Genomic DNA, 47,328 nt, shown 5'->3' with positions numbered 1-47,328 from the left:
TGAAGATGTCCCCAATGTATCCATCGTCTTTCCGGGAAATACATTACAAAACGGTGCCGATGCGGTAGCATTGTATTTGGGGACTTCTGCAGATTTTCCGACCGGAACCCCGGTAACGACGGATAATCTTCTCGATGCTGTCGTCTACGATACCAACGACGCAGATGATGAAGGTTTGCTGGCTTTGCTGAACCCGGGCGAACCTCAGGTAAATGAGGCCGGGGAGGGTGATAAGGACAATCACTCCCTGCAACGTATGCCCAACGGATCGGGTGGCGCGCGAAATACGTCTACCTACGTACCTGCATTGCCTACACCGGGTGCGGCGAATGGCGGAATTACGGAGCCTACCGAACTCATATCTGTTGCCGAAGCCAGAAACGCCGCAGAAGGGACTGTTGTAACTATTACGGGAGTTCTCACCGTATCCGATCAGTTCGCAGGCTCGGCTTATATCCAGGATGGTACCGGCGGAATAGCTGTTTTTGATGCGGCTGTACATGGAAACGGAACATTTCAGATCGGAGATTCCATAACACTGACCGGTACGAGAAGTGCTTTCAACAATCAGGTACAAATAAGCCCTGTTACAGAAGTGACCGGTTTCGGGGCTGCCAATAATCCTATACAACCCGTAACGATAACCCTGGCGGAACTGGGAGATCATCCCGGGGAACTGGTCCGAATTGCCGGAGTCACTTTTCCCGTGCCCGGCGATATGCTTTTCGGGAATTCCAATTATGTGGTTTCCGATCAAACAGGGTCCGGGGAGCTGCGTATAGACAATGATGTGGCGAGTATAGTAGGACTGGCGCAGCCCGAGAGTTGCGAAGCACTCACAGGAGTGATCGGAAAGTTTCAGGAGGTCTATCAATTACTGCCCAGAATGCGTACGGACATAGCCTGTGCCGAAACCTATATTCCCGAAGGAGGTGATCTCGGAATCCCGAAAGAAGAAACTCTTGATGTTGTCGCTTGGAATATCGAATGGTTCGGGGACGAATCGAATGCACCACCAGCCGGAAATCCCAACTCAGACCAGATACAGAAGGACAGTGTAAAAGCGATACTCCGCACATTGGATGCCGATGTTATCGCTGTAGAAGAAATATCCGATGATGCTTTGTTTGCCTTGATGGTGAGTGAAATGGAAGGATATGATTATGTCCTGTCCGACTATACTTCCTATCCCAATGATACCGAAGTGAAGCAAAAAGTAGGTTTTATTTACAAAACTGCCGTGGTCACTCCGGTAGAGACCAAACCGTTGCTGGCTACGATCCACCCTTATTACAACGGTGGTGACAGCAGTGCATTAACCGGGTATCCCGATGATCCTACACGTTTTTTTGCCAGCGGCAGACTGCCATATCTCATGAAAGCAGATGTAACGGTCGGAGGCGTGACGCAGCAGGTCAATTTTGTGGCACTGCACGCCAGGGCAAACAGCAGCAGTGGTTCTCAATCGAGATACGATATGCGTAAATACGATGTAGAGGTACTCAAAGACAGCCTGGATGTGATGTATGCCGATGCCAGCCTGATTGTACTTGGAGATTTCAATGATGATGTAGACGAGACGGTGGCCGACAATGTAAATACAACAGTGTCTACGTACCAGGCCTATGTAGATGATACGGCTAATTATCGTGTCGTCTCTTCCGTGTTGAGTGACCGTAATTTCCGATCGTATGTCTTCCGGGAAAATATGATAGACCATATCATGATCTCCGATGAACTCGAAGATAGTTTCGTGGAAGGTTCAGCAAGGGTCGGATACGAGTTTTACAGTAGCAATTATACCAATACTACTTCAGACCATTTCCCCGTATATGCACGTTTTCGTATGCAAACTGCTATGGAGCTTGTAAGTACGGCAGCTACCGATGCCAGCTGTAACGGCGCAAACGACGGTGCGGCTACTGTCGAAGTCACAGGAGGTGTGCTGCCCTATACCTATACCTGGAGTAATGGCGCCGATACGGCATATGCGGAAGGACTTGCAGCGGGGTATTACACCGTGGTTATTACAGATGCCTCCGGGACGGAATTATCGACGGAAATAGCAATAAAAGAGCCGGAGGCCCTGGTCATTACCATCGAAGGAGATGATAAAGTCTATCCCGGTTACGCACCGGAAGAATCTGCCGTGTTAGCTGCCATGGTTACCGGCGGATCGGGCGTATATACCTATTTGTGGAGTACCGGAGATACAGAAAGTACAATTAGTGTCAGCCCGCAGGAGACTACCGTTTACACCCTGACCGTAACAGACGATTCCGGATGTTCCGCAGAGCAGGACATCGTAGTCGAAGCAGAGGATATACGTTGTGGTAACGATCGTTTTTTCCGTAAGATACAAATATGCTACAGGGGGAAAACGCTTTGTCTGCCTGAGATTGCAGCCGAACAGTTACTTCGGATTGGTGCTACGCTGGGATCTTGCGGAACCGCGGGAGCTCCGGAAATATCCGAAGTCTTTATATTTCCAAATCCCGTATTGCGTACTACTTGTGTTGTTTTCCGAAGCAACAGGGATACTTCGGTAGGGATTCAGCTTTTTGACCAAAGAGGAAACCAGGTATTTGCGGACACCAAAACGGTAAATGCAGGTAAAAACAGTATAGAACTTAATCTTTCCGGATATCGCCGGGGAATTTATATCTGTAAAGTTATTTCTCTTGAAGGCGGCACTACAGTGACCCGAAAATTATTAAAACTGTAGGGAACATACCCTTTTGGATTTAAAAATCCCCGGTTGTTGCTATGCGGATCACCGGGGATTTTTTATTCGTATAACTTTTTTCAGTAAAATTCTTAATCCTCCGGGGCGTGGTAGGTAACGATATCGATACCTATTCCATTGGGGTCCCGTATGGCAAAGTGCCGGTCGCCCCAGAGTTCGTCCCGTATTGGGATAACTATAGGGATATGGCTGTCTTTGATCCTGGCGTACACGTTATCTACATGATCGACTTCTATGGTCAGATATACGCCCTGTCCGTTGAAGGCTGTCCGGAAAAGTGGTTGTTGGGATGGGTGTTCCGGTTGAAGAAAGCTGATTTCCGATGTTTTATCGGGAGTGTGCAGAAGCAGGTAAAACTCATTTTCAAAAGAGACACCGAAACCGAGAACTTCCGTATAAAACTTTTTGGTTTCCGCAAGCTTGTCGGTGATAATTCCTGCGTTTAATTTCATGTGAAAAGGTGTAGCCATGGCGGATTGATTTTGTGCGTTAATGTGAAATGTGAATAGAATAAGCCCGAAATAAAGGTGCAATGTTTTCATGTTGATTACTGTTCGTTTGTAATCACAAATTTGGGTATAACGGGTAGATAAGGATTGTATAAAACGGACAAAAACAGTATAAAAATAAAGGCCGGAAAATCTTCCGGCCTTTACATACTCATATTAGATGCTCTTTTTACAGCGATTGGAACAGTTCTTCCATTTTGGCTTTTTCTTCATCAGCCAGGTTAGGGTCTACCAGAATACGCCCACTGTGCTCATCCGTAATGATCTTTTTGCGTGCTGCGATTTCCATTTGTACCTGTGGCGGAATAGTGAAGAATGAACCTCCTGAAGCTCCTCTTTCGATAGCAACTACGGCAAGACCGTTTTTTACATTCTCCCGGATACGCTTATAGGCTTTTACCAGTCTGTCATCGATGAGTTCCTGGTACTCTTTGGATTTTTCTTTAAGAGTGTTCTCCTCTTTTTCTGTTTCGGCAAGGATAGCATCGAGCTCTCCTTTTTTGTGCTTGAGGTGGCTTTCGCGTTCTTTGAGACGTTCTTTGGTCTCGGTGATCACCTCTTTTTTCTGTTCGATCTGTACTTTGAATTCCCGGATGTGTTTTTCGGAAAGTTGAATTTCAAGCTCCTGAAATTCGATTTCCTTGGTCAGGGAATTAAATTCACGATTGTTTCGAACATTTTTTTGTTGCTCCGTGTATTTTTTGATAAGCCCTTTGGACTCTTCGATAGCGTTTTTCTTGTTGGCAATCTCCTGGGTGAGGTTTTCCTGCTCTACTCCCAGCTTCTCTAACCGTGTTTTCAGTCCTTCGACTTCGTCTTCCAGGTCTTCTACTTCGAGAGGTAGTTCTCCTCTCACGTTGGCTATTTCATCAATTCTGGAGTCAATTAACTGCAGATCATACAAGGCTCTTAATTTCTCTTCTACAGTAGCTTCGGTTTTTTTTGCCATAGGTTATAAATACTTGATCGAATTTGTATTGCACTCAGATAAAACCACCTTACCTCCGGGTAAGGCAGGTGCAAAATTATGAATTTTTTTTGTAAGATGCTCAAACAAAAGATTTTTTGTATATTGTTCGCTCTCATAGTGCCCAATATCAGCAATAATCATTTGTTTTTCGGCTTTATAAAACTCGTGATATTTAACGTCTCCCGTAATAAAAACGTCTGCTCCGGCATTTTTGGCATTTGAAATGGCAAAAGCACCACTGCCGCCGAGTACCGCAACTTTTTTGATTTTTTTATGGAGCAGACCGGAATGTCGTATACAGGAAAGCTGCATTTTTGTTTTGATGTGCAGCAAAAATTTCCGGTCTTCCATGGGTTCGGATAATTCACCGATCATACCGATACCGATGTGTTGGTTGTAATTTTCAAGTGTGGTGATCTCGTAGGCAACTTCTTCATAAGGGTGGCTGCTAAGCAGGGCGTTCATGATTTTCCTTTCCAGATGTTTCGGGAAGGTAACACCTATCTGCGTTTCGGGTTCATAGCGGGTGGTGCCCCGCTCACCTATAACCGGGTTACTGTTTTCATTGCCGCAGAAAGTTCCGGTACCTTCGAGGTTAAAGCTGCAATTGTCATAATTGCCGATACTTCCGGCACCTGCCCGGAACAAGGCATCGCGTACCGTATCGGCCCGATCCTTTGGGACAAAAGTCAGTAGTTTTTTTACTGTTTCCCGTTGCGGAACGAGGATACTGCGATTACTTAATTCCAAAACATCACATAATGTGGCATTTACCCCGTTGAAAGCATTGTCCAGTGCGGTATGAATGGCAAAAATAGCAATGTCGTAACGGATGGCTTTTATCACTGTACGTTCTACATAGGAGTTGCCATTGAACTTTTTAAGCCCCGAAAATATAATAGGGTGAAAGCTGATGATGAGGTTACAATCTTTTTGGATGGCCTCATCAACCACTTCCTCAAGGGTGTCATGAGTAACGAGAATACCTTTAACCTTGGTGTTTTTATGGCCTGTCAGTAGTCCGGTATTGTCAAAATCTTCGGCATAGGCCATGGGTGCGAGCTCCTCCAGGCAATCGATGACGTCTTTTATACGCATGCAGTTCCTTTTTTATAAGTTAAAACCATTGTATTTAGCTGTGGAGAATTCAGGTTTAAAGATACATGGAAAAATCGGGAATGAGAGGGATGTAAAAAAAATAACCGTAATTTGTGTTATAAAATGCCATACCGTCAAAAAAACAGGTCTGGCATCCATTGATAAGACACTTTGTTCATAGAGAATATGCAGAAACTCCGAAAAATACTCTGGCCTTTTTCCCTGCTTTACGGTGGTGTTGTGAAAATCAGGAATATTTTCTTTGACCGGGGGATATTCCGGTCTTTTTCTTTTGATACACCTGTTATTTGTGTGGGTAATCTCAGTGTTGGCGGAACAGGAAAAACACCTATGGTAGAATACCTTCTCAGGCTTTTACAGCCCGGTTATAAGGTAGCGACGCTGAGCAGGGGATATAAGAGAAAATCAAAAGGGTTCGTACTGGCAGGTCCGGAATCTGGAGTGGAATCCCTGGGGGATGAGCCCTGCCAGTATCATGCAAAATTCCCGGGAGTAATGGTTGCGGTAGACGCAGACCGGGTACATGGTATCCATAATCTTTTACAAGCTGAGGTTGCCCCTGACGTTATTATACTCGATGATGCCTTTCAGCACCGTAAGGTCCAAGCCGGCTTGAATATTGTGCTTACGGCCTATGACAAACTTTATGTACACGATATGTTCCTTCCTGCAGGTGACCTGCGGGATGATACATTACAGGCACGCCGGGCCCATATCATTATCGTAACAAAATGCCCTGAAGACCTGGGGGAGGAAGAAAAAGAGCAAATAGTGAGATCGCTGGCTCCCGGAGGAGAACAGCAGATTTTTTTTACTGCGATAGCATACGGTAATTCGATAAACTCCCGGGAGGAGACCCTGCCATTGAACTCCTGGAAAGAAGCGCACTTTACACTGGTCACCGGGATTGCAAATCCGGCTCCTCTTGTCGAATTTCTGCGAACCAGAGGAATGGATTTCGAACATCTCAACTTTCCCGATCATCACAATTTCAGTGAAGACGAGCTGTACAAGTTGCGCCAAAAAAGCAGGATACTGACTACAGAAAAGGATTTTATGCGACTTCAGGATAAAGTGGACCATATTTTTTTTCTGGGAATACGTACCGCTTTTTTATTCGGAGACGGAGAGAAATTCAATGCCGTTGTCAGTGCGTATGTTTCCGGGGGAGATAAATAAAAGCTATACCGGTCAGCTGTTCTGACGTTTAAAACGGTCGAGACAATTCCTGATCTTTTTATAGAATACCTGGGGCTTAAAAGGTTTGGTGATGATGTCGTTGCATCCTGCATTGTAGAGCGCATCCATGTTTTCTTCCAGTGATATGGCCGTAAGCGCGACGATCGGTACTTTTTTGTTGAATTTTCTGATCTCTTCCGTGGCTACGATACCACTTATCCCCGGCATATGGATATCCATAAGAATAAGGTCGTAGGTATTGTTTTTGGCCATTTCTATGGCTTCGTAACCGTCGTTGGCCACTTCGGAGGTGATATTTTTCTTGGCGAGCATTTTTTTGGTAACGACCTGGTTGATTTTGTTGTCTTCTACCAGGAGAACGTGAATATTTTCGAACACGATCTCTTCCTCGGTCAGTTCTTCCTCCACAGCAGGGACAGCCTCCCCGGAAATTTCGATTTCGCCCGTAGTGGTTAGGGAAAGATCAAAGGTGAATGTGCTTCCTTTTCCGGGACTACTTTCTACCTTAATATCGCTACCCATAAGGTTCAGCAGGTTTTTTACGATGGTAAGACCCAGTCCGGTTCCACCGTATTTGCGGTTTATTTGGGTAGATCCCTGGGCAAAACTATCAAAAATAAGCGGTAGCGTTTCCGACTCAATTCCCATTCCGTTGTCCTGTACCTCAAAACGGATGGTAATGTTGTCCGTAGTCTTTTTAAGGATATTCCCGCGCACCATGACCTCACCGCTTTCGGTAAATTTAAGGGCGTTCCCGATAAGGTTAATAAAAACCTGGGATAATTTCAGGGAGTCTCCTATGAGTTTTGCGGGGATGTTCCTGTCGAGATTAAGCGAAATAGTGTTATTGTTTTCTTTGGCAGAATGTTCCAGGGACCGGACTACTTTGACCAGCATTTGCTCCATATTAAAAGGAACTCTTTTCACTTTGAGCTGGTTGGCTTCCGATTTGTTGACCTGGAGGATATCGTTGATAAAGTTAAGAAGGTATTCTCCGGAAAATTTAAGAGAATTCAGATATTCTTTCTGGCTCTCTTTAGGATTTTCTTCCAGAAGCAGGTGGGTGAGTCCCGTAACCGCATAGAGCGGAGTTCTCAGTTCGTGGCTCACCGTAGACAAAAATCGGGCTTTGACCTGTAATGCTTTCTCTGCTTCTTCTTTTGCCGTTTGCAACTCCTTGTTTTTCTTGACGAGAAGGTTGTTGGTTTTTAGCTTTATTTTATTGTTTCGGTACAGTGACATGGTAAGGATGAAGATCACGATAACGAGGATGGAGCTGAAGATGGAAATCATCTTGGCAATATTAACCTGCCGGGCCAGTTTACCCGCATCGGTTCTGTATTGTTTGATGACCCTGTCCTTAAAATTGGAAGTATTCTGATAAGCTACATCGCTTCGTTGCTCTATGGCATACGCATTAAAATACTTTTCTTTGAACTGCCGGGCCTGCGTCATATAGGTTTCCGCCTCTGCCTTTTTACCCAGGGCGAGTAAAATATCTGTCCAAAGTAAATTTTTACGTAACTCCAGCTTCGGAAAGTCAGCATCCTGTAGCATGACGGTAGCTTTTTCCATATAGGATACGGCACGATCTGATGCTTTCAGTTTCTGGCAGGCAGAGGCCAGGTCGAGTAATATACCGGCATTGATATATTTTTGTTCATAGTTGTCCTGTAGGGGATAGACCTCCTGTAACAGGGCAATGGCCTGTTTGTATTTCTTCTGCTCCAGGAAAATTTGGGCTTCATAATAATACACACGGTTTCTTTCGGTCTGGTTCTCGGAAACCACCAGGGCTTTGGCTTCCTCAATCAGCCTGGCCGCCTTGGAATAATTTTCGTTCCGTGCCGCCTTTAGTGCTTTAAGGGAGAGGAACCTGGCTTCTTTGATGATATCCGGGTTGGGACGTAAATTGGATTCGCTCAGAAATTCATAGACCTGAAGGTCTTCGCTACGATCAAAATCGAGGTAGAGCTGAATGAAAAGCGTATAGCAATCAAACAGGTAAGGCGAACGTTTTCTCTTAAGGGTGTCGGATATTTTTACTGCGTGCTGAAGTTGTTCCACGGCATGCACGAGGTCAAATCTGTTTTTATAAACATACACCTCACGGATGGTACTTTCTACGGAATCTTCAACAGTATGATTATACTGACCGATAACCAGGCCCGGAAGGAAGAATACAAAGAAAGAGAATAAAATATGAGAGTGTCCCTTCATGCTTTAATGATTCACATAAATATAACAGGGTTCCCGCTAAAAACAAAAATTAAACATGTAAAAGATATTCCGTAATTATTGCTGAAATTGACGATCCGGAATATTTTTTGTAGTACATTGTTAATGGACACCGTGTGCTTGTTTTTTTGTTTTTTTCTTATGCAGGTACAGCATGAGATCTACGATACGGTTACTATATCCGTATTCGTTGTCATACCAGCCTATGATCTTCACCATCTTACCGATCACCGATGTCATTTGCGAATCAAAGACGCACGAATACGGGTTATTGATAACATCTACCGATACAATTGGATCTTCGGTGTACGACAGTATGTCTTTCAGATCGCCTTCGGCCGCTTCCCGGAAAGCATTGTTGATCGTATCGATGGAAGTTTCTTTACCTACATTAAAGGTAATGTCGGTAAGCGAGCCATCCGGTACGGGGACACGGATTCCGCATCCGCCGATCACATCGCTGAGTTCCGGAAATATTCCGGTAAGGGCTTTGGCTGCTCCGGTAGTGGTAGGTACTATGGATTGTGCAGCTGCCCTGGCTCTTCTCAGATCTCTGTGGGGTTGATCGTGAAGGCTTTGGTCCGAGGTATAGGAGTGAACTGTGGTGATGTATGCCTGTTCGATACCGCAGAGATCGTGTATAACCTTTATCATCGGAGCGGCATTGTTCGTTGTGCAGGAGGCATTGGAGACGATATCTTCCGTGCCGTCCAGAATATGTCCGTTAACACCCAGCACTACCATTTTTATCTGGTCATCCTCTGGGGGTACGGAAAGTATAACGCTTCCGGCACCACCTTTCAGGTGATGCTCCAGTTGCGCTTTCTTTTTGTATTTTCCGGTGGCTTCCAGGATCATATCGGGGGCATACGGCGTCCAGTCGATCTCTTGGATATCACGGACATTCAGTAAAGGGAAATGTCTTTGATTGACGATGATCGATCCGGAATCGAAACTCACTTTGTCCGGGAGTACGCCGTGTATACTGTCATATTTGAGTAAGTGGCTCAGTGTCTCACTGTCGGCGAGATCATTGATTGCCACGACTTCGATTCCCGGATGATCGAGAAGCAGACGGAACACCGTTCTGCCGATACGCCCGAAACCATTTATGGCAATTTTTATCTTGTTCATACCCTGGGAGGGGGTTAAATTCTTAAATTATACCTGTTCGGAATTCGCAAAGGGGAATTATTGAATGTGCTTGTGTGCCTTATAAGAAGACCTGACGAGCGCACCACTTTCCACATGACGGAATCCCATTTCCAGTCCTGCCTTCTGCAGCCTTTCGAACTGTTCCGGAAGGATAAACTGTTTTACAGGAAGATGTTTTTTTGAGGGTTGCAGGTACTGTCCTATAGTAACGATGTCTACCTGCGCATCCCTGAGGTCTCTCATGGTTTCCAGTACTTCATCTTCGGTTTCACCAAGTCCGAGCATGATCCCCGATTTGGTTCTTCGCACACCCTGGTCTTTCAGGTATTTCAATACGGCAAGGCTTCGATCGTACTTAGCCTGTATACGCACTTCCCTGGTCAGTCTCCTCACGGTTTCCATATTATGGGATACCACTTCGGGTGAAACTTCTACGATCCTGTCTATGTTTCTTTCGACACCCTGGAAATCAGGAATCAATGTTTCCATAGTGGTTTCCGGGTTCATGCGTCGTACCGCTTTTACGGTTTCTGCCCAGATAATAGATCCCATATCCTTAAGATCGTCACGGTCTACCGAGGTGAGCACGGCATGTTTGATGTTCATTAATTTTATAGAGCGGGCAACCTTCTCCGGTTCTTCCCAGTCTATGGTTTCGGGTCTGCCCGTTTTTACGCCGCAAAATCCGCACGACCTGGTGCATACATTCCCGAGGATCATAAAGGTAGCAGTACCTTCTCCCCAGCATTCCCCCATATTAGGGCAACTCCCCGATGTGCATATAGTATGGAGCTTGTATTTATCTACCAGCCCTCTAAGTTCTGTATATTTCTTACCGGTAGGCAACTTTACACGAAGCCATTTCGGTTTGCCTTTCGGTGGTGCCGCATTCGCAACAGTTTCTACACTCATAGCTCTGTATTTGTGCTACAAAGATACAAAAGAAGTATGAAGTAGCAGGTATGATGATCGCGAAGTACGACTGCCTTTTTTACTATCGGTTCATGGATCTAAAAAAGCGTGATAACATACCAGATGGTAAATCCGGTGAGAAATATGATCCCCAGCCAGCTTATAATTTTCAGAGATATACCGGGCTTGTCTTTTTCCGGGGTATGTGACGAACAGATCAGGCGGAAATTGATAATGGCATAGAAAGGTGCGGTAACAAAGGATAGTATCGTCGCGATATCTATGAGCGTTTTCATTTCGGAGAGGAAAAACAGAAGAATGGCAATGGTACCTGTAGCAAGTATTATCATCCACCACATATAAGAATTCCTGTGGTACTTTCCCATAAGGAGCCTGGTGGTGTACGACATGGCTCTCGGAGAAGCATCGAGCGTGGTAAGTGTAGTGCTGAACATGGTAGTGAAAGCAGCTATGGCTATGATAATGTATGCGACTTCCCCGAGATTTCCGGTGTATAAGGCAATGAGTTGTTCGGAGAATGTTGTGGCATTATTACTAAAGACCTCGCCCGAACCGAACATGATCAAAGCGCCGAGTGCCATAAACAATATTCCGAGTACTATGGTGCTGCTGTATCCGATATTAAAGTCGGTAATGGAATTTTTAAGACTGTAGCCGGGGATATTCTTTCTCTTTTCCATGGTCCAGAGAGAATGCCATATCGAGATGTCGAGAGGTGCCGGCATCCATCCCATGAAAGCGATGAGGAAAGCCATACCGGCATCACTTTTCGGAAAGACTTGCTTGAGCGAATGCGGAGCTGTGGTTTCTGGTATGGCCAGCATAACGGTAATCAGGGTACTTATGGTAAGTGTAAGCACAATGACCTTCATCAGCTTGTCGAGCAGTTTATACCGCCCCAAAAGCAGAATAAACATACATGTTACTGTAATTATAGCGCTCCAGGTGACGGTGTCGGTAGTAATTCCGAACAGGGTAGAGGCCAGACCTGCCGTAACAATAGTCAGCGCAGTCTGTATGGTAAACATCGTGGCAAACGTAAGTATGAAATAGGTGATAAGGACAGGATTTCCCAGTTTCCGGTATCCGTCCAGAAGACATTCTCCTGTGGCCAGGGTGTATCTCGGGCCATATTGGAAAAAAGGATATTTAAAAAGATGAACAAGCAGAAGTGCCCAGATCAGACCAAAATCAAAATCCGCTCCGGCACGGGTAGATTGTACGAGGTGAGAGACTCCTACGGCAGCTCCGGCAAATAACAGTCCGGGACCAAGCCTTTTTAATGCATTATACATTCTTACTTCTGTGAATGATTTCCGCAAGTAGCTTTCTTGCTCTCAGGAGTTTTACTTTAACATTGTTGAGCGGTTCGTTCAGCTCTGATGCTATTTCCTGATAGCTGAGTTCTCTGAAATATCTGAGATTGATAACATCCTGATAATGAGGTTTCAGCTTTTTGATAAAGCGTTTGAGTTGAGCCAGGTTTTGCTCGTAGATCAGGTTGTCTTCTGCCGAAGGTGCGTCGTCCGGAACCTCGTAAACCTTATCCTCGTCTTGTGAAGTCGCCTGAAACAGGCTCGACTTCCGTTTTCTGACCAGATCGAGATGTATGTTTTTGGAGATGGTAGTCAGCCAGGTTTTGAAGGAGTAATTGTTATCGAAAGTATCAATTTTGTCAAATGCCCTGGAGAACGTCTGAATAGTGATGTCCTCGGCGTCGTTTTCATTTTTGGTCCGGATCAGCTGAAAACCGTAAATGTCATTCCAGTAATGGTCTAAAAGGAAATTGAAAGCCTTCTGGTCGCCTTCACGGGCCTTTTCTATGTTTTTTCGGACAATTTCTGAGGTTATTTCCAACGTGTGCTTTTTCTAAAACCAGTTATAAAGATATAAAATTGTACACTAATAAGTACGAATTCGTATATCGGAAGAAGCCACATCAGGCCTTTTTCGTCGAATCTTTTGGCGAGCCTGGCCATAACCGCATACTGTATGCCCCATTTTATAAGTATCAGGGTAAGCAGTGTTACGGGATTCATACCCAGAAATACAAGCGGGATGGGTAGCAGCCAGAATAAAAACTGGGCCATGTAATACGTGTTAAGCAGAATGCGATGCCGTATTTTAAAATTGCGGAAGAGGTAAAACCCTTCTCTTTTTTGTATTACCCATTGACGGAAAGACGGTGTGGTTACGGATTCCGTACGGGCAGCCCTGGCAACACAAATCGCCGTATTTTTTGCTGTGGCAACTTCGTTGATAAAGAGTTCGTCTTCGCCGTTTTTCATGTTCATATGACTGATAAAGCCATTGACCTGGTAAAAAGCATTTTTGTGATAGGCCAGGTTTTTTCCCGAGCCGGTATAGGGCATTCCTGATTTGGCGAAAGAGAGGTATTTTATGGCGTGGAACCAGTTGTCAAAACGAATCAAAGCATTGGCAAAGACATTTTTCTTCCTCTTTACCTTGCTGTATCCGAGTACCATGCTTTTTTCTCCGCAAAAATGCTGGCTCATTTCCTGTAGCCACATGCCGGATAGAGGGATGTAATTGTCTTCGGTAAAAACAAAAATAGGATGCCTGGCGGCTTTGATACCCAGTGTGAGGGCGTATTTCTTTTTGCCCCAGAAGGCTTCGTTATTTATGACGTTGACAATTTTTACATGATCATGTCTTTCGGAAAAATACTCCATGACCTCCATCGTATGATCGGAAGATGCATCGTTGATCAGGATGACTTCGAAGTCGGGATGATCCTGAGCCAGAATAGCCGGGAGGGTTTGCCGTAATATAGCGGCATTGTTTTTGGATCGTATAATAACGGAAACCGGGGCCGGTTTTCCTTGTCTTAAAGAATTGTCGGTAAAAGCAAGCTTTCCGAAAATCGTATAATAAATGACGAGGATACCTGTGCTTCCCGCAAACAGGGAGAGTAGAGTTATCAGCATAGGCGGTATCCTGCCGGTTTAGTTTTGATGCGCTTTAGGGTCTTTGCATTCTTGTTCGTCGGGCATCTTCCCACAGAAACTACAGGCTTCTCCTGATTTATTCAAAAAAGGGCTCTGGCTGGCACAGGTTCCTGCGAACTTGCCATCTTTTTTAGCCCATATTTTAATGGCGATTCCTGCGAACGCCAAGGCTAACAATCCTATGGTAAGCAAAATCAATTTCATTGTAGCAATCTTTGTTAATTCTAATGCAAAGTTACAAAAGAAAATATGGAATAGCGAATTATCCCTGCCGAATGATGCGCAATATGGCCATGTTTTTACCTTTGGGGATCGGATCATAGCTGTTTCCGGGAAACCTTCGCTATCTCAGGTAGATACTGGCCACTACATTATCTTCCGTGGCTATGATATTTCCACCCTTGGGTTCTATGGTGATGTTGTAGCTTTTGGCCCCTTCCTTAAAGGGGATGGAAAGTAGCTTGTTTTGTGCGTTTTCCAGAACACCGAGACTTACCATCTTACCGTCTATTTCTGCCCACATCTGGAATACCTGTTCTCCCGGAAGCTCGGGCAGGGAAACGATATTGATCATGGATAGCTTTTCCACCGGGTCTATGTAAGCAACGGTTTTAAGGTTTTTGGCCCTCCGGTTTCCTTTCAGTATATATTTTTCCGTTTTCGGATTGTTGAGAAGCAGAAATTGATTTTTAACATCATCCAGTTTGGAGTTGGTGTTTAAAATATCACTTTTAAGCGAAGCGATTTCTTCATTCACAAGACCGTTTTTATACAGGAGTTGTCTGTTCTGGTACAGCAGTACGACGGTAGAAGTGCAAAAAACAATGGCGATGACAGCGGCAGCATTGAGATACCAGGATTTTCCTTGTTTTTTTTCTTTCCGGATGGTCCTCATGAGATTCTTCTTCACCTGTGAGGGGGCTGGTTTGGAAAACGACCGGGTGTAGTTTTCGAGGTCTTCCTGCATTTCTTTATACTTTTGCCTGATCTCAGGGTATCGGCAAATACTTTCTTCTATAATACGATTTTCTCCGGCGGAAGTACATCCTATAAGGTACCTCTCCAGCATATCGCTCTCCAGTATGGATTTAATGTCATTATTCATTTTTACGGTCTTTTGTGACTATCTGCATATTATCTCCGTGCTCTGGCAGGTACCGACCCTGCCCGACAGGTCTCAAGGCAAAAATTAAATATTCGTACTAAAAATTTTTCGAAGTTCCCGCAGGCCTATTTTCAATCGTGACTTTACAGTGCCCAGGGGGACTTCCAGTACCTCGCTGGCCTCCTGTTGCGTCATGCCTTTAAAAAACAGGGCATCCAGAACAATCTGGTATTTTTTATCGAGAGATGCCAGATGTTTTTCAACATCCAGGTGTTCCGGTTTTATGGCATCTACTCCTACATTATATACGTTAGAAACATCGAGTTGGATTTCCTGTTCTGATTTTATATTCGAATTTCGGACTTTATCTATGGCGGTATTACGGATGATACGGTACATCCATGTAAATAATCTGGCTTTTTCCGCATCGTAGGTATGTGCTTTTTTCCATATCTTCAGAAGTCCTTCCTGGAGTGCATCCTTGGCGAGTTCTTCGTCTCTGGTGATTTTTAAAGCAATACCATACAGTGCATCCCCGTAATAGTCATAGAGCAGGGTCATGCCTTTCTCATCTTTCTCGATGAGCATATTCATGATGTTGATTTCGAGTAGCGAAGACATATCTCCTGTGGTTTAATAATAGCTGTGTTGACAGTAGTGGGGGTACCGGCAACAGTGTTATCCAAAGTTATTAAATAATGTATTTCGTCACCGAAACGGTAAGCTGTTTTTTTAGGAGAGGTAAAAGGCCGCCGCAAATCGTATATGCCGGATATATTACAATACATTGACCTCTGGTTCGAGAAGAATGCCGAACTCCTCCTTTACGCCATCCATTATTTTCTGGGCCAGTTTCCAGATGTCCCGGCCGGATGCCTTACCATAATTGACCAGCACAAGGGCTTGTCTGGAGTGTACTCCTGTATCTCCATACCTGCTGCCCTTGAAGCCGCATTGCTCGATCAGCCATCCTGCAGGTACCTTCGTGAGATGGTCTGGGAGGCTGTAGCCCGGTATTTCCGGGTGTGCCGACTTTATTTGTTCATAGAGCGAGGTGGGGATAACCGGATTTTTGAAAAAACTTCCGGAATTTCCGATCTCAGCCGGGTCCGGAAGTTTGCTCTGCCGTATGGCTATGACGGCGTCGGAAACATCCTGTATCGTCGGAGTGGTGATTCCGCGTTCTTCAAGTGTGGTACGGATGGCCCCGTAGGAGGTATGAAGGTTATGGTTATTTCGGGAGAGCCGGAACGTAACGCTTGTAATAATAAATTTACCTTTTGCATCTCTTTTGAAAATGGAATCTCGGTATCCGAAATGACATTCTTCATTGGTAAAGCTCACGGTTTTTCCGGAGCTCACCTCCAGGGCTTCGCACGATACAAAAACATCTTTGAGCTCTACACCGTAAGCGCCGATATTCTGGATCGGCGAAGTGCCTACATTTCCGGGGATCAGGGAAAGATTTTCCAGTCCGCCATAATCATTGCGGAGCGTCCATAATACGAAATCATGCCAGTTTTCTCCTGCACCTGCTCTTACCCATACCGCGGATTTGTCTTCCCGGACGACAGAAATCCCTTTGATACGCATCAGGATAACGAGGGTGTCCAAATCTTGCGTCAGCAGAATGTTACTCCCTCCGCCGAGAATAAGCCGCTCCGGATAGTCCGGGTTTTCGAGGATGGCCCCAAGCTCTCCGGTGTCCGAGATGGACGTAAAATACCTGGCGCGGACATCAATGCCGAATGTATTGTATTTCCTGAGCGATATATCGTGCTGAATATTCACTTGTATGATGGTTTTGTAGGAATAGTGGAAACAGGTGACCCTTTTGCGGATCACCTGTGTGTGTTATTATTTTCTTCCCGGGTAAACTTTCAGGGCTTCCCGGAGGATATTTACAGCTTTACGGAGATCTTCCTTTTTCAGTACATAAGCAATGCGTACCTGGTCGGTACCCATGCCCGGAGTGGAATAAAACCCGGCCGCAGGTGCTACCATCACTGTTTCGTTATTCAGCTCGTAATCTTCCAGCAGCCAACGTGCAAAATCGTCGGCATCTTTTACCGGAAGTTCGGCAATGCAATAGAATGCCCCTTTGGGCTTGGCCACACGTACACCGTCTATGTTTTCGAGCTCCCCGATGAGGAGATCTCTCCGTGATACATATTCTTTTATAACATCATCAAAATAGCTTTGTGGTGTTTCCAGGGCGGCTTCACTTGCTATCTGTGCATACGTCGGTGAAGAAAGCCGGGCCTGGGCAAATTTCAGAGCCGTAGCGATCACTTCCTTGTTGCGGGATACGAGACAGCCTATGCGTGCTCCGCACATGCTGTACCTTTTAGAGACCGAGTCGATCATGATTGCATTGTCGGCGATACTCGCTTCGCGCATTATAGAGTAATGCTTGGCATCATCATAGGCGAATTCCCTGTACACTTCGTCCGAAATCAGGAAGAGATTGTGTTTTTTTACGATGTCTGCCAGTTTTCGGATCTCTTCCCTGGAGTACAGGTATCCTGTGGGATTCCCGGGGTTACAGATCAGGATGGCTTTTGTTTTCGGGGTAATGAGTTTTTCAAATTCTTCGATGGGCGGAAGTGCAAAATTATGTTCGATAGATGAAACCACCGGAACTACCTTTACACCCGATGCCGTAGCAAAACCGTTATAATTGGCGTAAAAAGGCTCGGGTATGATCACTTCATCACCGTAATCGGCAACGGTGCCCATAGCAAACAGAAGTGCTTCGGAACCTCCTGTAGAAATAATAATGTCTTTTGCCGTAATCGTTATATCCTTACTCTTGTAATACGCAGCAAGCTTTTCACGGTATTGATCGGAACCTTCGCTTCTGGCGTATTCCAGGATCTCTATGGTGTTGTTCTTAACAGCATCAAGGGCTATTTTGGGTGTTTTTATATCGGGCTGGCCGATATTGAGATGATATACTTTACGCCCCTGTTTTTTTGCAGTTTCTGCATAGGGCACCAATTTGCGTATGGGTGACTCGGGCATAAGTCTCCCTTTATCGGAGATTACTGGCATAATTCTTAGTGTTAGTTTATACGTTGTTATTCGAGTCCGGGTCTAATCTGTTGCCCGGCATGTTATTACATTTCCGGCCTTCCGGCAGATCCCGGTATTCGGATGTGCAAATTTGCAAAATAATTTTCAGCTGCTTCAGGAGAATCTCAATATTATTGTTCTTTGAGGGGTATTGGTTTTAGAGGAGTTATTAAAAGATGAAACTTATCTGTATATTAGTATTATGCAATTATTTGTGTTAAATATTGATAAAAAGTTAATTTTACCGGTGCTGCTGGTCTTTTTTTCTTTCTTTTATCTCTCTGCGCAATCCGGATTCCGGTTGATATCGGATAAAGACTATCATACTGTTAAGTTCAGACTCATCAGTAATCTTATTGTGCTTCCGGTGGAGATCAACGGTGTGGAATTGTCGTTTATACTCGATACCGGAGTAAACCGGCCCATTCTGTTTGATCTGACCTCGGCGGATTCTCTCAAACTGGAAAACACGGAAACTATTTATATAAGAGGGCTGGGAGAAGGAGAAGCGATAAAAGCCTATAGGACGAGGGGTAATGTGATGAAGGTAAGGGGCGGTGTGGTCAATGAAAATGAAGACCTTTATCTTATTCTGGACCAGTATATCAACTTTGCACCAAGGCTGGGCATTCCTATCCATGGCATTATAGGGTTTGAATTGTTTCGTGATTTCGTGGTTGAAATCAACTATTCGAGAAAACGTATCAGGTTTTACAGACCCGGTACTTATAAACATAAAAAGTGCAGACGGTGTGAAACATTGCCTTTGGATATCATTCATAATAAACCTTACCTCAAAGCTGATGTTGATTTAAACGGTCGGAAAGGGGTGGAGGTAAAACTCCTTATAGATTCCGGTAGCAGTGATGCCTTATGGATCTTTGAAAAAGAAAATGAAGGGTTGATAACTCCGAAGAAGCATTTTGAGGATTTCCTTGGTAGAGGGCTTAGTGGCAGTATTTATGGTGATCGGGCCCGGGTAGAAAAACTTAAAATAGGAAAATTCGAACTTCCCGAAACGAAAGTCGCTTTTCCGGATTCGATTTCCATACAGCATCTTCAAAACCTGAATGAACGCGATGGAAGTCTGGGAGCCGAAGTGCTTAGGCGGTTCAATGTGACTTTCGATTATCACGGGAAAAAAATTACACTTCGCAAAAACAGGTACTTCAAAGAGGCTTTTAAGTATAACATGAGTGGTATAGAGCTACAGCACAACGGGATACGGGTTGTTAAGGAACTGGAATCGGGTATCCGGCGGGGACAATCCGGGAATTCGGGAAATGAAGGGGTGAGTATACGTCTCGACCGGCTCCTGAAATACACGCTTCATCCTGCTTTTGAAATCGCGGAAATCAGGCAGGGGAGTCCTGCGTTTCTGGCCGGTCTCCGTACAGGAGATGTTATATTGTCTGTAAATGGTAAATCCACATATCGCTATTCCCTTCCGGAAGTCACGGAAATGCTCAATGTTAAAGAAGGAAAAAAAATAAGGCTGGAAGTAGATCGAAAGGACAAAGTGCTGAAATTTTCTTTTGAACTGAAAAAGATGCTTTAATCGTATTGTGGGGCGAGTGCGATATAACTCCGGTAAGGAGTGTCTGTAGTATGGTCAGATAAAAAAAGAGTCCCCGTTTGAGGACTCCTGATGTGTTATTGTTCGGGGAAATACCTATTTACTGTTTCCTCCGAGTACTTTTCCTTTGATCTTAAGGGCTACCGTCGGTGTTTCCGCATTGGAAGATACGGTAACGGTTTTACGGATAGGTCCTACACGTTTAGTGTCGTATTTTACCTCAATAGTGCCTTTTTCTCCCGGCTTAACAGGGTCTGAGGTCCATTTGGGTACGGTACAGCCACAGGAACTGGATACGTTAGAAATAACCAATGGAGCATTCCCTGTATTGGTAAATTCGAAAACACGCTGGCCATCACTTCCCTGGGCGATTTCACCGTAGTCTATGGTATCTTCCTTAAAATCGATCTTCGCTACTTTTTCTTGTGCGTGTACAGCGAGGGCAAAAGTGCTGACGAACAGAAACATTGCTAACTTTTTCATAAGTTTTAAATTTGTGGTTACTTCCTCGGAAATAACCTGTTTTTTGTAACTTTTAAGTTTATAACAAGATGCTAAAAGTAAACACTTTTTATTCTTCTGCAAAATTATCCCGCATTTACTTAAAGGCTCCTTATCCTGTACACCCTATTTTCTTTGATTAACGGGCTTTTATAATCTTACAGATATAGTTACTTTTGCCAGATAAAGTCAAAAATCGTTCCAAAAAATGAATATTCCATCAAAATACGATGCTGCCGAAGTAGAAGGGAAATGGTATAAGTACTGGTTGGAGAACGGGTATTTCCATTCGAAGCCGGACGAAAGAAAGCCTTATACTATAGTTATTCCTCCTCCGAATGTAACAGGCGTGCTGCACATGGGGCATATGCTCAATAATACGATACAGGATGTACTGATCAGAAGGGCGCGTCTTCAGGGGTTCAATGCCTGCTGGGTTCCGGGAACGGACCACGCCTCCATTGCAACGGAAGCCAAGGTAGTGGGACGTCTTAAAGAAAGAGGACTGAAAAAATCCGATCTGACCCGGGACGAATTTCTGGATCAGGCGTGGGACTGGACCAGGGAACACGGCGGAATTATTCTGGAGCAATTAAAAAAGCTCGGAGCTTCGTGCGATTGGGACAGGACCAAATTTACTATGGATGACGATATGTCGGCATCCGTGATCAGGGTGTTTGTCGATCTCTTTAACAAAGGACTTATTTACCGGGGGTATCGTATGGTTAACTGGGACCCGGAAGCTAAAACCACCTTGTCCGATGAAGAAGTTATTCATGAAGAACGACAAGGATTACTGTATTACCTGGCATATCCCGTCGAAGGTTCCGATGAAAAAGTGGTTATCGCTACGACGAGGCCGGAAACCATACTGGGGGACACTGCTATTTGTATTAATCCGGCAGATGAGCGTTACACACACCTCAAAGGGAAAAAAGTGATAGTCCCCGTTTCCGGAAGGGTTATTCCTATAATAGAAGATGAGTATGTAGATATGGAATTCGGTACCGGATGTCTTAAAGTAACACCGGCACACGATGTAAATGATAAAAATCTCGGGGATAAACACGGTTTGGAGGTTATCGATATATTTAATGAAGATGCCTCTTTAAATCACCATGGACTCCACTATGAAGGAAAAGATCGTTTTGCCGTTCGAAAGGAAATAGCCAGAGAACTTGAAGAAAAAGGCTTCCTGGTAAAAACCGAAACCCATGTCAATAAGGTGGGAACATCGGAGAGAACGAAAGCTGTGATCGAACCTAGGCTGTCCGATCAATGGTTTCTTAAGATGGAAACCCTTGCCAGGCCTGCGATCGAAGCGGTTCTCAAAGATGAAGAGATTAAACTCTTTCCGAAAAAGTTCGAGAATACCTATCGTCACTGGATGGAAAACATCCGCGATTGGAATATTTCCAGGCAATTGTGGTGGGGACAACAGGTTCCGGCGTATTATTACGGGGAAGGGAAGGAAGATTTTGTCGTGGCGGAAAACCAAGAGCAGGCACTGGAGCTGGCCAGGAAAAAGACGGGAAATACTTCGCTTGATGTTTCCGGTTTAAGGCAGGATCCGGATGTTCTTGATACCTGGTTTTCGTCCTGGCTTTGGCCGATAAGTGTTTTCGGAGGAATCTTGGATCCGGAAAACGAGGAGATAAAATATTACTATCCTACAAATGACCTGGTAACAGGACCGGATATCCTGTTTTTCTGGGTAGCGAGAATGATCATGTCGGGATATGAATATCGTAATGAAAAGCCCTTTACCAATGTTTACCTGACCGGTCTTGTGCGTGACAGCCAGCGAAGAAAGATGTCCAAATCTCTGGGGAATTCCCCGGATGCCCTTAAACTAATCTCCGATTATGGAGCCGATGGAGTAAGAGTAGGGCTGTTATTGAGTTCGGCGGCAGGGAATGATTTGTTGTTTGATGAAGGGCTGTGCCAGCAGGGGAAAGGATTTGCGAATAAAATATGGAATGCTTTCCGTCTGGTCAGCGGATGGGAGGTTTCTGAGACCGAACCAGCTCCGAAGGTCGCTGAGGTAGCCGTGAGATGGTACCGCTCGAAACTGGGGCAGACGCTTCACGAAATAGAAGACCACTTTGCCAAGTATCGTATCTCCGATGCCTTGATGGCTACATATAAATTGATATGGGATGACTTTTGTTCCTGGTTTCTGGAAATGGTCAAACCGGCTTACGGGCATCCGATAAGTAAAACGACCTTTGAGCAGGTTATAGCACTGTTTGAGGAGAACCTGAAAATCCTGCATCCGTTTATGCCTTTTCTTACCGAGGATATTTGGCAGCATATAGAAAAGAGGGATAGCGATAAGGCGCTGGTTGTGTCCGACTGGCCCTCGATTCCCGAGGTGGACCACGGACTTCTGGAAGGCTTCGCTATGGTAACCGAAGTAATATCCGGAATACGGACGATAAGAAAAGATAAAAACATTGCTTTTAAGGAGGTGCTGGAGTTGCACGCCACGCACAACGGTTCTGCTTTTAATGGTAACCTGGACGAAGTGGTGAAGAAGCTGGGGAATATTACAGCGTTACACTATAATATAGAGAAAGTAGAAGGGAGTGTTTCGTTCCGTGTAGGTGCCGATGAGTATTTTGTGCCCGTAGCAGGATCTGTAGATGTGGAAAGCGAAATGGAAAAACTGAAAGAAGAACTTTCGTACGCCGAAGGATTTCTCAAATCGGTAAGGGGAAAGTTGTCTAATGAGCGTTTTGTGAATAATGCACCGGAGAAGGTGGTTGCCATAGAAAAACAGAAGGAGGCCGATACCCTTGCGAAAATATTGACTATAAAGGAAAGCTTGTCGAATTTAGGGAAATAACAGGAAAAATCTTTCTTGTTGTGTGAAGTCTGTATTGTATTATGCGAATTTACACTTTTAAAATAATGTTAAGTCTAATGTTTTGAAATACAGCAAATTGTTTTGATTTTTTTCTGAAGTCCCTATATGTTTTGGGGGCAGGATGACAAAAAAAGATGAAAAAAGTTATTAGATTTTGAGAAAACTGTAGTACATTCGCGTTAACATTTGTATATTTAGGAAACAGTATTAAAGAAAATTTTTTTACTAAACACTTGATTATGATTATGAAAAAATTAATGTTTACATCGCTTTGTGTGGGATTATTTGCTACTGGGATGACTGCGCAGGAGATGAATACTTCCGAAGCATCGGGGACTACAGATGTCATGGCTCAGGACAATTTTAATAAATGGTCTATTGAGGTTAACGGTGGAGTTAACAAGCCCATGAGACCCATTTCCGGAGGATATTTTACGAATACACCGGATTTTCTTCACCTGGATTTGGGTGTAAGATACATGTTCAACGAGAAGTTCGGTTTGAAACTGGACGTTGGTTATGACAATTTCCAGAGTGATGAAAAGTCTATGGATTTTGAAAGTAACTACTATCGTGCAAGTTTGCAAGGGGTTGCTAACCTCGGTAGAATTATGAACTGGGAAACTTGGACCAGAACTTTCAACCTTTTGGGACATGCAGGTGCCGGTTATTCTCAGTTGCGTCCGGATCAGGGGCCTATCTCTGATGATCACGACCAAATGATGAACTGGATTGCCGGTTTAACAGGTCAGGTAAAACTGAGTGATCACGTAGCATTGACTGCTGACTTTACTACGATTGCACACAGCCGTCAGGATTATACTTTTGATGGTATGAGTAAAACTTCAACCCGTGGTTTTGACGGTATTATGTTCAACGCTTCCGTAGGTATTACTTTCTATCTTGGTAAAGCAAAAGAGCATGCTGACTGGTATCTCAGAGAAAACGATGCTATTGATAACCTTGCCATGCGTGTAAGTGATATCGAAGGTATGCTTCAGGATACAGACAGAGACGGTGTGCCGGATTATCTCGATCAGGAACCTAACACTCCAACAGGAGTATCTGTTGACCGATACGGAAAAGCTAATGACCTGAACGAAAACGGTATCCCGGATGATTTGGAAAGTGCGCTTGATATGCGTTATGCTTCTAAAGAAAGCCTGGAAGGTGTTCAGGGAGGAGATCCTGTTAAGAGGTTACTTAACGACGGATACGTAAACGTATACTTCGGATTCTCCAGCAGCAAGCCAGCAGTATATTCCTTCGATGCGATCAATTACCTGGTTAGGTATATGAACGAAAACCAATCTGCACAAGCCGAATTACTCGGATATGCTGATGAAATCGGAGGAGATGGACAATACAACAACTCCCTTTCTGAAAGAAGAGCTAAAGCAGTATATGATATACTCGTAGCTTCAGGAGTTAGCGAGTCCAGACTTTCTTATAAAGGAATGGGTGTTGATGATAGCGTGAACAAAAGTTCTGCTAACGCTCGTCAAATCGTAAGAAGGGTTACTTTCAAATTGAAGTAATCAGGTCCTTAAGACCTCGAGATAAATAAGAGCCGCCGGGATTTCCCGGCGGCTTTTTTATGTCGTAATTTTAAATGAAACTCCTGTAGGGTCTGTGAGAGGTTTTTGTGTATTTGAGCTATGTATATATAGGCCGATAGTTGTGATCATTGTTTTTGTGAGCAATACCTGATTGGGAGAAGCGTAAAAGGCAGTAGAGTAATTAAGGTGGGGGGAGATGTCTAAAGTGAAGGAACGTTGAGGGTTTCTCAGGAGTTGTTAAAGGGGGGAATGGTGGTTACCGGATCGGGCATCGCTGTGTCTCGATCGGGTAGAAATGCGGTAATTTAGGCCGGCTTTGACATTGATATGAGGAAGGAGTGCTGCTACTTCATTCCGTAACGCGATTTGATTTGATGTAAGTATGATGAATCTTGAGTAAAGAACCAGTTGATATTCTCCGGTAGCCCTTTGGTGTTAAATTTCTGGCGGGATTATCCGTTCGGAGTATTCAGATCGCAGGTTAACAATATCTCTGCTCTGTGGTCTTGTGAGCCCTTAGTTCTGTGAGGTGCTTTGGGAGTCTCAACATAATGCTTATCCGTATCGGAATAATTTCGTAGCCAATATCCAGTGATCTCAATCGAAGTCAAGTTTATATATTTGAGTAAATCTCCCTTTGGCTTTTTAAAAAATTAGGACCCGAAGAATAGGTAGGAGGTATTGGAGTATGAGGTTGATGTTCGGGTGACTTAATAACGAGTTAACGAAATAATAATTCTATTGCTTGTCGACGTATGAACTTCAAGTTTGTAGTGTTTTAGTATAGTGTTTGAGCCATAAGTTGTCGCCACGGGAATAGCGGCGTTGCCGGATGTCTTAAGTTTTTTTGTAGTAATGCTTTTCCCGGCTTATTCAGCTAATGAAGTTGTCTATAGTTCAGGGATTTAGATGTATTTCCGGGAGTTTGATGCCAAGTAGAGGTGTAGGCTTATTTGTTATGAAATGATATCCCGGGTGCTCGCTGCTATTGATCATAGAACTTATGATATTTGCAGTGATGCACATATGGGAAAAAATGATGAGGAAAGCAGATCAGGATTTGCCGAGTACGTCATCAACCAGGGCGATATATTTCTCTTTGGCTTCACGTTCACTGATATTACGGGCCTGAAACAGGGCGTTTGCTTTGAATGCATTGATAAGGGGTTTTCTGCTGCCGGGGTTGTCGTAGTTCTTATTGGCTATTTTATAGTACGCATAAAGCCGTAACAGGAAATCTGCAGGTAAAGGGTTGGTGTAGTTGTTAACGCGTTCTACAGCTTCTTCAAATATCTTATTTAATGCTTCTTCGGTCATTTGGGTAGGGAGTTGGGTAAAAACCTCACTTTGCTGTTTTTATTTTTCGGCGATAATATCTATTCCTCCTTTGACTTTCTGGTTGAGGTTTACATTGATTTTGCTGTCAAGAGGTAGCAAAAGGTCTACACGGGAACCGAATTTGATAAAACCGGCATCTGCTCCCTGGATGGCCTGTGAGCCTTCCGTGGCATAGTTTACAATACGTTTGGCCATGGCTCCGGCGATTTGTTTGTACATAACTTCTCCCCAAACCTTATTTCGGACGACCACTGAGGTCCTCTCGTTTTCTTCCGACGATTTCGGATGCCAGGCCACCAGGTACTTACCGGGATGGTATTTGCTGTAAACGACTTCTCCGCTAAGAGCATATCGGGTAACGTGTACATTTACGGGAGACATGAATATGGAAACCTGTATTCTCTTGTCTTTGAAATATTCCTTATCATATACTTCCTCGATAACAACGACTTTTCCATCTACAGGGGAGATGATATGGCTTTCCTCAGGTACGGATGTCCGTTTGGGGTTACGGAAAAACTGTAATATCAGGATGAGTATTACAATAGCCCCGATTTGCAGGGTGAATTTCAGCCAGGCTACGGGAATAAAATATTCCGTAAGCAAAATGGCGCTCACGACCAATAGAAAGGTAATGATGATGATTTTATGTCCTTCTTTATGAAACATACAGAAAAAATTGTAAAGTCAGATATGTAAAAGGTGCGAGGAAAATAATGCTGTCCAGCCGGTCGAGCAGCCCGCCGTGTCCGGGTAGTATGGCCCCGCTGTCCTTAACTCCCGCAAGCCTTTTGAATTTAGATTCTATAAGATCTCCCAGAGTACCTGTGATGACCACAACGAGAGAGAGGGTTATCCATTGCAGCGTACTCAGATCCTTATTGTAAATAGAAAATATATACGCGGCAATCAATGAAAATACCATCCCGCCGACGAAACCTTCTATGGTTTTGTTCGGAGAAATACTGGGAAATAATTTGGTTCTTCCCAGGCTTCTTCCGACCAGGTAGGCAAAAGAATCGTTAATCCAAATTAATATAAAAATACCAATAATAACGAATTTGGCAAAAGGATTGTCATGATTGTGATAAGGGATCATCGTCAGAAAGATACATCCCGCCCCGATATAGAACAACGTGATGATGAATTTATGGACCTCTCTTAGGTTTTTCAGCTGCTTGCCGGAATAGAGTAAAGCAATCAGAAAGAGGTTCACCGAAAGGGTTACTGCTAACAGGAGAAAAACAGCGGTTTCTTCCTGGACGAGGTGTACAAATAACCACCAGATAAGGAGAAAGGCTATGAAAATGTAATAACCGCTGAGTTTAATAAGCTTTTTAAACTCATATATGCATATAAGCCCGAAAGACAAAAACAGGAAATCGAAGGCGTCACTGCTTAAAAACACTGCCGATAATAACAGGAAAACATAGAGTATTCCCGTAATGGAACGCGTGAGGAGGTCTTTCATTCTACAAATCTTCGAGAAGGAGCAAATATAAGTTTTTTGAATTACTTCCGTAGTTAAGAAAATTCTTTTCTCCCTGAGTATTGAAGTGTTTTATTGTAGTGATGTTGGTGGGAATGTGGTCTTTATTCTTGTTTTTTATACCTCTCAGGCCTTCTCCGATAGTGTTTACCAGCTGACTTGTAGTGGCAAAAAGGATCAGGTTGTCCGGTAGATCATGCAGCTTGAGTTCTCCTATCTGGTTAGAACTGATGAGAATGGCTCCGTTATCTGCTACAAGATTCTCACAGGTTGTAATAAAAGCATGGCTCCCCTGAAGGTTTGAGGAAAATTGTCCGCCCAGCTTTTCGAATTTTTCCCTGAGTTTGGCATTTACACAGAAGATTTTCTTGTCATTCCAGTTGTTCTCGGCCAGAATGCTGCCGAAACTGTCGTATATCTCTTCTATCGAATCACAGTAGATGAATTTACCACCGTTCTTCTTAAAATTGATCGTAAATTTTTCGTCTACCGGAAGATCGATATTAGGCATAAACTTACCTCGTTCCTCGACGGGATCTTCGTCAGGATTCGGTTTATTTATAATGTCCAGAATCTTCTTAAATAGCTTCATTCAATATTCAACGGGAAAAGTCGCCTTTTATTTTTATGTAAAGTTAAAAATATTCTGCGATAAATCCTTGTTTTACGTGTTATTTACAACAAATATGCCGGCTTCAGAGTGAGCGCCGGCAGTGATTTGATCTGTTTTGTGAAAAGGTCAGTTTTCTACGGTTTCTTCTTCTTCCTTTTCGAAGGGACGTCTTCCGAAAATTCTTTCGAGGTCGTCCTTGAATATCACTTCTTTCTCCAGAAGGCGTTCTGCCAGTTCTGTGAGTTTATCCTTGTTTTCGGATAAAAGTTTCACAGCACGTGCATACTGCTCCTCGATGATATTGGATATTTCTTTGTCTATAACGATAGCAGTCTCTTCGCTATACGGTTTTGTGAAGCCGTATTCGCTCTGTCCGCTGGAATCGTAATAGGTGAGGTTTCCTATTTTGTCGTTAAGCCCGTAAATGGTAACCATGGCTTTAGCTTGTTTGGTCACTTTCTCGAGGTCGCTTAGTGCTCCGGTCGAGATCTTACCGAACATTACCTTTTCTGCGGCTCTTCCTCCGAGGGCGGCACACATTTCGTCCAGCATTTGTTCCGGACGTACGATAAGGCGTTCTTCCGGGAGGTACCATGCTGCGCCGAGAGATTGTCCGCGGGGCACGATGGTTACTTTAACCAGCGGTGCGGCATGTTCGAGCATCCAGCTTACCGTGGCATGCCCGGCTTCGTGGAAGGCTATGGTTTTCTTTTCTTCAGGTGTGATGATTTTGTTTTTCTTTTCCAGACCTCCTATGATACGGTCTACGGCATCGAGGAAATCCTGCTTGTCTACTGCCTTTTTGCCCTTTCTGGCAGCGATCAGTGCAGCCTCGTTACAAACGTTGGCAATATCTGCCCCGGAGAAGCCTGGAGTTTGTTTGGCCAGAAATTCGAGGTCAAGCGCTTCGGAAGTTTTTATAGGGCGAAGGTGTACTTCGAAAATTTCCTTTCGCTCCCTGATGTCCGGAAGATCCACGAAGATCTGCCTGTCAAATCGTCCGGCTCGCATCAAAGCTTTGTCGAGAACATCGGCACGGTTGGTAGCGGCAAGGACAATGACATTCGTATTGGTGTCAAAACCATCCATCTCCGTAAGCAGCTGGTTTAGAGTGTTCTCCCGTTCGTCGTTGGAGCCGGTAAAATTGCTCTTTCCCCTTGCACGTCCTATGGCATCGATTTCATCGATAAATATAATAGAAGGTGATTTGTCTTTAGCTTGTTTAAAGAGGTCGCGTACCCTGGAGGCACCTACGCCGACAAACATTTCGACAAAGTCCGATCCGGAAAGGGAAAAGAAAGGAACTTTGGCTTCCCCGGCTACTGCTTTGGCCAGGAGTGTTTTACCAGTTCCCGGAGAGCCTACCAGGAGTGCGCCTTTGGGGATCTTACCTCCGAGAGACGTATATTTGTCCGGATTCCTGAGGAATTCCACAATTTCCTGTACTTCTTCTTTGGCACCTTCCAGTCCGGCAACATCTTTGAAGGTGACTTTGGTTTCGGTCTTTTCATCGAAAAGTCTCGCTTTGGATTTCCCGATATTAAAGATCTGTCCTCCGGCTCCTCCGGCTCCGCCTCCTGCCATTCGTCGCATCAGGAATATCCATATTCCGATAATGAGTACAAAGGGAAGGATGGTGATTATAAAATCTCCGAGAAGGTTAGACTCCTGGTCATATCCGATGACGGTAGGGAGGTTGTTGTCCTTTATGGTTTTCTTGATCTCGTTTTCGAAATTCTGGAGATCGCCGAATTTTACTTCGTACTGTGGCGATGAACCGCTTGCGGGGAGCAGGGAGTTGTCCCCTACATCCTTGTGGTCTTCTTTGGCCAGGGCATCTTTGGTCAAAAAAACCTTAGCCTGTCTGGTGTTGGTTATGATCAGTATTTTTTCTACATCACCGTTTTTAAGAAATTCCTGTAGCTCGGATGGAGTAGTGGGCTTGAGTTTTTGCCAGCTACTTCCCCCTGAGAACAGGTTAACTCCGATAATCACAAACAAAATGATTGCATAAATCCAGTAAGAACTGAACCTCGGTTTTTTGTTATTTGGGTTGTCTTTTGCCATTAATTACAAGTCTTTGTCTAAAAAATATACATTAATAATCGGTTGGAACGGAGGTGACTTTCGCATCGCCCCAAAGGCCTTCGATGTCATAATATTCGCGAATGTGTTTCTGGAAAACATGAACTACTACATTGACGTAGTCCATAAGAACCCATTCGGCATTATCGGTACCTTCGACGTGCCACGGTTTGTCGTGGATTTCCTTACTTACATTTTTTTGGATGGAGTTTACGATGGCATTTACCTGGGTATTGGAAGTACCGTTGCAGATGATGAAATAGTCACAAACCGTATTCTCAATTTCTCTAAGATCCAGTATATTTATATCTTTTCCCTTAACATCTTCTATTCCCTTCAAGATTATTGCAATGAGTTGATCTGTACTACTATTCTTTTTTGCCATTAACTTTCATGTGTTTAAATTTGTACCGGGTCTCGTACCGTTTTCGCGAATGTCGTACAAGGCTTTCCCCGTCTGCCTGACCTAATTATCACAAGTAAGGCCTGCTGATAATTGGTTATTTTCGCAAAGTTATTACTTTTTTGTTTCTTTAACTATTCTATTTAACAGAACATTTATATTCTACATGCACATCATCAAACTTAATGCCATTGATTCCACCAATTCTTACTTGAAGGAATTAAGTGCTTCCGGAATCCTACATGACTACACCGTGGTTATGACCCGCGAACAGACCCGGGGAAGAGGACAAATGGGAACGGTATGGAATTCGCACCCCGGTAAAAACCTGACATTTAGTGTTTATAAGAAAATATCGTGTATCCGTAAAGAGGAAATATTCAGTTTGAGTATGGCGACTTCTCTGGCGATAGTAAAGGCATTGAAGAAATTTAATATTCCGGGACTGAGAATTAAGTGGCCTAACGACATTTTGTCAGCCAATAAGAAAGTATGTGGCGTATTGATAGAGAGTATTATCAAAAAAGGTGAGCTTGATGCTGCAGTAATAGGAATGGGGTTGAATGTCAATCAGACGGATTTCGGAGGACTGCCTCATGCCGGATCTCTGAAACAGATTACGGGGGTAACCTACAACCTCGATGAGCTGATGCATGCTATTGTAAAAGAACTACAGGATTGTGAAAATTTTTTAGCGGAAAGAAAGCTGAACGAGCTCAAGCTGTGGTATGAAAAAAATCTGTTTCGCCGGGACAAGCCTTCTACTTTTGCGGATAAGGATGGCGGGCTTTTCATGGGATTTATCCGGGGGGTGTCCGATGCAGGCAAGCTGATTCTGGAACAGGAAGACGCTGTACGCAGGGAATACGATTTGAAGGAAGTGCGATTGATGTACTAAAAAAGGTCACACAAAATCTTAACGGTGTAACCTTCTTACTTGTACTGTTTTTTATTTCTGCCTTTAGAGTTTGCCGAGATTTTCGGTCAAAGTATTGATGAAGCTGGTTATCGGCCCTTTGATCATCATACCCATCATGGCGTTGAACTCGCCTTCGAAGCTCAGGCCGACTTCACTCGTAGTCCCGTCTACCGGTTGTATGTCGGCAGTTAGCGTAAAAGGAAGCTTGTTGCTGGCTGCACCGAGTACGACGCGGTCGAACTCATTTTTTTCTTTGAGTTCAAGTACGATTTCGGGCATGCCTTTCAGTGCAAAAGCAAACTTGGTATCGGTCAGTACTTCGAACATGCTGGTATTTTCCGGCATGATGCTTTCGAAATTCTTTACGTCGGAAAGGAAGTTAAAAAGTTCTTCCTGTGATTTGTTAACTGTAGTTTTCGGACTTTCTATGTGCATATACAATCTGTATTAGTGTCAAAACAACGTGCTCCGTCACATATAACCGGTTTTCCGAATCTGTTTTATCAGATAGCAGTGGCTTTCCAGACAGCGGGGGCTGTTCTCCATTCTTTCAGCGTATGCAACTCGGTTTCGTTGATGTAATTGGTGTCTACCGCCTGCTCCAGGAGGTAGTCGTAATTACTCAATGTGGTGAGGGATACTTTCTGGTCTTCAAAGTTTTTTGCGGCAATGTCAAATCCGTACGAAAAGATGGCCATCATACCTTTTACGTTAGCGCCCTGTTCGCGTAAAGCTTCCACGGCATTGAGACTGCTTTTTCCGGTGCTGATAAGGTCTTCCACAACGACTACGTTCTGCCCCTGGTCCAGAAAACCTTCTATCTGGTTTTGTCTGCCGTGTTTCTTGGGTTCGGGTCTTACATAAACGAAAGGAAGACTAAGGTATTCGGCAACGAGTATTCCGATACCGATAGCCCCGGTGGCTACGCCCGCAATAACATCGGGCCTGCCGTAATGTTCTTCGATTTGTCGTGCCATATTCTCGCGGATAAAATTGCGGATAGGCGGGAAGGACAAAGAAATTCTGTTGTCACAATAAATAGGCGATTTCCATCCGGAAGCCCATGTAAAAGGATTTTTCGGATTCAATTTTATTGCATTAATTTGCAACAAAAGTTCTGCTGTTTTCTTAGCGGTATTTTTGTCTAAAACCATGGTGACAAATGTATGAAGTTTTTGTAAATGATAATCCAATTATTTTAACTAATGTACTCACCAAAGAGGGGAAGCATAAATTGTTTTTGCTCGACAGTGTGAGTATAGAAGAAGTCATCAGACAGTTTCAGAAGGGAGAAATGACTTGCGCACATTTGTATGACCCGGAAAAAGAACGTTTGTTGTCTAAGTTTAAGGAAAAACTGCCTTTGGTGGTGGCTGCCGGAGGTCTGGTAACCAATCCGGATAATAAGGTCCTGTTTATTTACAGAAACGGAAAGTGGGACCTGCCTAAGGGAAAGCTGGAAAAAAAGGAATCTATAGAAGAAGCGGCACTAAGAGAAGTAGAAGAGGAAACCGGTATTAAAAAATTAAGGATGGGAACTTTTCTTCAAAAGACCTACCATATATTCAAAAGAAACGGGGTTTACAAACTCAAGGAAACCCATTGGTATACTATGAGCAGTACATTCAACGGGAGGTTTAAAGCACAGTGTGAAGAAGGTATAGAAAAGGTAGAATGGAAGACCTCTGAAGAGGTCGCCGAGGCACTGCAAAATTCCTATGCCAACATTCGTTCGTTATTTACTGTCTGATAACTGTATTCTTAAATTTTAAGTCAAATTTTATATATTTTTTAATAAAAAGCTGTTTTTTAATGCTTATTTTTGCAGTATCACAAAAAACAGGCATTATGAAAAATACATTTATTTTAATCTGTACGGTGCTTTCCATGTCCGTTTCGTACGGGCAGCAGAGCGCTCTCACAGGACCCAAGGTCAAGAACGAAAAAGTATGGAATAAGGAAGCAAAATCTATCGAAGTATATCATGCTCCCGAAAGAGAAACCGTGACAGGTCCTAAAGCCAAAAACACCCGCGTCTGGCAAAAGCAGGATTCGGTTAAAAAAGTAGTCACAAGAAAAAACAGGGAAGACCTGACCGGACCAAGGTATAAAAACCGGAAACCCTGGAAAAAGCAGTAATTACATAATAGGACCGGACGAAAAGTAAACGTCGGGCGAGGCCGGAATGTGTAAAAAGCCTATTTTTATAGGTCAAAACACAATCTATGCCTCGAAAAAAAACGGTTGCCGGTTCGGAAACGTCCAAAATAGGATGGAAAGAACGCCTGGGTTCTCTTCAGTACCTTCCACGGTTTTTCGGGAAGATACGGGAGGTGTCACCCGGGCTTTTTTATGTGAATATAGTGACGCGGATTATAAACTCGGCCATTCCGGTGCTCTTGTTGTGGGTGGGAAAGCTGATACTTGATGAAGTCGTATTGCAGATCGATGAAGCCGATAAAGATTTCAGCAGGTTGTGGATGCTCGTGGCCACAGAACTCGCTCTCGCTGTAACTTCCGACCTCGTGAGCCGGGCCACGAACCTTACCGATACGCTTATCGGAGATCTTTACTCCAACAAATCTTCCGTGGAGATCATCAATAAAACAGCCGAGATCGAATTGAGCCAGCTTGAAGATGCTGAGTTTTATGACAAACTCGAAAGAGCGCGTCGGCAGACCGTCGGGAGAGTTTCGTTAATGTCCAATATCATGGCTCAGTTTCAGGATAGTATTACAGTGATCTCTCTGGTTACCGCGCTCACGGTTTTTGAACCCTGGCTTATAGTTTTGCTTGTCCTTGCCGTTATTCCGGCTTTTCTCAATGAGATCAAGTTTAGTCAGAAGAGTTATTCCCTGGCCCGGGGCTGGACTATGGAAAGACGTGAGCTGGATGATCTCCGTTATGTAGGAGCGAGTGATATTACTGCAAAGGAAGTGAAGCTTTTTGGCCTCACCGGATATATTGCAGAACGCTTCAAAAGGCTTTCGGACGCCTATTATAAAGTAACCCGAAAGCTTGCGATACGGCGGAATGTATGGGGTGGTACTTTTAATATCCTCGGTGTACTATCGTATTACGGAGCTTTTGTGCTCATTATTTTCAGGGTAGTAGGAGGCGTGTTAACCGTAGGTGACCTCACGTTTTTATCGGGTTCTTTCAGCAGGTTGCGGGGACAGTTGCAGGCCATTTTTTTCAGATTCAGTCAGATTACGGAAAGTGCGCTTTATCTCAAAGATTATTTTGATTTTCTCGATCTTGAAACGCCGGTAGAAGATCCGGATAAAAAGCATCCGATACCTGATATAATTTATGGGGGACTGGAATTTGAAGATGTCTGGTTTCGGTATCCGGGCAGGGAAGATTACGTGTTGAAAGGAGTGAGTTTTCGTGTTCCGGCAGGTAAAAAGCTCGCTTTTGTCGGAGAAAACGGAGCGGGAAAAACAACGCTGATCAAGCTTGCGCTTCGGTTTTACGAACCCGTAAAGGGACGGATTCTGCTGGATGGCACTGACATCCGGGAATTTCCCAAAGAAGCATATCAAGGGCTTTTCGGGGTTATTTTCCAGGATTTCGTAAAGTATAATTTCTCTGCGGGCGAAAATATTGCTGTCGGTAATATTGCCGAGATACAGAACAGAGAAAAGATATTCAACGCTGCGGTGCAGAGCCTGGCTGACCAGGTTATTGCCGGTTTACCGCAGCGATACGATCAGAAACTCGGTCGTCGCTTTACGGACGGACTTGATCTTTCCGGTGGACAGTGGCAGAAAATTGCGCTGGCGAGAGCCTACATGAAGGATGCGAAGATCGCTATTCTGGACGAGCCCACAGCTGCACTGGATGCCCGTGCCGAATACGAAGCCTTTCAAAGATTTATCGGGCTTACCGAAGGAAAAACAGCTATTATCATTTCACACCGCTTCAGTACGGTGAGATTGGCAGATACTATTGTGGTACTGCAATATGGTAAAGTTTTGGAATCCGGTACACACGAAGCCCTCATGCAACACAAAGGCCTGTATGCCGAGTTGTTCGAATTACAGGCCGTGGGATATCATTAAGGATGTACAGGAGTTCCCGAATACCCGTCCCATGATCCGGATTCTGAATAACCCCGTAAAGCCTATTTTACGATCCGGTAAACCGGATATTGCAGGTGGGCTTCTTCGTAATATACCGAATGCTCGTAAATCCAGTTGAGTTGTGCATACCAGTGCTGCGCAAAAACAGTATCTCTGGCTTTTTCCGATTCGAACTCTTGTTTCAGCGCGGGGTCCTTACGGAGAATTTCAGCGGCTACATCCTCAAAAACATAAGGTGAAAAATGTTCCTTTTGTTGTAATATGGCATCGAAAAAATTCCAGTTGAAAAAGGAATCCGAAGCTTCCGGTTCGAGGGTTTCCAGCAGATAACGTATGGCGGGCTGGTCGGTCCGTATCATATAATCGCCTTTCCGGAATTGTTTTTGCGCTTTTGTAGTGCGTACCGAGGTGTTGTAATGCAGGTAATGTCCTTCAAAAGCAGTATTACGGGTTTGGTAATCGGCAATATGATATACTTCTACGTCGAGTACGGTATCCTTTTCAACCTCTTGCAGCATAACTTCATTGGCTCTCAAAAGATCGATAACATGTTCCCATTGCCGGGGGATGATATAGGCTTCCGGTACAGTCACTGATTTTACGGGTTTGAAAAAATTGTAATAGGAAACGGGTTTGGTAAAGGGTCTGCTGCGATCGTATTTCAGTCTCGGAAAACCGGTAACTTCACTGATGATAGTATCCGCTTCGTATCCGCGAAACTGTAAGGTGGATACTTCGGTGGAATCCACAGCCCATTGTATCGGGTAATCATGCGCTTTTGCAAAACTTTCAAAATTTTTAGTGCGGAGTTCCCTGATCCTGTCATGATCTTTTTCTGTGATTTCCACCATATCTTTTAATAATTCATAGGTGCCTTCCACACGTTGTTTATAAGGTTTCAGCATATGCGTTTCTACCATCATGCCCAGAGTGTTCCAGAGTGTCGTGTACCCGGTAGAGTAACGGGGGAAGTCCATGAATTGTGAAAATCCCGTTTCAGGCACCTGATTGAATACATTGACGTAGGGCGTAATGTACCATTCTTTTTCAGCCAGTTTCTCTTCCAGGCGTGGCATCATCTCCTTATTGAGATAGTTTCCCAGTTCGCCGCCCAGTTTGTTGTGTTGCGTAAAGAGGTGTGTAAGGGTGTATTGATAGTCTGCACCATTACTAACGTGAGTATCTATAAAGACATCGGGTTTAACCAGGTGAAAAAGTTCTGCAAAGGCTGTGGCATTTTTAGTGTCCGATTTTATAAAATCCCTGTTCAGGTCATAGTTTCTTGCATTTCCCCGAAATCCGTATGTTTCCGGACCGTTCTGGTTTGCTCTGCTATGTTGGTTGCGCTGTAATGCACCTCCTATATTGTAAACCGGAATGGCTACGATCACTGTTTTTTCCGGTGTGGGAATTTTTCCGGTGGCATAATCTCTGAGCAACATCATGGTAGCATCTATTCCGTCGCTTTCTCCCGGATGAATTCCGTTCATGATCATGACAATACGCTTGTCTTCCCGGATACGGTTAAAGTTGAAACTTCCCCCGGGGTTATAGGTGACGATATGCAGCGGGTGCCCGCTGTCGGTATCTTCCATGGTCTGGAGATTGATGTCCGGGAACGTCCGGGCAAGCTTCATATAATAGGCCATGACGTCTTCGTATTCCGGGGTTTCTCTTCCTTCGGAAGTTTCGAATAATGTCCGGAATTCTTCTGTTTCTTCTTTATTGGTGCTGTTGCATGCCGACAATAAGAGCATTAATACAGCTATATAGTATGGTCTCATCGGAGTGTTTTTTCCGTTTTTACAATAATCACAACGCGCTTTGGATCCGCGGTGGAACGAATACTACGAATATACTAATTTTGTGTACAGACGGTATGTAAAAAGAGGGGCGGAATTTATCTGTAAAAGAAGTGGTACGGCCGATCCTGACAGCGAGGGAATATGCCCGAAAAGACTTCGGAAAACTGCTCCTCCCTGAGAAGTCTCTTTTTATATCATTTTCCTGCTGAGTAAGGGATACAGCCAAAAGCCTCTTTAATATAATTCCGGGCTGTATTATTAAAAAAGGAGCCGTCGTTGCAGACAGCTCCTTTTCCTGTGTATGATATCTCATGGCGTGTTACATCCGGTTGGTCATGACATTGTAATCCGGATCTTCGAGGATATTGACATCGATAATGGCCTCGGCATTCTGCAGAAGCCTGCGGCAGTCTTTGCTCAGGTGGCGAATGTGTACGGTTTTCCCCTGCCTTGCATAACGCCCGGTAATGGCATGGAGGGCTTCTATGGCAGACATATCTGCCACCCGGCTTTCTGCAAAGTCAATGATAATTTCATTGGGGTCATTGATAATATCAAATTTTTCGGAGAAGCCTTTTACCGAGCCGAAGAAAAGCGGTCCGTAAATCTCGTAGTGCTTTATGCCGTTTTCATCCGTATATTTCCGGGCACGGATTCGTTTGGCATTTTCCCAGGCATAGGCAAGGGCAGACAGGATAACACCTATCAGTACGGCCATAGCCAGGTTGTGGGTAAATGCAGTGATCAGCGTAACCAACACCATCACCATGACGTCGGTAGCCGGCATTTTTCGGAACGTCTTAAAACTGGCCCATTCAAACGTCCCTATGGCTACCATAAACATCACTCCCACAAGCGCTGCCATAGGGAGCCTTTCGATAAGCTCGGAACCGAACATAATAAAACAGAGCAGCCCAACCGATGCAATGATTCCGGAAAGCCGGGCCCTTGCGCCCGATGAAATATTGATAAGGCTTTGTCCGAGCATGGCACATCCCCCCATTCCGGAAAAGAACCCGGTAACGATATTGGCTGTTCCCTGGGCAATACATTCTTTATTGCTCCTTCCTCGTGTTTCGGTAATTTCATCAATAATATTTAGGCTGAGCAGGCTTTCTATCATACCTACTCCGGCAATAATGGCGGAAAAGGGGAGGATAAGGAGTAAGGTGTCGAAACTGAAAGGGATTTCAGGAATGGACAGCGGAGGAAAGCTCCCTTTGATAGTTTCTCCTTCTTTCAGAGTATCTGCTACCGTAGTCGTTTCGATATTAAAGCCTATAACGATGGCCGATACGACCAGTATGGCTACCAGCGAAGAGGGCACTGCTTTGGTGATTTTTGGCAATCCCCAGATAATAAGCATAGTGAGAAGCACAAATCCGATCATGACCATCATAGGAAACCCATCGAGCAATTCCGTACTCTCTTTCTGATAAAAATGCGTAAACTGGGCTGTGAATATGATAATGGCCAGTCCGTTGACAAAACCGAACATGACGGGTTGTGGTACCAGCCTGATAAACTTTCCGAGGCGTAATAACCCTGTTATAATCTGTATGACCCCGGCCAGGATCACAGTGGCAAAAACATACTGAAGGATGCCTTCCGGCGTAATATCGGGATAAACTTCTTTGAGTTTCAGGATGAGCCCTACAAAGACCACGGCCACGGCACCTGTAGCCCCTGAGATCATTCCTGGACGTCCTCCGAGTATGGAAGTAACCAGCCCCATGGTAAAGGCAGCATAAAGCCCGGTTAAAGGCGAAAATCCGGCGATCATAGCAAATGCAATAGCTTCCGGAACCAGGGCCAGGGCCACGGTAAGTCCGGAGAGTATCTCTGTTTTATAGTTTACCTTCTGCGAAAGATCAAATAGATTGAATATTTTCTTCATGCGAATCATTATAAATAGTAGATCAGTATATAACTAACCCGTGTTTAACAGTAATACAATGTATGGTATATAAAAAAGGGCCGGTTTCCCGTAGAGAGGGAACGGCTGCTGAGCATGCCTCCCGCTGTCAGGGCGGCGTAATGGTTTTGAAGTATGTCGTTGCTCTGTGTTTCATAAATGAATGCGCAAAAGTAATGCTTTTTATAAGAGTGGCAACTATATGATGTTAACAAAAATTTATGTTACGATGAATTTTTACGTGGTCGTTCATAAAGAACCTGTATTTTAATAAGATTACTAATTTAAACAGGTTTATCTTGTCATGTTTAGAATGAAGCTCCGGGCCGGCGGGCGACAAAATACTTAAGCGGTAGTGTGTAATCCGTAAATTGAAACCTGTAATGAGGAGTTGCGATTGAAGTTTTTATGCGCTTGTTCCGGACGTCTCCTTCATGTCAGCTTTCGTATCGAACAATTTTTTTTGTAAATTCACGGCATTCCTTAATTTATCCTGATACATGCTTACTTTCCTTAGCTTTTTGTTATTTACCGCTTTTGTAGCATTTTACGCTACCTGGAAACTACGCCGCGATAATCTGAAGACACAGGACGGCTATTTTCTCGGCGGAAGATCGCTTACGGGAGTGGTGATAGCGGGCTCGCTTCTGCTTACCAATATTTCCACGGAACACCTGGTGGGTATGAACGGCTCTTCGTATAAAAACGGGGCCATCATCATTGCCTGGGAAGTGACTTCTGCGCTCGCCCTGGTGATTGCAGCCCTGTATTTTGCCCCGAGATACCTGAAAATGGGGCTTACCACCATCCCCGAGTTCCTCGAGAAGCGGTTCGACGGTGCTACCCGTACTATTGTGGCCATGCTGCTTATCATTTCGTTTACGGTTACGCTTCTACCTATTGTCCTTTACACAGGAGCGCTCAATATCGAAGCTATATTCCGGATCTCGGAACTGCTCGATGTAAGCAGGTCGCAGGGGATATGGATAACCATCCTGGTGGTGGGAGGCATTGGGGCGGTGTACGCTATATTCGGCGGCCTGAAAATGGTAGCCTATACCGATACTATAAATGGTTTCGGACTGCTTATCGCCGGGCTGTTGGTGCCTGTTATAGCGCTTTGGAGCATCGGTAAAGGGAATATATTGGACGGACTTGCCGAAGTTTTTGAAAAGGACCCTTCCAAATTCAATGTGATGAGCCGGGAACCTGGTATAGGACCGGGATCCAGGTCTGCCATTCTTCCCTTCGAGGTGCTGTTTACCGGACTTATGATCAACCAGCTGTATTTCTGGGCTATGCACCAGTCTATAATCCAGAGGGCACTGGGAGCGGTAAGCCTGAAAGAAGCCCAAAAGGGATTACTTTACACGGGCGTCCTGAAAATACTCATTCCGTTGGTTATTGTTTTACCGGGGCTCATCGGTTTTTATTATTTTGATAATTCCCTCTATGACGATCCCGACAGTGTTTACCCCATGCTCGTCAAAAAGGTCTTGCCGTTCTGGCTTACGGGATTTTTCGTAGCCGTAATGATGGGAGCCATTCTGAGCACCTTTAACAGTGCGCTGAATAGTGCCGCCACGGTTTTTAGCCTGGATCTTTACAAAAGATATATCAATCGGAATACGGGAGAACTGAAACTGGTACGTACGGGAAAGTGGGTCTCGGCGGTGCTGGGTGTTTTGGCCATTGGTATTGCTCCGTTTGTAGAAAATGCACCTCAGGGGCTCTACCAGCTGTTGCAACAACTAAACGGCATTTTCTTTATCCCCATAGCCAGTGTTATCCTTGCCGGGTTTCTCTTTCCTAAGGTATCGGCTGTAGGGGCAAAGGCCGGACTGCTGTTCGGCTTGGTATTTTATGTGCTTACGTATTTTATATTTCAGGTAGATCTGCATTTTGTCCATATCTGGGGACTTGAATTTTTATTGAACATTTTAATCATGCATTTTGTATCTTTATGGTATCCGAGGAAAAATACCTTTGTTATAAAAGATAGAGGAGTCCTCAATGTAACGCCCTGGAAATATGCAGTTCCCCTGAGTTTTGCGTTGGTATTCATCACCATAACTATATACATCCTTCTCGGGAATGTGTAATCAGGTTACCGCGAAGGATGGGGAGGATGAGAATATACATGACGAATAATGATAAAATGAGAAGCTCAGACTATGGAAACTACAAAAAAAGAATTCCGTAACTATGATAAACTTGATGTAGATGCAGCGGTGCGACTACATTATAAAAAAATGCGCGAACGCCAGACTTTTGATTATGTCCGGCAGATGAAGAAAAAATACCTTACCTATGACAAGCCCATGAACTTATGGGATGCCATGGAAAAGCTGGATGCCCTCATCGACGTAAGCGATCCGGACCTTGACCTTCCCAACGTACAACATCTGGTACAGTCTGCCGAGGCCATTCGCAAAGATAACAGACCGGATTGGATGCAACTGGTAGGGCTGATCCACGACCTGGGGAAAGTAATGTACCTGTGGGGATGTGATGAGGATGGTACCAGCCAGGCCGAGCAATGGGGGCTGGTAGGTGATGTTTTTGTCGTAGGTTGTGCTTTGCCGGATACCTGTGTTTACCCGGAGTTCAATGCCCTTAATAAAGATATGCAGGATCCGCGGTACAATACCCACCTGGGTATTTACAAACCAGGTTGTGGTATTGACAATCTTACACTGGCATGGGGACATGACGAATATCTCTATCAGGTTTTGAGCAACCACAAGGGCAACAGCATACCGCAGGCGGGAATGGTAATGATCCGTTACCACTCTTTTTATCCCTGGCACAGCGGAGGAAGCTATACCGAACTGCTCGATGAGAATGACAGGAAATATAAGGAATGGGTGAAAGATTTTAATCAATATGATCTGTACACCAAATCCAATACGATATACGACCTGGAAGACATAAAGGACTACTATCTGCCGATCGCCGAAAAGTACCTGGGTAAAGGACCGGTTTACTGGTGACATATCAAAAACCCTGGTGATCTCTTTGTTTTCGGAGATAGGTTTTGCCGTTTATAGACTATATAGACTGCTGGTTTGCGGCATGGCCGGGATACGAATATGGGGTAACCCTGAACACACTATCAGGTCAGGGAAATATAAAAATGTAAGGATTTGTTGTTAAATAAACGATGTGAGTTTATACCTTATCTTTATGAGTTCCTGGATTTCCCGGATCGTTTTAAAACATCGTTTGAGTTTCATTTTTTCTTCTTTGGACAGGGCAGAGAGCTCAATGTAGCGACCGGAGTCGTTATGCATGAGTCCATGCTTGGTACGGAATTTTAGCAGTGCTTTGGAGGTATATGAACAGGAAAGATAGAGTTGTTTGTTTTCCGGTTCGAGTTCGGCAAGTTTTTCGAAACGCTCTGCGGTATTGTTGATGTGCTGTATCTGGTGGGATAGGATCAATACCCTTCCCGCATCTGTAATAGGAGTTATAGCCCGTTTTTTTAAATCAAAAAAGTCTTTGTATTCACCGTTCTGCTCTACGAGGAACTGTCTGAAAAATCCCAGTGGTGAGGGATTCTGTAGTACGCTTTTTCCGAGCATGGCGAAAAAATAGGTGTTCTGAGCAGTTTTTTCGAAGATATGTTTTCCCAGAATATCGGTGAGCGTACTGTCTCCGTAAGAAATATCGAAATCAAAAAAGATAGAACAAAGCAGGATCTCGTCATCACCCGGTTCTGCGATCCATTTGGTAAACTGGGCTTTCCATTCGTCCAGCGACAGGCACCATTTGGGATTGCTGGCCATCATATCTGCCGGGCAATATTCGTATCCCAGTGTATTGAGGCGTTTGGTGACCTTTTGGGCCAGTGCGATAAAATAGGCTTTGGTTTCTTCGAGTCTTTCGTCAACTACATTTTCAAACACAATGGCATTGTCCTGATCGGTATGCAAAAGTTGTTCTTTTCTGCCCTGACTGCCAAGTGACATCCATGCGAATTTTACCGGTGGTGTTTCGGGAATTTTGGCAAGAGAAAGTTCGATACATCGTTTGATGGTAGCATCGTTGAGCTCGGTAATAATACGGGAAATATGGGTAAGCGGGATATTCTGACGGATGTATCCTTTGAGCAGGATCATGATCTTTTCATGAATACGTTTAAGATGTTTGGTCTTGGAAGCCCGCTTTATAGCTTTCATCAACACGGAAGGGTTGTTTCCCTGAGATACTGTGATATCGTGTTCCGAAATAAGTCCTATAAGTCTGGATTTCGGCGTGCCGTCTTTCGTGATGCAGAGATGACCTATTTTATGCTTCATCAGCGCTATCTGTGCCTGGGCGATGGTCGTGTTTTTAGGATAGCAGATCACCGGAGTGGTCATAATATTGCGTATCGGGGTGCTGATAGGAAAGTCCCCGGTAACTATTTTGTTTTTGAGGTCCCTGTCGGTAACGATACCTACCGGGATTTCTTCATGGGTGATTACTACGGAGCCGATATTTTTTTCACGCATCAGCAGGGCTACGTTTTGTGTGGTTTCTTCCGGAGGGCAGGTAAAGACATTCTTTACATATTTGGTGGGCTGCAGATCGGAGAGATCTGTAGTCGTTTGCAGTTGCACATCAATATCCTCTTCTGTATAGAGTTTTTTCCGGTATTCTTCCGAGTAGGGGTTCTCCGTATTCGACGCGAAGCTTTCGATAAGGAAGTTGCCTACCTGCGGATTTTGCTCCACTATAGGGCGGAAGGTGGCGATCGGGATGCCATACACGATACTTTCTTCCCTGGTCATAGCTTTAATGACATAATTTTCCCTGGCGATCAGCGGGCGAAGCCCGAAGATATCTCCCTCGTCGCAATTGTCGATCGTCGTAAAATCCTGTCCGTCCCTTCGTTTTTGAAGAGCAACAGCCCCCTTGTGAACTACATAAAACTGGTTGTGTCCTTCGTCATTCTCGTTAAAGATTACCTTGTTCTTATCATAATATAAGACCTGTACGCGAGAAGATACTTCAAGCAGCTGTTCTTTGCTGAGCATATCAAAAGGCGGGTGGTTTTTCAGGAAATCGGCAATACGGAGTGCGATGGTGTTTTTCATGTCTTAAAGATATTAAGGAGTACAGCCAAAACAGGCTTAGCTATTTTTTTGACGGATAGCGTCGAAAACCGGTTTGTAATAGTCTTCGGGATGACAGACGTAAGCATCGGAAGCATCGGGGATACGGATGGCGTGAAGAAAGTCGTTTATCTTCATGAGTTTTACGGCCTCGACTTCCGATTCCTGTAGGATGAGCCTCTCGGGAGAAGAGGTCAGACGACATATATATATATGGTGAAGTTCTCTGTCCACTATAGTTGGCCGATGTTGTTTTACGGTGGTATATGTACCGATTTTTTGAAGTTCGTCCGGTGATACTTCCAGGCCGAGTTCCTCCCTGGTTTCGCGTATGGCGGACTGAAGGGGGGCTTCACCTGCCGCAATGTGTCCTGCTACGGAAACATCCCAATGCCCGGGGAAGATATCCTTGAGGGATGATCGTTTTTGGAGTACGACCTCGTCTTTTCCGGTGAACAACCAGACGTGGATGGTGGGATGGAAAAGTCCCTTTGCATGTACTTCTGACTTCAAAAGGACTTTTCCGGTATAATTTCCCTGGTCATCCAGTATGTCTACGTATTCGTCCATTTAATCGAAATAACTGAAACTGGTTTCCGGGGTGATTTTGAGCAGTGATTCGTAAATCAGGCGGATCACATTTTCTACATCTTCTTTATGCACCATTTCTACTGTGGTATGCATATAGCGCAACGGAAGCGAGATCAGGGCAGAGGGAACGCCACCGTTACTATAGGCAAACGCGTCGGTGTCCGTACCGGTGAACCTGGAAGAGGCCATGCGCTGAAAAGGGATCTTTTTGGCTTCTGCGGTATCTATAATAAGTTCCCGTAATTTGTTTTGTACCGCAGGGGCATAAGATATTACCGGGCCGTCACCGATCCTGGTTTCCCCCTGGGTCTTCTTGTCGATCATCGGAGTGGTGGTGTCATGACAAACATCGGTGACGATGGCGACATTGGGTTTTATGGTCTGCGTAATCATTTCCGCTCCGCGGAGTCCGATTTCTTCCTGTACCGAATTGGTGATATACAGGCCGAAAGGAAGCGCTTTCTTATTCTCGTGAAGCAGCCTTGCCACTTCGGCAATCATAAATCCTCCGACACGGTTGTCGATAGCCCGGCATACCAATTTGTTGTCGTTGAGTACCTGGAAGGTGTCGGGATAAGTGATCACACAACCTACATGTACACCCATTTCTTCAACTTCTTTCTTGTCTTTGGCTCCTATATCTATAAATATATTATCCAGTTTCGGAGCTTCCTCTTTACCGGAATTTCGCGTATGGATGGCGGGCCATCCGAAAACACCTTTTACAATTCCTTTTTTGGTGTGGATATTCACCCACTTGGACGGTGCTATCTGGTGATCACTTCCACCGTTCCTTATTACGTAGAGCAGTCCGTTATCGGTAATATAGTTGACATACCAGGAAATTTCATCCGAATGGCCTTCGATAACTACTTTGTAGGGGGCATCCGGATTGATGACGCCGACGGCGGTTCCGTAGGTGTCGGTGATAAAAGTGTCGACATAAGGCTTCAGATAGTCCATCCATAGTTTCTGTCCTTCCCATTCGTACCCCGTGGGAGCGGCATTGTTCAGATACTTCTCGAGAAAAGCTAAAGATTTCTTATTGATAATTTCCTTTTTCTTGGCCATAATATACTGATTTGTTTATCCCACGAAAATAAAAATATTCCACCACATTGAACAGTATAATGGCCGCATATTTAGCGTGTATGTATTTCCGGGTATTGAGATCTTAAGATGCTTTGTTCGTAAGATCGATTGTGTTAAAAGAGACAGACGTGTTGACAGCAGAGAGAATGTTTGTAAATTTACGTCCGGGACCAAAGCGGTGTCCTTGTATTATTATGGTGAGAAAGCTGGTATATATTCTTGTGTTTTTACTTGTTCCGGGGGGTGTGGTCCTGGCACAGGAAGGACAGGTTGTGAAGGATTCTCTGGAGCGGGAATATATTTTTCTGGAAGGAGATACCGTTCCGCGAAGCGCCATAGATCTGGAGGAAGTCTTTGTTTTTGATCGGCTCAAATTTGATTCGAGAGAAGAGCGGGTACGATATTATATATTAAAGAGGAAGACGTTGAAGGTGTATCCGTATGCAAAACTGGCTTCCGAGCGTCTGACGGAATTGAACAGACGTCTTGATCTCATCGAATCCAGGTCGAAAAAAAGATGGTACACCAAGCGTATTCAGAAATACATCGAAGAGGAGTTTACGGACGAACTGAAGAAACTCACCCGTACGGAAGGGCAGATTCTTGTGAAACTTATCCATCGGCAAACGGGGACAACAGCATTCGACCTGGTAAAAGAACTCCGTAACGGGTGGCGTGCTTTCTGGTATAACAACACCGCGAAGATCTTTAAAATATCCCTGAAAGAGGAATATCATCCGGAATCCGTACACGAAGATTATCTTATTGAAGATATTTTACAGCGGGCATTTGCAGCGGATCACCTGGAAAAACAACCAAGCGTGCTGGATTTTGACTATGCTACACTCTCTAATAAGTGGAAAAAATCCTATGAATTGAAAAAATAATTGGCAGGTTCAGGAAAATCTATTATCTTAGCTATCCTTTTTTTGATTTTCTAAAGTGTTGTGGGGTAGGATATTGGTGGATTATGTTAAAAAATCGTTATTTTTTATTTGCATAATTCAAAAAACAAGTGCTATATTTGCACCCGCTTTGGAGGAGAATGATTGATGAAGAAGGAAGCGAAAAAGTTCTTTAAAAAAATGTTTCAAAAAGTTTGTCAGAACGAATAAAGGTATTAGTTTTGCAGCCGCTTTGCGAGGGAGATTAGGAGAGTGATAGCGGGAAAGTTTTTTGAAAAAAGTTAAGCAAAAGTTTGGTCAGAATAAAAAAGGTTTTTACTTTTGCAGCCGCTTACAAAAACAGTAAGTGGATAAAGATTGACTAAGGAGTTCCTTGATATATTGTTGACAGCACTAACAGTAGCGATTTGTTCGCTACGAATTAGGAAGATTTAAGCAAGGTTATTTTGAGTATAGTACGTTAAA

40 protein-coding genes are annotated in these 47,328 nt (G+C 44.3%); 12 read left to right on the top strand and 28 right to left on the bottom strand.

Going from position 1 to position 47,328, the window contains the following annotated elements; genetic code table 11:
- Positions 1–2,725 (top strand): T9SS type A sorting domain-containing protein (locus BT112_RS19060; RefSeq protein ID WP_139276309.1); only part of this gene is annotated, 2,725 nt, incomplete at its 5' end.
- 92 nt (positions 2,726–2,817) lie between these two features.
- On the opposite strand, the gene BT112_RS19055 is transcribed toward BT112_RS19060, so the two are convergent.
- From BT112_RS19055 to BT112_RS19045, 3 genes are all read right to left on the bottom strand, one after another.
- Complete coding sequence (locus BT112_RS19055) at positions 2,818–3,198, bottom strand: VOC family protein (protein ID WP_072319064.1); 381 nt, start codon at positions 3,196–3,198, stop codon at positions 2,818–2,820.
- A 226-nt stretch (positions 3,199–3,424) separates the two neighbouring features.
- A complete protein-coding gene (locus tag BT112_RS19050) occupies positions 3,425–4,204 on the bottom strand; it encodes a zinc ribbon domain-containing protein (protein ID WP_072319056.1) in 780 nt (259 codons plus the stop codon).
- Positions 4,205–4,207: 3 nt separating this feature from the next.
- Positions 4,208–5,323: a Nif3-like dinuclear metal center hexameric protein gene (locus BT112_RS19045; protein ID WP_072319055.1), complete on the bottom strand. Its 1,116-nt coding sequence runs from the start codon at positions 5,321–5,323 to the stop codon at positions 4,208–4,210.
- A gap of 186 nt (positions 5,324–5,509) precedes the next feature.
- Here BT112_RS19045 and lpxK point away from each other — a divergent pair, with 186 nt between their 5' ends.
- A complete protein-coding gene (gene lpxK, locus BT112_RS19035; protein ID WP_072319063.1) occupies positions 5,510–6,523 on the top strand; it encodes a tetraacyldisaccharide 4'-kinase in 1,014 nt (337 codons plus the stop codon).
- Positions 6,524–6,535: 12 nt separating this feature from the next.
- Here the strand turns inward: lpxK and BT112_RS19030 are convergent, their stop codons facing one another.
- The 11 genes from BT112_RS19030 to BT112_RS18980 form a co-directional block, all read right to left on the bottom strand.
- Positions 6,536–8,764 (bottom strand): hybrid sensor histidine kinase/response regulator, encoded by a 2,229-nt coding sequence (locus BT112_RS19030; protein WP_072319053.1) that lies wholly within the window; start codon positions 8,762–8,764, stop codon positions 6,536–6,538.
- Positions 8,765–8,884: 120 nt separating this feature from the next.
- Positions 8,885–9,916 (bottom strand): type I glyceraldehyde-3-phosphate dehydrogenase, encoded by a 1,032-nt coding sequence (gap, locus tag BT112_RS19025; protein ID WP_072319052.1) that lies wholly within the window; start codon positions 9,914–9,916, stop codon positions 8,885–8,887.
- 57 nt (positions 9,917–9,973) lie between these two features.
- Complete coding sequence (lipA, locus tag BT112_RS19020) at positions 9,974–10,849, bottom strand: lipoyl synthase (RefSeq protein WP_072319051.1); 876 nt, start codon at positions 10,847–10,849, stop codon at positions 9,974–9,976.
- Between the two features lie 98 nt (positions 10,850–10,947).
- The gene (locus tag BT112_RS19015) at positions 10,948–12,165 is read right to left on the bottom strand and encodes an Nramp family divalent metal transporter (protein WP_072319050.1); all 1,218 of its coding nucleotides are present in this window, start codon (positions 12,163–12,165) and stop codon (positions 10,948–10,950) included.
- Positions 12,158–12,727, bottom strand: a complete 570-nt coding sequence (locus BT112_RS19010) for an RNA polymerase sigma factor (protein WP_072319049.1) — start codon at positions 12,725–12,727, stop codon at positions 12,158–12,160. Before BT112_RS19010 ends, BT112_RS19015 begins: the two co-directional genes overlap by 8 nt.
- Positions 12,718–13,818 (bottom strand): glycosyltransferase, encoded by a 1,101-nt coding sequence (locus BT112_RS19005; RefSeq protein ID WP_072319048.1) that lies wholly within the window; start codon positions 13,816–13,818, stop codon positions 12,718–12,720. Before BT112_RS19005 ends, BT112_RS19010 begins: the two co-directional genes overlap by 10 nt.
- An 18-nt stretch (positions 13,819–13,836) precedes the next feature.
- Positions 13,837–14,043, bottom strand: coding sequence for a membrane or secreted protein (locus BT112_RS19000; protein WP_072319062.1), 207 nt, complete (start codon positions 14,041–14,043; stop codon positions 13,837–13,839).
- Positions 14,044–14,182: 139 nt separating this feature from the next.
- Positions 14,183–14,944: an anti-sigma factor domain-containing protein gene (locus tag BT112_RS18995; RefSeq protein WP_072319047.1), complete on the bottom strand. Its 762-nt coding sequence runs from the start codon at positions 14,942–14,944 to the stop codon at positions 14,183–14,185.
- 84 nt (positions 14,945–15,028) lie between these two features.
- Positions 15,029–15,565 carry an RNA polymerase sigma factor gene (locus tag BT112_RS18990; RefSeq protein ID WP_072319046.1) on the bottom strand — a complete coding sequence of 179 codons (537 nt, stop codon included), beginning with the start codon at positions 15,563–15,565 and terminating at the stop codon, positions 15,029–15,031.
- Positions 15,566–15,721: 156 nt separating this feature from the next.
- Entirely contained in the window at positions 15,722–16,789 is a 1,068-nt protein-coding gene (murB, locus tag BT112_RS18985; RefSeq protein WP_317039615.1) for a UDP-N-acetylmuramate dehydrogenase, read from the bottom strand.
- A gap of 12 nt (positions 16,790–16,801) precedes the next feature.
- Positions 16,802–17,998, bottom strand: a complete 1,197-nt coding sequence (locus tag BT112_RS18980; RefSeq protein WP_072319045.1) for a pyridoxal phosphate-dependent aminotransferase — start codon at positions 17,996–17,998, stop codon at positions 16,802–16,804.
- Positions 17,999–18,266: 268 nt separating this feature from the next.
- On the opposite strand from BT112_RS18980, the gene BT112_RS18975 reads away from it, so the two are divergent.
- Positions 18,267–19,577 (top strand): aspartyl protease family protein, encoded by a 1,311-nt coding sequence (locus BT112_RS18975; protein WP_245777071.1) that lies wholly within the window; start codon positions 18,267–18,269, stop codon positions 19,575–19,577.
- 114 nt (positions 19,578–19,691) lie between these two features.
- Here the strand turns inward: BT112_RS18975 and BT112_RS18970 are convergent, their stop codons facing one another.
- On the bottom strand, positions 19,692–20,078 hold the full coding sequence (locus tag BT112_RS18970) for a DUF1573 domain-containing protein (protein ID WP_072319060.1): 387 nt from the start codon (positions 20,076–20,078) through the stop codon (positions 19,692–19,694).
- Positions 20,079–20,304: 226 nt separating this feature from the next.
- Here BT112_RS18970 and BT112_RS18965 point away from each other — a divergent pair, with 226 nt between their 5' ends.
- Both BT112_RS18965 and BT112_RS18960 read left to right on the top strand, forming a co-directional pair.
- A complete protein-coding gene (locus BT112_RS18965) occupies positions 20,305–22,944 on the top strand; it encodes a valine--tRNA ligase (RefSeq protein WP_072319043.1) in 2,640 nt (879 codons plus the stop codon).
- A gap of 278 nt (positions 22,945–23,222) precedes the next feature.
- Positions 23,223–24,503, top strand: a complete 1,281-nt coding sequence (locus BT112_RS18960; RefSeq protein ID WP_245777070.1) for an OmpA family protein — start codon at positions 23,223–23,225, stop codon at positions 24,501–24,503.
- Between the two features lie 1,074 nt (positions 24,504–25,577).
- On the opposite strand, the gene BT112_RS18955 is transcribed toward BT112_RS18960, so the two are convergent.
- The 6 genes from BT112_RS18955 to rsfS form a co-directional block, all read right to left on the bottom strand.
- A complete protein-coding gene (locus BT112_RS18955; RefSeq protein ID WP_072319042.1) occupies positions 25,578–25,841 on the bottom strand; it encodes an acyl-CoA-binding protein in 264 nt (87 codons plus the stop codon).
- 39 nt (positions 25,842–25,880) lie between these two features.
- Complete coding sequence (locus BT112_RS18950; protein ID WP_072319041.1) at positions 25,881–26,531, bottom strand: phosphatidylserine decarboxylase family protein; 651 nt, start codon at positions 26,529–26,531, stop codon at positions 25,881–25,883.
- The gene (locus tag BT112_RS18945; protein ID WP_072319040.1) at positions 26,521–27,333 is read right to left on the bottom strand and encodes a phosphatidate cytidylyltransferase; all 813 of its coding nucleotides are present in this window, start codon (positions 27,331–27,333) and stop codon (positions 26,521–26,523) included. Before BT112_RS18945 ends, BT112_RS18950 begins: the two co-directional genes overlap by 11 nt.
- A 1-nt stretch (position 27,334) precedes the next feature.
- On the bottom strand, positions 27,335–27,943 hold the full coding sequence (locus BT112_RS18940) for an LUD domain-containing protein (protein ID WP_072319039.1): 609 nt from the start codon (positions 27,941–27,943) through the stop codon (positions 27,335–27,337).
- Positions 27,944–28,090: 147 nt separating this feature from the next.
- Entirely contained in the window at positions 28,091–30,031 is a 1,941-nt protein-coding gene (ftsH, locus tag BT112_RS18935; RefSeq protein ID WP_072319038.1) for an ATP-dependent zinc metalloprotease FtsH, read from the bottom strand.
- Between the two features lie 31 nt (positions 30,032–30,062).
- A complete protein-coding gene (rsfS, locus tag BT112_RS18930; protein ID WP_072319037.1) occupies positions 30,063–30,434 on the bottom strand; it encodes a ribosome silencing factor in 372 nt (123 codons plus the stop codon).
- A 184-nt stretch (positions 30,435–30,618) separates the two neighbouring features.
- Here rsfS and BT112_RS18925 point away from each other — a divergent pair, with 184 nt between their 5' ends.
- A complete protein-coding gene (locus BT112_RS18925) occupies positions 30,619–31,350 on the top strand; it encodes a biotin--[acetyl-CoA-carboxylase] ligase (protein WP_072319036.1) in 732 nt (243 codons plus the stop codon).
- A gap of 63 nt (positions 31,351–31,413) precedes the next feature.
- On the opposite strand, the gene BT112_RS18920 is transcribed toward BT112_RS18925, so the two are convergent.
- Together BT112_RS18920 and pyrE are read right to left on the bottom strand one after the other, a co-directional pair.
- The gene (locus tag BT112_RS18920; protein WP_072319035.1) at positions 31,414–31,806 is read right to left on the bottom strand and encodes an SRPBCC family protein; all 393 of its coding nucleotides are present in this window, start codon (positions 31,804–31,806) and stop codon (positions 31,414–31,416) included.
- A gap of 68 nt (positions 31,807–31,874) precedes the next feature.
- Positions 31,875–32,525, bottom strand: coding sequence for an orotate phosphoribosyltransferase (gene pyrE, locus BT112_RS18915; RefSeq protein ID WP_072319034.1), 651 nt, complete (start codon positions 32,523–32,525; stop codon positions 31,875–31,877).
- Between the two features lie 8 nt (positions 32,526–32,533).
- Between pyrE and BT112_RS18910 the strand changes: the two genes are divergently transcribed.
- From BT112_RS18910 to BT112_RS18900, 3 genes are all read left to right on the top strand, one after another.
- The gene (locus BT112_RS18910; RefSeq protein ID WP_072319033.1) at positions 32,534–33,121 is read left to right on the top strand and encodes an NUDIX hydrolase; all 588 of its coding nucleotides are present in this window, start codon (positions 32,534–32,536) and stop codon (positions 33,119–33,121) included.
- A 98-nt stretch (positions 33,122–33,219) separates the two neighbouring features.
- A complete protein-coding gene (locus BT112_RS18905; protein ID WP_072319032.1) occupies positions 33,220–33,510 on the top strand; it encodes a hypothetical protein in 291 nt (96 codons plus the stop codon).
- A gap of 86 nt (positions 33,511–33,596) precedes the next feature.
- On the top strand, positions 33,597–35,435 hold the full coding sequence (locus BT112_RS18900) for an ABC transporter ATP-binding protein (protein WP_072319031.1): 1,839 nt from the start codon (positions 33,597–33,599) through the stop codon (positions 35,433–35,435).
- 62 nt (positions 35,436–35,497) lie between these two features.
- Here the strand turns inward: BT112_RS18900 and BT112_RS18895 are convergent, their stop codons facing one another.
- Together BT112_RS18895 and BT112_RS18885 are read right to left on the bottom strand one after the other, a co-directional pair.
- A complete protein-coding gene (locus BT112_RS18895; RefSeq protein ID WP_072319030.1) occupies positions 35,498–37,240 on the bottom strand; it encodes a M14 family metallopeptidase in 1,743 nt (580 codons plus the stop codon).
- 340 nt (positions 37,241–37,580) lie between these two features.
- Positions 37,581–39,158 carry a SulP family inorganic anion transporter gene (locus tag BT112_RS18885; RefSeq protein ID WP_072319058.1) on the bottom strand — a complete coding sequence of 526 codons (1,578 nt, stop codon included), beginning with the start codon at positions 39,156–39,158 and terminating at the stop codon, positions 37,581–37,583.
- Positions 39,159–39,676: 518 nt separating this feature from the next.
- Here BT112_RS18885 and BT112_RS18880 point away from each other — a divergent pair.
- The gene (locus BT112_RS18880) at positions 39,677–41,278 is read left to right on the top strand and encodes a solute:sodium symporter family transporter (RefSeq protein ID WP_072319028.1); all 1,602 of its coding nucleotides are present in this window, start codon (positions 39,677–39,679) and stop codon (positions 41,276–41,278) included.
- A gap of 72 nt (positions 41,279–41,350) precedes the next feature.
- Entirely contained in the window at positions 41,351–42,169 is an 819-nt protein-coding gene (locus tag BT112_RS18875; RefSeq protein WP_072319027.1) for an inositol oxygenase family protein, read from the top strand.
- Positions 42,170–42,328: 159 nt separating this feature from the next.
- On the opposite strand, the gene BT112_RS18870 is transcribed toward BT112_RS18875, so the two are convergent.
- From BT112_RS18870 to BT112_RS18860, 3 genes are read right to left on the bottom strand one after another with little or no spacing between them, the layout of a single operon-like run.
- Entirely contained in the window at positions 42,329–44,257 is a 1,929-nt protein-coding gene (locus tag BT112_RS18870) for a DUF294 nucleotidyltransferase-like domain-containing protein (RefSeq protein WP_072319026.1), read from the bottom strand.
- Between the two features lie 36 nt (positions 44,258–44,293).
- On the bottom strand, positions 44,294–44,845 hold the full coding sequence (locus tag BT112_RS18865; protein WP_072319025.1) for an NUDIX hydrolase: 552 nt from the start codon (positions 44,843–44,845) through the stop codon (positions 44,294–44,296).
- Positions 44,846–45,937: a M42 family metallopeptidase gene (locus BT112_RS18860; protein ID WP_072319024.1), complete on the bottom strand. Its 1,092-nt coding sequence runs from the start codon at positions 45,935–45,937 to the stop codon at positions 44,846–44,848. It lies immediately after the preceding gene.
- A 215-nt stretch (positions 45,938–46,152) separates the two neighbouring features.
- On the opposite strand from BT112_RS18860, the gene BT112_RS18855 reads away from it, so the two are divergent.
- Positions 46,153–46,845 carry a DUF4294 domain-containing protein gene (locus tag BT112_RS18855; protein WP_072319057.1) on the top strand — a complete coding sequence of 231 codons (693 nt, stop codon included), beginning with the start codon at positions 46,153–46,155 and terminating at the stop codon, positions 46,843–46,845.
- Positions 46,846–47,328: the final 483 nt, after the last annotated feature.

Origin of the sequence: Sinomicrobium oceani (assembly GCF_900119185.1) — a bacterium.
Taxonomy (GTDB): Bacteria; Bacteroidota; Bacteroidia; order Flavobacteriales; family Flavobacteriaceae; genus Sinomicrobium; species Sinomicrobium oceani.
The sequence above is the reverse complement of the archived record's forward strand: the minus strand, read 5'-3'. Positions and strand labels throughout refer to the sequence as shown.

Bases quoted from the DNA above. Each gene is read 5' to 3' on its own strand.
- BT112_RS19055 (WP_072319064.1), bottom strand. From the start codon at position 3,198: ATGAAATTAAACGCAGGAATTATCACCGACAAGCTTGCGGAAACCAAA.
- BT112_RS19050 (WP_072319056.1), bottom strand. From the start codon at position 4,204: ATGGCAAAAAAAACCGAAGCTACTGTAGAAGAGAAATTAAGAGCCTTG.
- BT112_RS19045 (WP_072319055.1), bottom strand. From the start codon at position 5,323: ATGCGTATAAAAGACGTCATCGATTGCCTGGAGGAGCTCGCACCCATG.
- lpxK (WP_072319063.1), top strand. From the start codon at position 5,510: ATGCAGAAACTCCGAAAAATACTCTGGCCTTTTTCCCTGCTTTACGGT.
- BT112_RS19030 (WP_072319053.1), bottom strand. From the start codon at position 8,764: ATGAAGGGACACTCTCATATTTTATTCTCTTTCTTTGTATTCTTCCTT.
- gap (WP_072319052.1), bottom strand. From the start codon at position 9,916: ATGAACAAGATAAAAATTGCCATAAATGGTTTCGGGCGTATCGGCAGA.
- lipA (WP_072319051.1), bottom strand. From the start codon at position 10,849: ATGAGTGTAGAAACTGTTGCGAATGCGGCACCACCGAAAGGCAAACCG.
- BT112_RS19015 (WP_072319050.1), bottom strand. From the start codon at position 12,165: ATGTATAATGCATTAAAAAGGCTTGGTCCCGGACTGTTATTTGCCGGA.
- BT112_RS19005 (WP_072319048.1), bottom strand. From the start codon at position 13,818: ATGCTGATAACTCTACTCTCCCTGTTTGCGGGAAGCACAGGTATCCTC.
- BT112_RS19000 (WP_072319062.1), bottom strand. From the start codon at position 14,043: ATGAAATTGATTTTGCTTACCATAGGATTGTTAGCCTTGGCGTTCGCA.
- BT112_RS18995 (WP_072319047.1), bottom strand. From the start codon at position 14,944: ATGAATAATGACATTAAATCCATACTGGAGAGCGATATGCTGGAGAGG.
- BT112_RS18990 (WP_072319046.1), bottom strand. From the start codon at position 15,565: ATGTCTTCGCTACTCGAAATCAACATCATGAATATGCTCATCGAGAAA.
- BT112_RS18980 (WP_072319045.1), bottom strand. From the start codon at position 17,998: ATGCCAGTAATCTCCGATAAAGGGAGACTTATGCCCGAGTCACCCATA.
- BT112_RS18970 (WP_072319060.1), bottom strand. From the start codon at position 20,078: ATGAAAAAGTTAGCAATGTTTCTGTTCGTCAGCACTTTTGCCCTCGCT.
- BT112_RS18965 (WP_072319043.1), top strand. From the start codon at position 20,305: ATGAATATTCCATCAAAATACGATGCTGCCGAAGTAGAAGGGAAATGG.
- BT112_RS18960 (WP_245777070.1), top strand. From the start codon at position 23,223: ATGTTTACATCGCTTTGTGTGGGATTATTTGCTACTGGGATGACTGCG.
- BT112_RS18955 (WP_072319042.1), bottom strand. From the start codon at position 25,841: ATGACCGAAGAAGCATTAAATAAGATATTTGAAGAAGCTGTAGAACGC.
- BT112_RS18950 (WP_072319041.1), bottom strand. From the start codon at position 26,531: ATGTTTCATAAAGAAGGACATAAAATCATCATCATTACCTTTCTATTG.
- BT112_RS18945 (WP_072319040.1), bottom strand. From the start codon at position 27,333: ATGAAAGACCTCCTCACGCGTTCCATTACGGGAATACTCTATGTTTTC.
- BT112_RS18940 (WP_072319039.1), bottom strand. From the start codon at position 27,943: ATGAAGCTATTTAAGAAGATTCTGGACATTATAAATAAACCGAATCCT.
- ftsH (WP_072319038.1), bottom strand. From the start codon at position 30,031: ATGGCAAAAGACAACCCAAATAACAAAAAACCGAGGTTCAGTTCTTAC.
- rsfS (WP_072319037.1), bottom strand. From the start codon at position 30,434: ATGGCAAAAAAGAATAGTAGTACAGATCAACTCATTGCAATAATCTTG.
- BT112_RS18925 (WP_072319036.1), top strand. From the start codon at position 30,619: ATGCACATCATCAAACTTAATGCCATTGATTCCACCAATTCTTACTTG.
- BT112_RS18920 (WP_072319035.1), bottom strand. From the start codon at position 31,806: ATGCACATAGAAAGTCCGAAAACTACAGTTAACAAATCACAGGAAGAA.
- pyrE (WP_072319034.1), bottom strand. From the start codon at position 32,525: ATGGTTTTAGACAAAAATACCGCTAAGAAAACAGCAGAACTTTTGTTG.
- BT112_RS18910 (WP_072319033.1), top strand. From the start codon at position 32,534: ATGTATGAAGTTTTTGTAAATGATAATCCAATTATTTTAACTAATGTA.
- BT112_RS18905 (WP_072319032.1), top strand. From the start codon at position 33,220: ATGAAAAATACATTTATTTTAATCTGTACGGTGCTTTCCATGTCCGTT.
- BT112_RS18900 (WP_072319031.1), top strand. From the start codon at position 33,597: ATGCCTCGAAAAAAAACGGTTGCCGGTTCGGAAACGTCCAAAATAGGA.
- BT112_RS18895 (WP_072319030.1), bottom strand. From the start codon at position 37,240: ATGAGACCATACTATATAGCTGTATTAATGCTCTTATTGTCGGCATGC.
- BT112_RS18885 (WP_072319058.1), bottom strand. From the start codon at position 39,158: ATGAAGAAAATATTCAATCTATTTGATCTTTCGCAGAAGGTAAACTAT.
- BT112_RS18880 (WP_072319028.1), top strand. From the start codon at position 39,677: ATGCTTACTTTCCTTAGCTTTTTGTTATTTACCGCTTTTGTAGCATTT.
- BT112_RS18875 (WP_072319027.1), top strand. From the start codon at position 41,351: ATGGAAACTACAAAAAAAGAATTCCGTAACTATGATAAACTTGATGTA.
- BT112_RS18870 (WP_072319026.1), bottom strand. From the start codon at position 44,257: ATGAAAAACACCATCGCACTCCGTATTGCCGATTTCCTGAAAAACCAC.
- BT112_RS18865 (WP_072319025.1), bottom strand. From the start codon at position 44,845: ATGGACGAATACGTAGACATACTGGATGACCAGGGAAATTATACCGGA.
- BT112_RS18860 (WP_072319024.1), bottom strand. From the start codon at position 45,937: ATGGCCAAGAAAAAGGAAATTATCAATAAGAAATCTTTAGCTTTTCTC.
- BT112_RS18855 (WP_072319057.1), top strand. From the start codon at position 46,153: ATGGTGAGAAAGCTGGTATATATTCTTGTGTTTTTACTTGTTCCGGGG.